Below are 56,519 nucleotides of genomic sequence, written 5' to 3' on the forward strand. Positions count from 1 at the left end.
GACCGCTCCACCGAGACCGCAGGAGACCGCGCATGAGCACCGACGACACCGCCGCCAGCACCAGCCAGGGGCTCAGCGTCCCGCGGCTCACCGACGGGGCCCTCACCCTGCGGGAGCTGACCCCCGCCGACGCCGAGGCTCTGACCGCGAACTGCCAGGACCCGGTGGCTGTGCGCTGGACGACCGTTCCCGAGCCCTACGGCGTGGAGTCGGCGCTGTGGTACATCCGGGAGTACGTGCCGGGCGCGCTGAAGGCCCGATCGGCGATCAACTGGGCTGCCGAGGATCCCCAGGGCCGCTTCCTCGGGACGATCGAGCTGTGCCGGCTGCGCGCCGGTGCAGCGGACATCGGCCTGAACTTCGGCCCGCATGCCCGCGGCACGGGTTCCGCCGAGGCGGCCTGCCGCCTGGTGATCGAGCACGCGTTCGGCACCATGGGGCTCACGCACCTGCACTGGCTGGCCTTCGATGGCAACTGGGCCTCGCGCAAGCTCGCCTGGAAGCTCGGTTTCTCCACGCCCGTTCTGGTCCGCGGTTACATGGAGCAGCGGGGCCAGCTGCGCGACACCTGGATCGCGACCTTGACCGATGCCGATGACCGCAGCCCGTCCGAGCCCTGGGGCGGCCCGGCACCGGCCTGAGGCATCCGACCCGCCGGGGAGTCGGTGTCAGCGACTACCCTTGAGCGAGTGCCGAGCGGTGCCCGTCCGGATGAGGCCCGCCGGCCCCATCCGCAGCCCGCGATCCGCTGAGCCCACCACCGTCCGACCGCCCAGATCCGCATCGCGGACGTCGTCCTGACGGACGACGCCGCGCCTGCCGAGGAGACCCGTTGCATCGCTTGCACGACCTGTCCGAGCTTCCCGAGGACCTCGGGCCCTGCGTGGTCACCGTCGGGAACTTCGACGGCGTCCATCGCGGGCACCAGGAGGTCCTGGGGATGGTCGTCGAGCGCGCACAGCGCGAGGGCGCCAGCTCGGTCGTGCTGACCTTCGACCCGCACCCGGCCCTGGTGCACCGCCCGGATCAGTACCGGGGCCAGATCATGGGCACCTCGGACAAGCTCGATGCCATGGAGCAGCTCGGCGTGGACGCTGTGCTCGTCCAGCACTACGACCTCGCCTTCGCCTCGCAGGACCCGCTCGAGTTCATGAGGCGGTACCTGCTGCGCGGGCTGCGCGCCTGCTGCGTGGTCGTGGGCGCCGACGCCCGGTTCGGGCGCGGCAATCAGGGCGATGTCTCCGCCCTGCGCCGCTTCGGCGCCGAGCACGGCTTCGACGTCGTCGTGGTCGAGGATCTCGAGTGCTGCGGCACTGTGCCGGCCCAGCTGCGCACCACGAACCTCCCGCTGGTCGGGGTCGACGGCCCCGTCTCCTCGCAGGAGGACACCGACCACGATCCTGAGGACCGGCGGATCTCCTCGACCTGGATCCGCGAGCGCCTCATCGCCGGCGACGTCGAGGATGCCGCACGCCTGCTGGGTCGTCCGCACCGCATGCGCGGCACCGTGGTCCACGGCGCCGCGCGCGGTCGCGAGCTCGGCTTCCCCACGGCCAACCTCGCCCCGGACTCCGACGGCTACATCCCCGCCGACGGCGTCTACGCCGGCTGGCTCACCGACGCCTCCGGACAGCGCTGGCCGGTGGCGGTCTCGGTGGGCTCCAACCCCACATTCGAGGGCGTCTCCCGGGTGGTCGAGGCGCACGTGATCGACCGGCCCCGCGAGCGGGTGGAGGACTTCGACCTCTACGGCCAGGAGGTCATCGTGGAGTTCATCGCCCGCCTGCGAGGCATGGTGGCCTACGAGGGCGTGGAGAAGCTCGTGCAGCAGATGAGCCTGGACGTGGAGAACACCCGCAAGATCCTGGCCCAGCACCCGGAGGGCATGGCCGACGTCGCCCCCTGACGGCGCGCTGCAGGCGCCGCCGCCTGAACGACCAGAGGCAGAGACGGACTGAGGGCCGCCCGGGGGAGTCCCCGGGCGGCCCTCAGTCCATCAGGCGGAGCGCGCGGTCAGCGCGCCCGACTCACATCTCCTCGTGCTCGTCCGGGTCGAAGCCCGAGCCGGAGAGACCGGTGTGCAGCAGGCGGATGCGCTCCATCTGCTGATCGCTGAGCTCCCAGCCGAAGACGTCGAGGTTCTCGGCCATGCGCTTGGGGTTCGAGGACTTGGGGATCGGCAGCACCGCGGACTGGATCTCCCAGCGCAGGATGACCTGGGCCGGGGTGCGGTTGACCTGCCCGGCGATCTCGGCGAGCCACTCGTGGTCGAGGATGTCGGTCTTGCGCCCCAGCGGCGACCAGGCCTGCACCAGGATCCGCTTGTCGTGGTGGTGGGCGCGCAGGGCCTCCTGCTGGTACTGCGGGTGCAGCTCGACCTGGTTGACCGCCGGGGTCTCGCCGGTCTCGGCGATCAGGCGATCCACGTGGGCCGGGGTGAAGTTGGAGACGCCGACCGAGCGGACCAGGCCCTCCTCGCGCAGGGCGAGCATGGTCCGGAAGGTCTGCACGTACTTGTCCTGCTGGGGATTGGGCCAGTGGATCAGCAGCAGGTCCAGGCGGTCCAGGCCCAGCCGCTCGAGCGAGCCCTCCACGCTGGCGCGCACCGTGGCCTCGTCGCCCTGATCGCGGCCGGGGATCTTGGTGGTCACGAAGACCTCGTCGCGGGGCAGCCCGGCCAGGGCGATGCCGCGGCCCACGCCGATCTCGTTGCCGTAGTTCACGGCGGTGTCGATCAGGCGGAAGCCCCGGTTGATGCCCTCGTAGACGCCGACCTCGGCATCGGCGTCGTCCATGGGGTAGGTGCCCATGCCGATCTGCGGCAGCTGGTGGCCGTCGTTGAGGGTGTGGCGGCGCTCGGAGACGCCCACCTGGTCGGCCAGGGCCGGATCGATCTGCGTGGTCTCGGACTCGCGGCTGTCTGCGGACTCGGTCATGGGCCCACTCCTCACTGCTCGGGACGGTGCGCCGGGGCCGCAGCGGAACGGGCCCGGAGGGGTTCGCCCTCCAGTCTTGCACTGTCCCCGGACATCGTCCGCCTCACAGCCCGTGTGGCGCGCGCCTGCTACCATGATCGGCGGTCCGCCTGCAGTCCGTGGCGGACGGGCCCCTGAGTCCGCACGATCCTCTCGTGCGAGCTCCTGCCCCGGCGCGATCACCTTCGCAGCCGGGACGCACGGCACTGGACCCCGAAGGAGTTCACACATGGCACTCGACGCAGCTGTCAAGCAGTCCATCATCGAGGAGTACGCGACCCACGAGGGCGACACCGGTTCGCCCGAGGTCCAGGTCGCGGTCCTGACTCGCCGGATCTCGGATCTGACCGAGCACCTCAAGTCGCACAAGCACGACCACCACACCCGCCGCGGCCTCATGGCCATGGTCGGTCGCCGTCGTCGCATGCTGACCTACCTGCAGAACACGGACATCGAGCGCTACCGCTCGCTGATCCAGCGTCTCGGCCTGCGCCGCTGATCGCATTCTGACCCTTGCCTCGGGCGGGGCCGCCACGCAGCTCGCGGCGGTCCCGCTCGTGGTCTACGGGCGCGGATCCCGCCACATCCGCCGCCGACGCCCGCCCACCGGCTGAGCGTCCGGACGAACACTCGCAGCCCCTCAATGCTGGTCCGCGCGTCGCGGACCTGTCAGGCTGGGTCTGCACGAACAAGCCCCGGGGCCCACGGATGGGTCCGCAGGGCATCCGCGACGGACGGCTCCAGCCGTCCTCGTCGATCCGGCCCGCACGCCGCCCGCGTCCCGGTCCTCGACAGTGGTCCACGGAATCCCCGCAGCCTCGCTGCCGCGGCCGTGGACTTCGATCGAAGACCGTGCGCCGTGCGAGCGGGGCGGATCGGACACTGCCAGATCACCCCGATCGTGGAGACGATCGCGACGAAAGGAAGGTGGCCCTTGGAGGGTCCCGAGATCCAGTCCGCCGAAGCCGTCATCGACAACGGCCGCTACGGCCAGCGCGTCGTGCGCTTCGAGACCGGTCTGCTCGCGCAGCAGGCAGCCGGCTCCACTCTGGTGTCCATCGACGATGACACCACCCTGCTGTCCACCACCGCGGTGGGCAAGAAGCCCCGCGAGGGCTTCGACTTCTTCCCGCTGACCGTGGACGTGGAAGAGCGCATGTACGCCGACGGACGCATCCCCGGCTCGTTCTTCCGCCGCGAGGGCCGTCCCTCGACCGACGCCGTGCTGGCCTGCCGCCTGATCGACCGCCCGCTGCGCCCCGCCTTCCAGAAGGGCATCCGCAACGAGGTCCAGGTCGTCGTGACTGTGCTGGCGATCGACCCCGACGAGATCTACAACACCATCGCGATCAACGCCGCGTCGATGTCCACGACCCTGTCCGGCCTGCCCTTCGGCGGCCCGGTCGGCGGCGTGCGCCTGGCCCTGATGGCCGCGGCCGACGGCACCCACCAGTGGGTCTGCTTCCCCAAGCACTCCCAGCTCGAGAACGCCGTGTTCGACATGGCCGTGGCCGGCCGCGTGGTCACCAAGGCCGATGGCACCGAGGACGTCGCGATCATGATGGTCGAGGCCGAAGCCACCGACCGCTCGTGGGAGCTCATCAAGGGCCAGGGCGCCGTGGCGCCCACCGAGGAGATCGTGGCCGAGGGCCTCGATGCCGCAAAGCCCTTCATCAAGGCCCTGTGCCAGGCCCAGTCGGACCTCAAGGCCCGCGCCGGCAAGCCCGAGATGGAGCTGCCGCGCTTCGGCGGCCACGGCGACGACGTCGCCCAGGCCGTCAAGGACGCCGTGGGCCAGCGCCTGGTGGAGGCCTACTCGATCGCCGGCAAGCAGGAGCGCGAGGACGCCACCGACGCCCTGCACCAGTCCGTCCTGGAGGAGCTGACCGGTGAGGGCAAGCCCTTCGCCGAGCGCGCCGACGAGGTCAACGACGCCTACCAGGCCCTGACCAAGCACACCGTGCGCCAGCGCGTGCTCTCCGAGAACGTGCGCATCGACGGCCGCGGCCCCCGCGACATCCGCGAGCTGACCGCCATGGTGGAGATCCTGCCGCGCGTGCATGGCTCGGCGATCTTCCAGCGCGGCGAGACCCAGATCATGGGCGTCACCACGCTGAACATGCTCAAGCTCGAGCAGCAGATCGACTCGCTGTCGCCGGTGAAGTCCAAGCGCTACATGCACCACTACAACTTCCCGCCGTACTCCACCGGAGAGACCGGCCGCGTGGGCTCGCCCAAGCGCCGCGAGATCGGCCACGGCGCTCTGGCCGAGCGCGCACTGGCCCCCGTGATCCCGTCGCGCGAGGAGTTCCCCTACGCGATCCGCCAGGTCTCCGAGGCCCTGAGCTCCAACGGCTCGACCTCCATGGGCTCGGTCTGCGCCTCGACCCTGTCGCTGCTCAACGCCGGCGTGCCGCTGCGCGCCCCCGTGGCCGGCATCGCCATGGGCCTGATCACCGGCGAGGTCGACGGCAAGCCGGCCAGCGTCGCGCTGACCGACATCCTGGGCGCGGAGGACGCGCTCGGCGACATGGACTTCAAGGTCGCCGGCACCTCCGAGTTCGTCACGGCCATCCAGCTGGACACCAAGCTCGACGGCATCGACGCCGAGGTCCTGGGCGCCGCCCTGGCCCAGGCCCGCGATGCCCGCCTGGCCATCCTCAACGTGATCGCCTCCGCGATCGATGCACCGGACGAGATGTCCGACTACGCCCCGCGGATCATCACGGTCAACGTGCCCGTCTCCAAGATCGGCGAGGTCATCGGCCCCAAGGGCAAGATGATCAACCAGATCCAGGAGGACACCGGCGCGGACATCTCCATCGAGGACGACGGCACCGTGTTCATCGGCGCCGTGGACGGCCCCTCGGCCGAGGCCGCGCGCTCGGCTATCAACGCGATCGCCAACCCGCAGGTCCCCGAGGTGGGGGAGCGCTACCTGGGCACGGTCGTGAAGACCACGACCTTCGGCGCCTTCGTCTCGCTGACCCCGGGCCGCGACGGCCTCCTGCACGTCACCGAGCTGCGCAAGCTCAACGACGGCAAGCGCGTCAACGACGTCGAGGACGTCGTGGGCGTGGGCCAGCAGGTCCAGGTCGAGATCACCAAGGTCGATGATCGCGGCAAGCTCTCGCTCTCGCCGGTCGTGGCCGACGACGCCGCCGCGGAGGCGGACGAGGACTCCGCCGCCGAGTGATCCCTCCACCGGCTCGCACCTGAGCCGCACGAGGCCCCGGGCCCCGCATCCGCCGTGGATGCGGGGTCCGACCCGTCTGAGCCCCTCGCGGGAGGCATGTCTCCGGGTGGCGTGCGGACTCGGGATCCGGGGTACGGTCGAGGCGGGCCTGATGCTGAGGCAACGGGCCGTCTCCCCTTGTCGGCGCCTTCCGCACGTGACAGCGAATGCCTTGTCCGCACACACCTCAGACAGCCGTCCGCCTCAGGACGGGGCCAGCGGCGCGGCGGAATCGGCCTCCGTGGCGGGCGTCCTCGTCGTCCTGCTGTCCACCGCCTTCGTGATGATGCTCAACGAGACCACGGTGGCCGTGGCCCTGCCGGCGATCATGGGCGAGTTCCACGTCTCCGCGGCCACCGCCCAGTGGCTGCTCACCGGTTTCATGCTGACGATGGCCGTCGTCATGCCCACCACGGGCTGGATGCTCGAGCGGTTCTCGACCCGGCCGGTCTTCATCGTCGCCGTCGCCGCGTTCCTGCTCGGCACCCTGCTGGCCGCGCTGGCGCCGTGGTTCGGGGTCCTGCTGCTCGGGCGGCTCTTCCAGGGCGCGGGCACGGCCGTGGTGCTGCCCCTGATGATGGCGGTGACCATGACCCTGGTGGCCGCCTCGGGCCTGCTGGGCCTGGCCAGGCTGCGCAATGTGGGGACCCCGCGCCGTCTGCCGCTGGATGTGGTCTCCGTGGTGCTCTCCGTCCTGGCCTTCGGGGGCCTGATCTACGGCCTGAGCTCGATCGGGCAGATCCTCGCCGGCGGCTCGGCCGCGGTCGTCGCGCTGAGCGTGACGGGCGTCGGGGCCGTGGCGCTGGTGCTGTTCGCGCTTCGGCAGATCCGCCGGGCCCGGCCCGGAGAGGTCCTGTCGGCCTTCCTCACCAGTGCCGGGCTGGTGGGCATCGCCCTGGTGCTCTCCCTGTTCATCCGGGCCCCCAGATCGGGGTCCCGGACCGAGATCGAGGGCTGAGCCGGCAGTTGGCCGCCCCGAGAGCCTGGTCCTAGACTCGACGGGTTCCCGAGAGGAGCCGCGGCTGCGGCCCCCGGGGCCATCCCTCATCGCCGTCAGGAGTCGAGCCCCCACATGTCGTACGCGCTGGAGCTGCGCCCGCAGGACCCCGCCGGTACGCACTCGCCCGAGCTGGTCTGGTCCGGCGACGGTGGTGCCGCCGTGCGCCGCACCGTCCTGCCCAACGGCGTGCGGATCCTCACCGAGTCCATGCCTGGGCTGCTCTCTGCCTCCGTGGGCTTCTGGGTGGGGGTGGGCTCGCGCGACGAGCAGCCAGGTCACCTGGGCTCCACGCACTTCCTCGAGCACCTGCTGTTCAAGGGGACCGCCCGGCGCAGCGCGCTGCAGATCGCGGAGGCCTTCGACGAGGTCGGCGGCGAGTCGAACGCCGCCACAGCCAAGGAGTCCACGTGCTACTACGCGCGGGTGCTCTCCGAGGACCTGCCCATGGCGATCGACGTCCTCGCGGACATGGTCACCGCGCCGCTGCTGGAGACCGATGAGCTCGAGCGCGAGCGCGGGGTCATCCTCGAGGAGCTGGCCATGGACCAGGACGACCCCACGGACGTGGCCTTCGAGCACTTCGTCGAGCACGTTCTGCACGGCAATCCGCTCTCGCGCCCCATCGGGGGCACGCCCGAGGAGATCACCGGGGTGGCCCGCCAGCGCGTGCTCGAGCACTGGCAGGAGCACTACCGCCCGGAGAACCTCGTGGTCACCGCCGCCGGCGGCCTGGATCACGACCGCGTGGTCGAGGAGGTGCGCGAGCGCCTGGCCCGCGCCGGCTGGGACCCCGAGGCTCCCGGCCGTCCGCGGGCCCGTCGTTCGGGGCAGCCCGACGGCCTGGCACAGCTGAGCCCCGAGTGGGGCCGTCACCTGCTGCACCGCCCGGTCGAGCAGTCCAATGTGGTGATCGGGCGCCCCGGCCTGGTCACCGGCGACGAGCGCCGTTACGTCATGACCGTGCTCAACGCCGCGCTGGGCGGGGGCATGTCGTCGCGGCTGTTCCAGGAGATCCGGGAGAAGCGCGGGCTGGCCTACAGCACGTTCTCCTTCTCCGGCTCCTACTCGGATGCGGGATACTTCGGGATGTACGCCGGCTGCGCGCCCGCGCGCACCGACGAGGTGCTGGAGCTGATGCAGGCCCAGCTCCAGGAGCTGGCCGCCGACGGCCCGGGGGAGCGCGAGCTGGCCAAGGTCGTCGGGCAGCTGGCCGGCGGGACCGTCATGGCGCTGGAGGACTCCGGTTCGCGCATGAGCCGCCTGGGCTCGGCGGAGCTGGGCATCGGCGAGTTCGTGGATCTCGAGGAGACCATGAACCGGGTCCGCTCCGTGACCGCGCAGGACGTCCAGCGCCTGGCCGCTGAGCTCGCGGAGGGCCCCGCCGTCGTGCAGGTCGTGCAGCCCCCCGACGGGCAGTGAGCCCCCGGGCAGGCGCCCGCCCGCACGGCATGCGGGACGATCACCATCCGAGCCGCCGATCGGCGGCGCAGCGAAGGAGCACAGCATGAGCGAGAACACTGCGAGCGGACTGCGCGTGGCCGTCCTGGGCGCCCACGGGCGCATGGGCTCGGAGGCCGTGAAGGCCGTCGAGGCCGCCGAGGGACTGGACCTCGTGGCGGCCATCGATCACAGCGACAGCCTGCAGGGGCTCGTGGATGCGCAGGCGGAGGTCCTGATCGACCTGACGGTGCCCGCGGCCTCGGAGGACAACGTCCGCTTCGGCGTGGAGCACGGCATCCACTGCGTCGTGGGCACGACCGGATGGGACGACGAGAAACTGGCCCGCCTGGAGCAGCTGCTGGGCGAGCACCCGGAGGTGGGCGTGCTGATCGCCCCGAACTTCTCGATCGGCGCGGTGCTGGCCATGCGCTTCTCGGCTCAGGCGGCTCGGTTCTTCGAATCGGCAGAGATCGTGGAGCTGCACCACCCGGACAAGGTCGACGCCCCGTCGGGCACCGCGGCGCGGACGGCCGCGCTGATGGCCGCCGAGCGGGAGGAGGCCGGTGTGCCCGTCTCCCCGGATGCCACCCAGACCGATCCCACGGGCGCTCGCGGGGGCGTCGTGGACGGCATCCACGTCCACTCGGTGCGCCTGCGCGGACTGGTCGCGCACCAGGAGACGCTGCTGGGCTCCGTGGGGGAGCAGCTGAGCATCCGCCACGACTCGTTCGACCGCGTGTCCTTCATGTCCGGCGTGCTGCTGGGCGTGCGCACCGTCGGGCAGCGCCCGGGGCTGACCCACGGGCTCGACGGCTACCTGGATCTGGACGCGTGAGCGCTGAGGGCGTCCGGCAGTCGCGGAGTCCGCTGCGGCGGCTGGGCTGGGTGGTGCTCGCCGCAGCGCTGCTGAGCCTGCTGCTGCTCCCGCTGCCGAGCGCGTCCAAGGTCTGGATCCTGGTGGTCGTGGCCTTCGCGGGCGTGTTCACGCTGCTCGAGGCTCGCGCCCAGGGCAAGGCGCTGGCCGCGATCATGGCAGCGCTGCTGGCCCTGTATCTGGGACTGAGCCTGCAGCGGGCGTGGATCCTGCTGAGCTCGGACGTGCTGGTCTCCAAGCTGCTCGCCGTCGGGATGATCGTCCTGCCCGTGCTCGGCGTGTGGGCGCTGGTCCGCGAGGTCGTCTTCGGATCCCGGCTAGAGGGCCTCGGCCGTCGTCTGGAGGCGGAGGGCGGACTGCCCGAGGACCTGCCGCGGCGCCCCAGCGGGCGGATCGTGCGCGAGGCCGCAGACAAGGACTTCGAGCGCTGGGCGCAGGAGGCCGAAGCCGCGCCCGGGGACTGGCGAAGCTGGTACCGGCTCGGCCTGGCCTACAGCGCCTCGGGGGACACTGCGCGCGCACGCCGGTGCATGCGCGATGCCGTGGCTCTGTCGCGAGGGCGCGCCCCGCGCGGCCCTGCCAGCACCGGTGACTGACGGAGACGGTAGGGTGGTCGCATGAGTGCGCACCACGACAAGCCCCTGTTCGGAACCCTGCTCACCGCCATGGTGACTCCGTTCCGCGCCGATGGTTCCGTGGATCTGGACTCCACCGCAGCGCTCGCGCAGCGCCTGGTGGACCAGGGCTGCGACGGCCTGGTGGTCGGCGGCACCACCGGGGAGTACTCGACCATGACGGATGACGAGCACGAGGCGGTCTTCCGCGCCGTGCGCGAGGCCGTCGGCGATCGGGCCGCCCTGGTGGCCGGTGCGGGGTCCAACGACACCGCGCACACCATGCACCTGTCCGAGCAGGCCCAGAAGGCCGGCATGGACGGGCTGCTGATCGTCACCCCGTACTACAACAAGCCCACGCAGGCCGGCGTCGTCGCGCATTTCGAGAAGGTCGCCGACTCCGTCGAGCTGCCGATCATGCTCTACGACATCCCCGGCCGCACGGGCATTCCACTGTCGGCGGACACGCTGATCCGGCTGGGCGAGCACCCCAGAATCGTCGCGGTCAAGGACGCCAAGGCGGATCTCACGGAGGCCACGCGCGTCATGGCCGAGTCCGATCTGCTGTTCTACTCCGGCGACGACGGCCTGACCGTCCCGTGGATGGCCATCGGCGCCGTGGGCCTGGTCGGCGTGACCTCGCACGTGGACACCCCGCGCTTCCGCCGGATGATCGATGCCATGCGCAGCGATGACCTGGCCACGGCCCGCGGCCTGGCCTACGAGCTGGAGCCCGTGGTCCGCGCGACCATGACCCACGTGCCCGGCGCAGTGGCCGCCAAGCAGATCCTGCACTGGCAGGGCGTGCTGCCCGGGCACACCGTGCGCCTGCCGTACGTCGAGGCCACCCAGGACGAGCTCGCCGTCATGCGCGCTGACCTGGAGGGCAGCGTCGTCCAGGACACGATCGGCGCCTGAGCCGTGCCTGCCGCTGCGCTGCAGCGAGTCGACGGCGCAGCCTGTCGGCGAACCGCGCTCCGCACCGCCCCGTCCTCGGGCGGCGGAGCGCGGACCCATGACATGAACAACTGAATGACCAGCAGCGCGAGATCGCGCTGACAACCGCACATGAAAGGGGTCACATGGTCCACTGGATCGAAGACCTGAAGGCACCGCCGTCCCTGTCCAAGGACACCCTGCGAGTCACCCCGCTGGGCGGCCTGGGCGAGGTCGGACGCAACATGACCGTGTTCGAGATCAACGGCCAGCTGCTGATCGTCGACTGCGGCGTGCTCTTCCCCGAGGAGCACCAGCCCGGCGTGGATCTGATCCTGCCGGACATCTCCCAGATCGAGGACCGCCTGGACGACGTCGTCGCGGTCGTGCTGACGCACGGCCACGAGGACCACATCGGCGCGATCCCGTACCTGCTCAAGCGCCGCCCGGACATCCCCCTGCTCGGCTCGCAGCTGACCCTGGCCCTGGTCGAGGCCAAGCTGCAGGAGCACCGCATCAAGCCGTTCATGCTCACCGTCCGCGAGGGCCAGGTGGAGAAGCTGGGCGAGTTCGAGTGCGAGTTCGTCGCCGTGAACCACTCCATCCCGGACGCCCTGGCCGTTTTCATGCGGACCAAGGGCGGCACGGTGCTGCACACGGGCGACTTCAAGATGGACCAGCTTCCTCTCGACGGCCGCATCACCGACCTGCGCCACTTCGCCCGCCTGGGAGAGGAGGGCGTGGACCTGTTCCTGACCGACTCGACCAACGCCGAGGTCCCGGGCTTCACGCCCACCGAGAAGGACATCGGGCCGGTGCTCTCCGGCGTCATCGCCAAGTCGACCCAGAAGGTCGTCGTCGCGTCGTTCTCCTCGCACGTCCACCGCGTGCAGCAGGTGCTCGACGCCGCCGTCGCGGCCAACCGCAAGGTCGTGCTGATGGGCCGGTCCATGGTGCGCAACATGGGCATCGCCGAGGAGCTCGGCTACCTGGACGTGCCCAAGGGCGTGCTGGTCGATCAGAAGAAGATCGACAACTACCGCGACGACGACATCGTCGTGATGTGCACCGGCTCCCAGGGCGAGCCCATGGCGGCGCTGTCGCGCATGGCCCGCGGCGATCACCGGGTGCAGCTGCAGGAGGGCGACACCGTCATCCTCGCCTCGTCGCTGATCCCGGGCAACGAGAACTCCGTGTTCCGCATCATCAACAGCCTCATGCGCATGGGCGCTCATGTGGTGCACAAGTCCAACGCCAAGGTCCACGTCTCCGGGCACGCCTCGGCAGGCGAGCTGCTGTACTGCTACAACATCGTCGAGCCCGAGCAGGTCATGCCGGTGCACGGCGAGGTCCGCCACCTCATGGCCAACGGCGAGCTCGCCGAGGCCACCGGCGTGCCGCCGGAGAACGTGCTGCTGATCGAGAACGGCACCAGCGTGGATATGAAGCAGGGCCGAGCGCGCATCGCCGGTCGCCGCGACATCAAGTTCGTCTACGTCGACGGCTCGTCGGTGGGCATGATCACCGAGGACGACCTCCAGGACCGCATCGTGCTCGGCGAGGAGGGCTTCGTCTCGATCGTCGTCGTGATCGACCGCAAGTCCAAGTCCGTCGTCACCGGCCCGGACGTCCACGCCCGCGGCGTGGCCGAGAACGATCGCGTGTTCGACGAGATCAAGCCCAAGATCACCGCCGCGATCGAGGACGCCCTCAAGGACAAGCGCGAGCACACCACGCACCAGCTGCAGCAGACGGTGCGCCGCACGATCGGCCCGTGGGTGGGGCGCAAGCTGCGCCGCAAGCCCATGATCGTCCCGGTCGTGCTGGAGGCGGACCGGAGCTGATCCCGGCCGCCGCCCCGTGATCACCGGGCGGTCAGGCCACACCGCGGCCCGCAGACGAGCCATCGTCTGCGGGCCGTCGACTACCCTGGGGGCCATGGCGACTCGTACTTCCCCCGCCCGCAAGGGCGCCTCGACGTCGCGCGGCTCTGGCTCCAGGCCCAAGAGCGGATCCTCCAAGTCCCCCCGCGCCACGTCCTCCAGCTCCCGCGCAGCAGGCCCCGGCGCCGGCGAGCGCATCCTCGATGCCCTCCTCGGGCTCTGGCTGTGGTGCGCCCACCTGGTCGGCGGCGCCGTGCGCCGCATCGGCACCGTGCGCACCGATATGGAGCCCCAGGACCGTCGCGACGGCGGGGCCCTGGTGCTGCTGTGCCTGGCCGCGGCGATCGCCGTGGTCGAGTGGTGGAGCCTCTACGACTCCGGCGTGCCCGTGCTGGGTGCCGCCGCCTCGGGCATCCACGTGGTGGTCGCCGGGCTGATCGGCTGGGCGGCTCTCGTGCTGCCGCTGGCTCTGGGCGGCTTCGCCCTGCGGATCTTCCGCCGTCCCGCGCCCACCCCGCCGAACAACCGGATCGCGCTGGGCCTGAGCCTGGCGCTGCTGGCGGCCAGCGGGATCGCCCACGTGCTGGGCGGCTCGCCGGGCGTCGCGGATTCCTTCCAGGCCCGCCTCACCGCCGGCGGAGCCATCGGCTACCTGATGGCCGGCCCGCTGGGCGGGGTCATCACGCCCTTGGGCGCCGCGATCGTCTGCGCGCTGCTGCTGGCGATCTGCGTCCTGATCATCACCGGGACCCCGCTGTCGCAGATCGGCCCGCGCCTGGGCGCAGCCTGGCGGACTCTGGTGGGGGAGTCGGAGCCCCACAGGCGTGCGGGCACCGACCTCTCGGCGCAGGAGCACGACCGCTCCTACCTCGATGACCGCCAGTCCGAGCCCGAGTCCCGTGCGGCCCGCCGAGCTCGCAAGCGGCAGGAGAAGCAGGACGCGCAGCGCCGAGCCGAGCTGGACTCCTACCACGGCGACGAGGCCTTCGAGACGGCCGTGCTGCCGGACGGTCCCGAGGGGCAGGAGGCCGAGCAGCAGCCCCGACGTTCGAGCCGTCGCCCAGCGGCGCGGGACACGGGCGAGAGCTTCGTCTACGACGTCGAGTCCGGAGAGGCGCCGAGCCCCCAGGAGGATTCCTCGGCCGCGGCTGCCGCTTCCCAGGAGGAGCGCCCGCGTCCGGGGCAGAAGCGCCCCACCCGCGATCAGGAGGCCGCGCGCAGACTGCTGGCGGAGCAGGGACTCGAGCCCGGCGGCGCGGCGGCCTCCGCCGCCTCGGACACCGTGGCCGGCTCCGGCTCCTCCGCGCTCGTGGACGACCAGGGCCTCGACGAGCACGAGCCCGTCATGGGCCGAGCGGTCGTGCGCCGGGCGGAGACTCCGGTCGAGCCCATCCCGGCGCGCACCGAGCAGCTGCAGCTCGAGGGCGATGTCGCCTACACGCTTCCGGACCCGTCCTCGCTCGTGCTGGGCCCGCCGTCCAAGGAGCGCTCGGAGGCCAACGACGCCGTCGTGGCCGCGCTGACCAGCGTGCTGGAGCAGTTCAAGGTCGACGCCGAGGTCACCGGGTTCTCCCGAGGCCCCACGGTCACCCGCTACGAGATCGAGCTGGGTGCCGGCACCAAGGTCGAGCGCGTCACGGCGCTGTCCAAGAACATCTCCTATGCGGTCGCCTCGGCGGACGTGCGCATCCTCTCGCCGATCCCCGGCAAGTCCGCCATCGGCATCGAGATCCCGAACACCGACCGCGAGACCGTCGCCCTGGGCGACGTCCTGCGCTCGCAGGCCGCGCGCAAGAACGATCACCCCATGGTCATGGGCGTGGGCAAGGACGTCGAGGGCGGCTTCGTCGTGGCGAACCTGGCCAAGATGCCGCACATGCTCGTGGCCGGTGCCACCGGCGCGGGCAAGTCGTCGTTCGTGAACTCCATGATCGTCTCGCTGCTCATGCGGGCCACCCCGGATGAGGTCCGCCTGGTGATGGTCGACCCCAAGCGCGTGGAGCTGACCGCCTACGAGGGCGTGCCGCACCTGATCACCCCGATCATCACGAACCCCAAGAAGGCCGCCGAGGCGCTGCAGTGGGTCGTGCGGGAGATGGATGCCCGCTACGACGACCTCTCGCGCTACGGCTACAAGCACATCGACGACTTCAACAAGGGCGTGCGCGCGGGCAAGGTCCAGCCCGAGCCGGGCTCCAAGCGCGTCATCCGCCCGTACCCCTACCTGCTGGTGATCGTGGACGAGCTCGCGGACCTGATGATGGTCGCTCCTCGCGATGTCGAGGACTCGATCGTGCGCATCACCCAGCTGGCGCGCGCGGCCGGCATCCACCTGGTGCTGGCCACCCAGCGCCCGTCGGTGGATGTGGTCACGGGCCTGATCAAGGCCAACGTGCCCTCGCGCATGGCGTTCGCGACCTCCTCGGTCACGGATTCCCGCGTGGTCCTGGACCAGCCCGGTGCGGAGAAGCTGATCGGACAGGGCGACGCCCTGTTCCTGCCTATGGGCGCCTCCAAGCCCATGCGCGTGCAGGGCGCGTGGGTCGCGGAGTCCGAGATCCACGACGTCGTCGAGCACGTGAAGTCGCAGATGCAGACGCACTACCGCGACGACGTCATCCAGGAGCAGCCCAAGAAGCAGATCGACGAGGACATCGGGGACGATCTGGACGTCCTGCTGCAGGCGGTCGAGCTCGTGGTCACCACGCAGTTCGGCTCGACCTCCATGCTGCAGCGCAAGCTGCGCGTGGGCTTCGCCAAGGCCGGACGGCTCATGGACCTGATGGAGTCCCGCGGGGTGGTGGGCCCGTCGGAGGGCTCCAAGGCCCGCGACGTCCTGGTGGGTCCGGACGACCTGGCCGCCACCCTGGCCGTCATCCGCGGCGAGGAGCCCCCCACCGCGGCCGAGCCCGCCCCGGCGCATCCGCATCAGGGCACCGGCGGCTCCGGTGAGATCGCGTCCTCCGGCGTCGACGCCCTGGACGACTCGGACGTCGAGGCCGCCGCCGAGTACCACGACGACGCGGACGAGGAGTCCAGCCAGGACGCCTGGCAGCTCACCGGCCGCTGAGCCGAGCCTCCGGCGCTGTGCCGTCCGCGACGACGACGCGCCGGAGGCCTCATCGCACGCAGACCGACGCGGCGCATCGCGCGCCGCAGGACAGGAGCACTTCATGACCGCAGCGGCCGATCAGGGCGGACGCCCCGCTCCGTCCAACTGGAACCTGCCCAATGCGCTGACCACGCTGCGGATCGTCATGGTCCCGTTCTTCGTGTGGTTCGCCGTGCTAGGCGGCTCGTTCGGCGAGGCCTCGCTGGGGTGGCGCTGGGCGGCCGTGGGCGTGTTCGGCCTGGCCATGTTCACCGACAAGCTCGACGGCGACATCGCCCGCGCCCGCGGGCTGATCACCTCGTTCGGCAAGATCGCCGATCCGATCGCGGACAAGCTGCTCACGGGGGCCGCGTTCATCGTCCTGTCGGCCATGGGCGAGCTGTGGTGGTGGGTCACGATCGTGATCCTGGTCCGCGAGTGGGGCATCACCGTCATGCGCTTCGCCGTGATCCGCTACGGCGTGATGGCCGCCTCGAAGGGCGGCAAGCTCAAGACCGTCCTGCAGACCATCGCGCTGCTGTTCCTGCTCATCCCGCTCGTTCCCGTGGTGGGTCAGTGGTGGCCCTGGATCGGCTGGTTCTTCATGGGCCTGGCCACGATCGTCACCGTGGTCACCGGCGTGGACTACCTGGTGAAGGCGTACCAGCTGCGCCGCGATTGCCTGGCGGCCGGCAAGCCCGTGGACAACAGCTGATGAGCGACCCCAGGGAATCGCCCGTGGACACGGCGAACACGACGAGCGGCACCGCCGCGGACGGCGCGCGTCCGTCGGGGGCCGATGAGGCTCTGGCCGAGGAGACCGTCGAATCGCTGGCCTCCCGTGCGGTGCGCGCGGCCTCGGCGGCCGGGCTGAGCCTGGGCACCGCCGAGTCGCTGACCGGGGGCGCCCTGGCCGCCGCGATCGTCTCCGTCCCCGGGGCCTCGGCGGCCTTCGAGGGCTCGGTCGTGTCCTACTCGCACGCGGTCAAGCAGCGGGTGCTGGGCGTGGAGGCGCAGCTGCTCGAGCGCACCGGGGCCGTCAGCGCCGAGGTGGCCGAGGCGATGGCTTCCGGCGCGCGGACCGCGCTGGGCATCGACGTCGCCGTGTCCACCACCGGAGTGGCCGGGCCGGAGCCGCACGACGGGCAGCCCGTGGGGACGGTGTGGCTCGGTGCCGCCGGTCCTCGCGGGCTCAGCTCCCGGCTGCTGCGGCTCGAGGGCGATCGGGAGCAGATCCGCCGCCTGAGCGTGCGGGCCGCCCTGGAGATGCTCGTGGAGATCCTGGGCGCCTCCCAGTGAACTCCTAGCCGAACGGCCGTCGAGCACGGAACAATGGAGTCCTGTCGGCGGTTGCACCCACCGACGGCCCAGAGAGGGCCATCCGGGCCCGGTCAGCGACCGGTTCGGACAACGCGGAGGCCTCGTCCTCTGCACGACCGAGGAGCCACATCATCACCACCACCAAGACCCCTGTGTCCGTCAACGGAATCATTCGCTGGAAGGACATGGACCAGACTTCGGCGCGGAAGACGGAGGCCGCTGAGCCCCGTCCCGTCGTGCTGCGTCAGGAGATCGGTGAGGTCCTGCGCTCGATCCGTCAGCGGCAGGGCCGCACTCTGCGCGAGGTCTCGCACTCCGCGCGCGTCTCGCTCGGCTACCTGTCGGAGGTGGAGCGCGGGCAGAAGGAGGCGTCCTCCGAGCTGCTCGCCTCGATCTGCGCCGCACTCGACATCCCCGTGTCGGCCATGCTGCGCGAGGTCGCCGATCACATCGCCGAGCTCGAGGGCAACTTCGCCCCGGACACGGTGCCGGCGGAGCTGCACGAGGAGTTCGGCTCGAGCTTCGCGGGGACCGTCCAGGCCTCCTGAGGCCCAGCGCCTCCCGCGGCGACCCGACTGGTCGCCGCCCCATGACCAGCTGCAGGGCCCGGTGCCGACAACGGCGCCGGGCCCTGCGCCGTGCCGGACCCGTCGGCTGTCCGGCTCGGATCCGATCTGAAGAGGAGCGATCGCCCGCATGCGCGTGAGCAGGTTCAACGAGATGGTCGTCCACGAGTTCGGACAGGCGCAGGGCCGGATCCTGGTGCGCGACACCGTGCTGGGGGAGCTCGGCCACCGAACCGCCGAGCAGGCACTGGCCGACGGCGAGGATCCCAAGCTCGTCTGGTTCGCGCTGTGCCGCGAGCAGCAGGTCCCCGAGTCCCGGCAGTGGGGACCGGACCGGGAGCCGCGCTCCTGAAGCGGACCCGTCGCGACACGCGCAGGTCCGCTGCATTCGAAGAGGTGTTCGAATCGGCTATCGTGGGGCCTGCGCCCGCAGGGTCGCCGCCTCCGGCCGCATCTCGGTGTGCTGAGGCGGCGCCGGCGGGCCCCGCAGGCTCCACAGCTGCTGGTCGCAGGCCCCTTCGGGACGGCTGATCGGCAGCCCCCACGGTCCGTCTTGTGCTGTCGGACCCCGTCCATACGTTGGTGCGCAGCAGCACCGTCGGGCCCCTCATCGAGCGGACCCGCCCCCACGATCCACGCGAGGTGAATGATGGCTCCCAAGAAGTCCGCAGCTTCGGCTGCCTCCGGCGGCTCGGACCGCGAGCAGGCGCTCGAGACCGTCCTGGCCCAGATCGACAAGAGCTACGGCAAGGGCTCGGTCATGAAGCTGGGCGAGCGCCCGGCGCAGAAGGTGGAGGTCATCCCCACCGGCTCGATCGCCCTGGACGTGGCCCTCGGCACCGGCGGCTTCCCGCGCGGACGCGTCGTGGAGATCTACGGCCCGGAGTCCTCCGGCAAGACCACGGTGGCCCTGCACGCGGTGGCCAGCGTCCAGCGCGCCGGCGGCATCGCGGCCTTCATCGATGCCGAGCACGCCCTGGACCCGGTCTACGCCCAGAAGCTCGGCGTGGACATCGACAACCTCCTGGTCTCCCAGCCGGACACCGGCGAGCAGGCGCTCGAGATCATGGACATGCTGGTCGGCTCCGGCTCGATCGACATCGTCGTGGTGGACTCCGTGGCGGCGCTGGTGCCCAAGGCGGAGATCGAGGGTGAGATGGGCGATTCGCACGTGGGCCTGCAGGCCCGCCTGATGTCGCAGGCGCTGCGCAAGATCACCGGTCGCCTGTCCAATTCGAACACCACCGCGATCTTCATCAACCAGCTGCGCGAGAAGATCGGCGTCATGTTCGGCTCGCCGGAGACCACCACGGGCGGCAAGGCGCTGAAGTTCTACGCCTCCGTGCGCGTGGACGTGCGCCGCATCGAGACCCTCAAGGACGGTGCGAACCCCGTGGGCAACCGCACCCGCGCCAAGATCGTCAAGAACAAGATGGCCCCGCCGTTCAAGCAGGCCGAGTTCGACATCCTCTACGGCCAGGGCATCTCCACCGAGGGCGGCCTGATCGACCTGGGCGTGGAGCAGGGCATCGTCAAGAAGTCCGGCGCCTGGTACACGTACGAGGGCGACCAGCTCGGACAGGGCAAGGAGAACTCGCGCCGGTTCCTCAAGGACAACCCGGAGCTGGCCGAGGAGATCGAGCAGCGCCTGCTGGTCAAGCTCGGCATCGTCGAGGACCCGAACGAGGAGGTCGACCAGGAGGCGATCGCCACCGCGGGCATCGATGCCCCGCTGGGCGGCGACTCCGAGAAGGCCCCGGCGGACGCCGCCTTCTGAGCGGCTGCCGACCTGATGCGCTGAGCCAGCCCCCGCCGCCCGCTCGGGCAGCGGGGGCTGCTCGCCTCAGATCCGAGCTCGTGCCTGTCCACAGCGCGATGACGGTGCTGCGCCAGGCCCCAGCCCGCTGACCGGAGATCGCACGGGCCAGAGACCCATCTGACCGGAGATCGCACGGGCCAGAGACCCTGCAGACCAGAGACACAGCTCAGGAGCGCCGATTTTCGTGGACCCAGACGACCTGCCCGTGCAGGACAGCGACCAGCTGCCGCAGGACACGCTGGCGGATGAGCTCGGCGAGTCGGACTACGACCGCCGCCGTCTCAGAGCCCAGCAGCGCGCCCGCCGCATGGGGCGTGCCGTGCGCAGCGACCGCGACATGCCCTCGGATCCCACGGAGGCCGCTGAGCAGCAGGAGCAGCTGCATGAGACGGCGCGCGCCATCGTGCTGCGCCAGCTCACCGCCTCGGCCAAGTCGCGCCAGCAGCTCGAGGACAAGCTCGCGGACAAGGACATCCCGGAGTCCGTGGCACGGGCGGTGCTCGATCGCTTCGAGCAGGTCGAGCTCGTGGACGATCAGGCCTTCGCGCAGTCCTACGTCCGGCAGCGGGCGGAGACCCGCAAGCTGGCCCGCCCGGCCCTGCGCATGGAGCTGCAGCGCAAGGGCGTGGACCGGGACCTCGTCGAGCAGGCCCTCGCCCAGCGCACCGATGACGACGAGCGGGCGGATGCCGTGGAGCTCACGCGCCGCAAGCTGCCGTCGGGTCCGGCGCTTCAGGCGCAGCTGGCAGATCGCGAGGCCAAGCAGAAGCTCATCCGCCGCATGGTCTCCGCCCTGGCGCGCAAGGGCTACGCCCCGGGGCTGGCCTTCGAGGTCGTGCGCGGCGTGCTGGACGACCACGGCGCCGGCGATGACGGCCTGCTCGAGGAGCCGGAGAGCCTCTGAGGAGGAGGGCCTCGGCTCGGGTGCAACGGGGGAGCGGGAGATTTGACCGGCTCACTATCCTTGTCGCGTGACTCCCCGCCTCGATACCGCCCAGACCGGCCCCTCCACGCTCGCCCCCGAGATCCCCGTGCTCGAGGCGCCGCGCTCCTATGAGGTGCGCACCTTCGGCTGCCAGATGAACGTCCACGACTCCGAGCGGATCTCCGGGATGCTCGAGACCGCCGGCTACGTCCCCGCCCAGCCGGAGGACGAGCCGGATCTCATCGTGTTCAACACCTGCGCGGTGCGCGAGAACGCCGACAACAAGCTCTACGGCAACCTCTCCCAGCTCGTCGGACCCAAGAAGCGCAACGAGCGCATGCAGGTGGCTGTGGGCGGATGCCTGGCGCAGAAGGACCAGGATCGGATCCTGGAGACCTCTCCGGTCGTCGACGTCGTGTTCGGAACCCACAACATCGGCTCCCTGCCGACCCTGCTCGAGCGCGCTCGGCACAACGAGGACGCGCAGATCGAGATCCTCGAGTCGCTGGAGACCTTCCCGTCGGCGCTGCCGACCAAGCGGGACCAGGCCTACGCGGGCTGGGTCTCGATCTCGGTGGGCTGCAACAACACGTGCACGTTCTGCATCGTGCCGTTGCTGCGCGGCAAGGAGGAGGACCGTCGGCCCGGCGACATCCTGGCCGAGGTCCAGGCGCTCGTGGATCAGGGCGCGGTCGAGGTCACCCTGCTGGGGCAGAACGTGAACTCCTACGGCGTCTCCTTCGGCGACCGCCAGGCCTTCTCCAAGCTGCTGCGCGCCTGCGGGCAGATCGAGGGGCTGGAGCGCGTGCGCTTCACCTCCCCGCATCCGGCCGCCTTCACCGACGACGTCATCGACGCCATGGCCGAGACCCCCAATGTCATGCCGCAGCTGCACATGCCGCTGCAGTCCGGGTCGGATCGGGTGCTCAAGGACATGCGCCGGTCCTACCGCTCCGCCAGGTTCCTGCGGATCCTGGAGAAGGTCCGCGAGCAGATCCCGCACGCTGCGATCACCACCGACATCATCGTGGGCTTCCCTGGTGAGACCGAGGAGGACTTCCAGGACACTCTCGACGTCGTCGAGCGCTCCCGGTTCTCCTCGGCCTTCACCTTCCAGTACTCCGTGCGCCCGGGCACTCCGGCAGGAGAGCGCGAGGACCAGCTGCCCAAGGAGGTCGTCCAGCACCGCTACGAGCGCCTGGTGGCCCTGCAGGACCGGATCGCCGCCGAGGAGAACGAGCAGCTGGTGGGCCGCACCCTCGAGCTGCTGGTCACCGCGGACACGGGGCGCAAGTCCGAGGCCACCCACCGCCTCTCGGGGCGCGCACCCGACCAGCGCCTAGTCCACTTCTCGGTGCCCGAGGGCGAGCAGGCCCCGCGCCCGGGTGACTTCGTGACCGTGCCCGTGACCCGGGCGGCCGCCTATCACCTGATCGCCGATCCGCAGCCAGGCCAGTACCGGCTGCGCCGCTCGCGCGGCGGGGATGCCTGGGAGCGCGAGCAGGCCGCCTCCTGCGCAGCGCCGAGCGGCGGTGCCGCCGGCGGCGCGGGCGGTGCGGTGAGCCTCGGCATGCCGTCACTGCCCGTGCGCGGAGCGTGAGCGCAGCGCCTCAGGTCCCGGCGGGCCAGATGCCGGTCGTCGGGATCGTCGGGCCCACCGGGACCGGCAAGTCGGACCTGGCGATCGCCCTGGCCCAGCGCCTGGACGGGGAGGTCGTCAACGCCGACTCCATGCAGTTCTACCGAGGCATGGACATCGGCACCGCCAAGGTCACGGAGGCTCAGCGCCGGGGGGTCCCGCACCATCTCCTGGACATCCTGGACGTGCACCAGGAGGCCTCGGTGGCCCGCTTCCAGCGCGCAGCCCGGGAGTGCTTCGAGGACATCCGCTCGCGCCGTCGCGTGCCGATCCTGGTGGGCGGCTCGGGCCTCTACGTGCGCGCCGCGCTCGATGAGATCGAGTTCCCCGGCACCGACCCGCAGGTCCGCGCTCGCCTGATGCAGGAGCTGCAGGACCACGGCGAGGGGCCGCTGCGCCGACGGCTGCAGGAGGCCGATCCTGCCTCCGCCCAGCGCGTGCACGACGACCGCCGCCTCATCCGGGCGCTCGAGGTCCTGGAGGTCACCGGGCGGCCGTTCACGTCGTTCATGCCCACGCGCACGTATCACCAGCCTGCCGTGCAGATCGGTCTGGACACCGATCGCGCCGTGCTGCATCAGCGCCTGGCCGATCGCGTGCAGGCCATGGCCGAGGCCGGTCTGGAGGGCGAGGTCGCGCGCCTGCTGCCGCTCGGACTGCTCGAGAGCCCCACCGCAGGTCGTGCGCTGGGCTATCCGCAGTTCGCCGACGTCGTGCTCGGGCGCACCGATCGCGCACAGGCCATCGAGGCCACGACCGTGGCCACCCGCCAGTTCGCCCGACGCCAGCTCACCTGGTTCCGCGGCGATCAGCGCGTGCACTGGCTCGAGGCCGGTGCCGAGGACCTCGTGGAGCAGGCCCAGCGGATCCTCAGCGCGGACTAGCATGCTGGGGTGGACGCCCGCACACCGACCCAGGAGGACGACCCCGTGACTTCCGAGACCACCACCGAGACCGCTTCCGCGCAGGAGGCCCCGTCGGTCTTCGGCGAGCTCAGCGGGATGGAGTTCCTCAAGGGCCACGGCACGGGCAATGACTTCGTGCTCGTGGTGGACCCGGACGGGCAGCTGCTGCTGGGCGATGACGTGGTCCGACGGGCCTGCGACCGCCACCAGGGCATCGGCGGCGACGGCTTCATCCGCCTCATCCGCTCCTCGGCGCTGCCCGAGGGCCGCGAGCTGCTCGAGCAGGACCCGTCGGCCGAGTGGTTCATGGACTACCGCAACGGCGACGGCTCGATCGCCGAGATGTGCGGCAACGGCGTGCGCGTGTTCGTCCGGGCGCTGCTGCAGCAGGGACTGGTGGATCTGGGGGAGGGCGCCATGCTGCGCATCGGCACCCGCGGCGGCCTCAAGACGGTCGCCGCCACGCCCGACGGCTTCGCAGTGGACATGGGGCCGTGGGGATTCATCGACGGCGACCGGGCGCGCGAGCGGGGCTCCGACGCCGTCGTGACGGCCCAGGGCCTGAAGGTCCCTCGTCCGGGGGTCTCGATCACCATGGGCAACCCGCACACCGTGGTGGCGCTGGCCGAGGGCGAGAAGCTCGATCACCTGCAGCTGTGGACCCAGCCGGAGGTGAGCCCCACGCCTCCCGACGGCACCAATGTGGAGTTCGTGGTCCCGGCCGACGACGAGGGCGACGGCATCGGCCGGCTGCGCATGCGCGTCCACGAGCGCGGGGTGGGGGAGACCCAGTCCTGCGGCACCGGGGCCTGCGCCGCCGCGGCCGCGACGCGGTTCTGGGCGGGGGCCTCGGCACCCGATGAGTACCTGGTCCAGGTGCCCGGCGGCATCGTCTCGGCGACCTTCGTGCCCGGGCCGGACGGCGCCGAGCATGTGGTGCTGGCCGGACCGGCAGAGATCGTGGCGCGCGGCGTCTTCGCCTGAGGCGCCCTCAGCGGGTTGCACGGGCGGCCGAATCTGCCCTGGACACGGCTCGACGAGCAGCGTCCCGGGGTATTGCTGGAGTCCTCCGGTGCGGCGGCCGCCAGCTGGAGTGATCAGCCCCGGGTGACGGCGAGGATCCGGAAGCCCTTGGCGGTCGCCGTGCGCCGGACCTCCCAGGGCCCCTCGGCGGCCTCAGGCAGCGCGGTGGCGAGCCAGGACTGCAGGGTGTCCGCACCCAGGTTCTTCTGCACCACCAGCCAGGCGGTGCCGCCGGAGGCCAGGCGCGGCAGCCACAGCAGCAGCAGCTCGTGCAGCGCCTGCTTGCCGATGCGGATCGGCGGGTTCGACCAGATCGTGTCGAACCGGCGGTCGTCGGGGACGTCCTGGGGGCGCAGAGCCTCCACGCCCGTCAGACCCAGGGCCGCCGCGTTGTCGCGGGTCAGACCCAGGGAACGGTCGTTGACGTCCACGGCCGTCACCCGTGCCCCCGGCTGTCCAGCCTGAGCCATGGCGATCGCCACCGGGCCCCAGCCGCAGCCCAGGTCCAGCAGCTCGGCGCCCGTCGGATCGGGGACCTCGTCGAGCAGGATCGCGGTGCCCTTGTCCAGGCCCTTGGGGGAGAACACCCCGCCGGCGGTCTCGACGGAGACCTCCCGGCCGCGCAGCTGCACCCGGATCCGCGAGCGGCGCTCCTCGTCCTGCGGAGTCGTGAAGTAGTGGGCGCCAGGGGTCTCGGACATGGGGACCATGGTAGGTCGCCGGGCGATGGGCTCGCGGCCCGGCCGCTCCCGACGGCGGCCCCGGATCCCCTGCACAGGCGCCGTCGCGGAACAAACCGCGTCCGTGCTGCGCTGTACCCTTGATCGAGCCTCTGCGGCCTCCTTCCCCGAGCCCGCACACGGCGTGTCAGACCACCCGAAAAGGATCCATGACCCACATCCCCGACAGCGGTGCCGAGCCCACCGGCACCACGCCCACCGATCAGCAGCTCGAGGACGTCGTCGCTCGGGTGCTCTCGCGCGCCCAGCAGCGCCGGGACCGGGACGACCGGTCCGCCCCCGACGATTCCGGCTCGGAGGCAGGGACCTCCCAGGAGGCTGCCGAGGGAGCTCCGGCAGGCGGCGGGCGCCGCGATGTCCTGAGCGGACGCGCCCGCGAGCTCGCGGACCGGAGCGTGCACACCGACTTCGACGGCGCCCAGATGGAGCTGTCCGAGCGGCAGTCGCTGCGCCGCGTGGCCAACCTGTCCACCGAGCTCGAGGACATCACCGAGGTCGAGTACCGCGAGCTGCGCCTGGAGAAGGTCGTGCTCGCCGGGCTGTGGACCACCGGCCCGGCCTCCGAGGCGGAGAACTCCCTGCGCGAGCTCGCGGCCCTGGCCGAGACCGCCGGCTCCGAGGTCCTCGACGGCATCATCCAGCGCCGCACGAACCCGGATCCGGCCACCTATCTGGGCTCGGGCAAGGCCCTGGAGCTCAAGGACATCGTGGCGGCCACGGGGGCGGACACCGTCGTCGTGGACGAGGAGCTGGCCCCGTCGCAGCGCCGCGCCCTGGAGGACGTCGTCAAGGTCAAGGTCATCGACCGGACCGGACTGATCCTTGACATCTTCGCCCAGCACGCCAAGTCCAAGGAGGGCAAGGCCCAGGTCGAGCTGGCCCAGCTCGAGTACATGCTCCCGCGCCTGCGCGGCTGGGGCGAGAGCCTCTCCCGCCAGGCGGGCGGTCGCGCCGCGGGCGGCGAGGGCATCGGCTCGCGCGGTCCCGGTGAGACCAAGATCGAGATGGACCGCCGCCGGATCCGCGCACGCATGGCCAAGCTGCGTCGCGAGATCGCCGCCATGAAGCCCTCGCGCGAGGCCAAGAGGCTGAACCGCCGTCGCAACTCGGTGCCCTCGGTCGCGATCGCCGGGTACACGAACGCGGGCAAGTCCTCGCTGCTCAACCGGCTCACGGATGCAGGAGTGCTCGTGGAGAACGCCCTGTTCGCCACTCTGGATCCCACGGTCCGCAAGGCCGAGACTCCGGACGGCATCGGCTACACGCTCTCGGACACGGTCGGCTTCGTGCGCTCGCTGCCCACGCAGCTCGTCGAGGCCTTCCGCTCGACCCTCGAGGAGGTCGCCGACTCGGATGTGATCGTCCACGTCGTGGACGCCTCGCACCCGGATCCCGAGGGGCAGATCCGCGCGGTCCACGAGGTCCTCGCGGATATCGACGCCCTCGACCTGCCGGAGATCATCGCGCTGAACAAGGCCGATGCGGCCGACCCGTTCGTGGTGCAGCGGATGCGCAACACCCACCGCGACGTCGTCGTCGTCTCGGCCCGCACGGGCGAGGGCATCGACGAGCTCAAGCAGCGCATCTCCGAGGCGATCCCGCGCCCCGATCACGTGCTGGACCTGCTGGTCCCGTTCACCGACGGCGACATCGTCTCGCGGCTGCACGGCTGGGACGCCGAGATCCTGCGCACCGAGTACCTGGGCGAGGGCACGCACCTGCTCGTGAAGGTGCGCGAGGACCTGGCCGGCGAGCTGCAGCGCTATGTGTGGCAGGACGCCCAGCAGTTCGGGCAGGGCGTGCCCGGCGACGGCACGGACGCCGCGGCCTCGGACGCAGCAGACGCCGGCTCCGCTGAGCAGGCCGCCTCCGGCGCCGAGGCGCGCTGAGCGTGGAGGGGGCCAGCACGGGATTCCGGGATGCCTCCGGACGCCCCGTCGTGGACGTCCGCCCGGAGTCGCTGCCCGGCGGAGCCGACGCGCTGCACCTTCTGGACACGGCCGTCGAGGCCCTGGGGGGTCAGCGCCGCGACGGCCAGCGCCTGATGGCGGGCAAGGTCGCCGAGGCCCTCGAGCTGAACCGCCACCTGCTGGTCCAGGCCGGCACGGGCACCGGCAAGTCGCTGGCCTACCTGACCCCGCTGGTCCAGCACGCGCGCACGGCCGAGCGCCCCGTGGTGGTCGCCACCGCCACGCTCGCGCTGCAGTCCCAGGTGGTCGGCCGAGACGTCCCCCGCCTGCTCGACGTCCTGTCGGAGGAGCTGCCGGAGGACCTCGAGGTCGCGCTGCTCAAGGGCCGCAGCAACTACGCCTGCCTGCACAAGATCGAGGGCGGCTATCCCGAGGACGAGGGCGGCGCCCTGTTCGCCATGCCCGACGACGGCCCGCATCCCCCGGCCGCATCGAGTTCCCGCGCCGGACGGCTCGGGCTGGAGGTCAAGCGCCTGCGCGAATGGGCGGAGGTCACCGATACCGGCGACCGGGACGACGTCACCCCGGGCGTCACCGACGCCGCCTGGCGGCAGGTCTCCGTCTCCGCGCGCGAGTGCCTGGGCCGCAGCTGCCCGCTCGTGGAGAGCTGCTTCGCCGAGCTCGCCAAGGCCCGGGCGGCCGAGGCCGACATCATCATCACCAATCACGCCCTGCTGGCGATCAACGCCTTCGAATCCATCCAGGTCCTGCCCGAGCACGACGTCGTGGTGGTCGACGAGGCCCACGAGTTGCGAGACCGGGTGACGGGAGCCGTCTCTGGAGCCATGTCCGCGGCCACGGTGCGCTCGGTGGCCGCCTCCGTGCGCAAGCACACCACCGCCAAGCACGAGGAGCTGGCCTCCGGGGCGGACGATCTCGAGAAGGCCCTCGAAGGCGTGCCGGCCGAGCTGCTGGCCAGGGGGCTGACCGAGCCGATGTCGGCGGCTGTCGCCCGCATCCGCGAGGCCGCACGCACCGCGCTGTCGGAGACCAAGCCAGAGTCCAAGGACGGCGGGCGCGACACCGACGGCGGCCGGCAGATGACGCGATCGCGGCTGAGCGAGACCCTCGAGCTCGCGGAGCGGCTGCTCGGCGCGCACGAGGCGCGCGAGGTGATGTGGCTGTCGCGCCAGGGCGGCTGGGAGCCCGGCCGCGGCTACGTCCCGGCCGATGACTCCGATCCGGCGACCCTCAGCATCGCGCCGCTGAACGTGGGCGGGCGCCTGCGCGAGGGCCTGTTCGAGGGCCGCACGGTCGTGCTGACCTCGGCTACCCTGACGGTGGGCGAGTCCTTCGACGCCGTGGCCGGCGATCTGGGACTCAAGGGCTCCGGCGCACCGAAGTGGGACGGCATCGACGTCGGCAGCCCCTTCGACTACCCGCGCCAGGGCATCCTCTACATGGCGAAGCACCTGGACAAGCCCGGGCGTCAGCTCTCCGACGGGATGCTGCAGGAGATCCAGGATCTGCTCGAAGCCTCCGGCGGGGGAGCCCTCGGGCTGTTCTCCTCGCGCCGAGCGGCGGAGGAGGCCGCGGAGGTGATGCGCGAGCGAACCGGCCTGTCGATCCTGTGCCAGGGCGAGTCCACGCTCAGCGCGCTCGTCTCCCAGTTCGCCGAGGAGCCGGACACGTCGCTGTTCGGGACCATGGGGCTGTGGCAGGGAGTCGACGTGCCCGGCGACTCCTGCCGTCTGGTGCTGATCGACCGCATCCCGTTCCCGCGACCGGATGATCCGCTGTCCACGGCGCGCACCCGCGCGGTCGCCGACAGCGGAGGCAACGGGTTCATGGCGATCTCGGCGACACACGCCGCTGTGCGCCTGGCCCAGGGAGCGGGTCGACTGATCCGCTCCACGAGCGATCGCGGCGTGGTGGCGGTGCTGGACTCGCGGATCGCCACGGCGCGCTACGGCGGGTTCCTGCGCGCCAGCCTGCCTCCGCTGTGGACGACGACCGACCGGAAGACCGTCCACTCGGCGCTGCAGCGGCTGCACGGCCAGGACTGAACCGGCCGGGGCAACCGCGCGCAATCCATACCTACTGCGTTTCGATCCATGTGACTCTGGATATCAGAAGAGTCCGCTCTATCGACGAAGAAGGAGCTCATCATGGCCGATGCGCGCAGCGGCGCGGACGCAGCGGGAAGATCTCGCGGGGACGGGGGGGGGAATCCGTCCCGGCTGCGGACGGCGGCGCGTCGACGGGCCAAGGCAGGGCAGGAGGCCCGCTCGGAGGAGCGCGCCACCGCCGAGCTGCGCTCCGAGAAGTCCCGCGGACCGCATTCCCGCAAGGCCCACCTGAGCATGCGCCCGGTGTGGCTGGGGCTGGCGATCATCGTGCTCGCCGTCGTCGTGCTGATGCCGACCCCGGACGGGCTGAGCGTCTCCGGCCAGCGGGCCCTGGGCATCCTGGCCTTCGCGGTGATCCTCTGGGTCACCGAGGCCGTGTCGTACCCCGTGAGCTCGGTGATGATCATCGGGATCATGGCCCTGCTGGTGGGGGCCTCGCCGGCACCTGACGGCTCGGGGGAGGCACTGGGGACCAGCGATGCCCTGGGCTACGCCCTCGCCGGCTTCGGCTCCTCGGCGGTGGCGCTCGTGGCGGCGGCGCTGGCGCTGGCTGCGGGCATGCAGGCCACCGGGCTGCACAAGCGCATCGCGCTCGTGGTGATGAAGTACGCGGGGGAGAAGACCAGCCGCATCCTCATCGGAGCGATCATCATCTCGATCGTCCTGGCCTTCTTCGTCCCGTCGGCGACCGCTCGGGCCGGGGCCGTGGTCCCGATCCTCATCGGCATGGTCGCGGCCTTCGGGCTGCCGACCGAGTCCCGGCTGGGCGCGCTCATGGTCATCACCGCGGCGCAGTCGATCTCGATCTGGAACATCGGCGTGCAGACCGCCGCAGCCCAGAACCTCGTGGCCGTCGGATTCATCCAGGAGTCCATGGGGGCCACGATTTCCTGGCCGCAGTGGTTCGCCGCCGGCGCTCCCTGGGCTGCGGTGATGTCCGTGGTGCTCTACTTCGTGATGCGGGCCACCATCAAGCCCGAGATCGACCGTCTGGAGGGCGGCCGCGAGATCGTCCAGAAGTCCCTGACGGAGCTCGGGCCCATGACCGGGGCGGAGAAGCGCCTGGCGGCTGTGGCCGTCATCCTGCTGGCCTTCTGGTCCACCCAGGGCTCGCTGCACGACATCGACGCCACCACCGTGACACTGTGCGCCATCGGCGTCATGCTGCTGCCGCGCATCGGGGTCTACTCCTGGAAGACCGTGGAGGAGCTCGTGAGCTGGGGGACGCTCGTGGTCTTCGCGGTCGGCATCTCGCTGGGATCCGTGCTGCTGGAGACCGGGGCGGCGGCATGGCTGTCGGCGGCCGTGTTCGACGGGCTCGGGATCACGGGTCTGCCGGTGCTCGCGGTCATCGCGATCGTCGGCGCGTTCACGATCCTGATCCACCTGGGATTCGCCTCGGCCACGTCCATGTCGAGCGCGCTGATCCCGGTGTTCATCGCCCTGGCCGTGTCGATCCCGGACCTGCCCGGCGAGGGCGTGGGCTTCGTGCTGATCATGCAGTTCCTGATCTGCTTCGGATTCCTGCTGCCGATCTCCGCCCCGCAGAACATGCTCGCCTACGGCACGGGCGCGTTCACCACGCAGCAGTTCCTGCGCACCGGCATCCCGCTGACGATCGCCGGCTATCTGCTCATCCTGCTGTTCTCGGCCACGTACTGGCAGTGGATCGGGCTGCTGTGACCGGCAGGGGATGAGCGACGAGCGGATGAGGACGGATCCGTCCTCAGCCGCTCGTCATGGCGGTGATCTGCGTGTTCAGAGGCTGCGCAGGACCGAGACGACCTTGCCCATCACCGTGGCGTGATCGCCCAGGATCGGCTCGTACTGCGAGTTCTGAGGAAGCAGCCAGGTGTGTCCGTCGCGCTGGCGGAAGGTCTTCACCGTGGCCTCGTCGTCCAGCAGGGCCGCCACGATCTCCCCGTTCTCGGCGGTGGCCTGAGCGCGCACCACGACCCAGTCGCCGTCGCAGATGGCGGCATCGATCATGGAGTCGCCGGAGACCCGCAGCATGAACAGCTCGCCGTGGCCGGTGAGCTGGCGCGGCAGGGCCATGCGGTCCTCGACCTGCTGCTCGGCGGTGATCGGGGTGCCGGCGGCGATCCTGCCGACGAGCGGCACGAACGAGACGTCCGCGGAGCCGATCGACGGCAGGTCGTCGTCCAGCTCCGGCGCCTCCGAAGCGGCCGGGGCCTCGGCGACGGCGGAGGCGGCCTCCGCCTCGGGATCGCCGAGCAGATGCAGGGGCACCAGGACCTCGAGGGCGCGCGGGCGCTTGGGGTCGCGGCGCAGGTAGCCCTGCCGCTCGAGCTGATTGAGCTGGTGGGTCACGCTCGACAGGGACTTCAGGCCCACCAGGTCGCCGATCTCGCGCATGGACGGGGGATAGCCGTGGGCGGCGACGGCGCGCTGGATGACCTCCAGGATCGTGCGCTGCCGCGGGGTCAGGCCCTTGCGCCGGGAGGACTCGGAGCCCGTCGCCCGGGCCGTGCCGCCTGAGCCGCGCTGCGTGCGACCGGTGCCGCTGGCTGCCATGTCCGTCCTCGTCTTCCGTCGATGGGCGCCTCCGGATCGCCGGGTGCGCTGCGTGCTGGGCCGCGGCGACGCGCTCGCGCCGCGCCGTGGCCGCCTTGTGCTGTCTGAGCGGTTGCGTTGACTCGTCCTCGAGGCCCCGCCAGGGCCTCCGACCTGCACAGTCCTCCCGCTGAGGCTACGTGAGCCGGACGTCACCTTCAAACATCTGTTCGATCGTGTCTCGACACGAGTCGTACACAGGTGCTAGAAATGGTCGTAAGCAGTTCGAACATGTATTCGAGAACCGGGATCGGGTCTCGAATCCGACACAGGTTCGAACACGGGAGCGGCCACCACCCGCACCACCCGCACCGTCTGTCACCGTCCGTCCCTCGGCAAGAAGGAGTGCATCCCATGTCCGTGATCAGCACCGCTGTCCTGTCGCACTCGTCCTCCACCGGCAGCATCCCCCTCGTCAGCGCCCTGCGCAGCGGGGGCCGCGCCTTCGCGCAGGAGCTCTCCTCCGCCGTGCCCGCCCTGCGCCGACGCCCCGCTGCGCGGCTCAAGGAGTCGGAGGGGCGCCGTCCGGCTCTGCGCGTCATTCCGGGCGGTCGCGCCGCTGCACCGCAGACTCGGACCCTGCCCGCCGTGAAGGAGCCGGAGGCCTCCGCACCGGCGCGATCCGCGTCCTCGCCCATGCGCCTGACCCGCCGCGGGCGGCTGCTGCTGATCGGCCTGCCGACCATGCTCGGCGTGCTGGCCGCGGCCGCACTGCTGGTCGTGCTGATCGCACCCTCCCACGTCACCGCCGGAACCGAGCCGGCTGAGGGCCCCGGGGTCGACTCCGTGACCGTCCAGCCCGGTCAGAGCCTCTGGGAGGTCGCTCAGCAGGCCGAGCCGCAGCGCGACACCCGGGACGTCGTCCTGCAGATCGTCGAGCTCAACGAGCTGGACTCCGCCCAGGTCTCCCCGGGCCAGCAGGTGCTGGTTCCCGCGGCCTGAGCCGGAGGACGGTGGGTTCGGCCGCCGTCGGATGCTGAAGGCCCCGTCCGCGCCTCGTAGACTGTCCTGGTGACTTCTCAGAGCGCGACACCCAGCACCGAGGGCGCCACGCGAGCCGAACGGCTCGCCTCGCTTCCCCTGCGCCACGACCTGCGCGGCAAGTCCCCCTACGGGGCGCCGCAGATCGACGTCCCCATCGCCCTGAACACCAACGAGAACACGCATCCGGTGCCGCAGGACGTCCAGGTCGCCATCGTCGCCGAGGTCTCGCGGGTCGTGGGAACCCTCAACCGCTACCCGGACCGCGAGTTCACGCAGCTGCGCCGCGAGCTGGCCGAATACCTGGGCCACGGCCTGGACCAGGACAACATCTGGGCCGCCAACGGCTCCAATGAGATCCTCCAGCAGCTCATGCAGGCCTTCGGCGGCCCCGGTCGTCGTGTGCTGGCCTTCGTGCCGTCCTACTCCATGTACCCGCTGCTCTCGGCCGGCACGAACACGGAGTTCATCCCGGGCGCGCGCGCCGAGGACTTCACGCTCAGCGCCGAATCGGCCGCCGCACAGGTCCGCGAGCACCGCCCGAGCATCGTGCTGCTGTGCTCGCCCAACAACCCCACGGGCACCGCGCTGGAGGACGACGTCGTCAATGCCGTCTACCGCGCCGGCGAGGAGTCGAACACCGTGGTGGTGGTCGATGAGGCCTATGCCGAGTTCTCCCGCTTCCCGGAGCGCACCGCGCTGCGCCTGCTCGAAGGCCGTCCGCGCCTGGTCGTCAGCCGCACCATGTCCAAGGCCTTCGCCCTGGCCGGTGCGCGGATCGGCTACTTCGCCGCCGCACCGGAGATCGCCGATGCCGTGCGTCTGGTGCGCCTGCCGTATCACCTCTCCGCGGTGACCCAGGCGACCGCTCTGGCGGCGCTGCGCCATCGCACGACTCTGCTCGCCGACGTCGCCGACATCCGCATGCAGCGCGACCGGATCGTCGATGACCTCAAGCGGATGGAGCTGGACCCGGCGGAATCGGACTCCAACTTCGTGTTCTTCGGCGGCGGCATCGACGCCCCGGCCCTGTGGCAGGACCTGCTGGATCGAGGCGTCCTGATCCGCGACGTCGGCATCCCCGGGCACCTGCGCGTCACCGCCGGCACCGAGGAGGAGACCACCGCGTTCCTCGACGGCGTCCGCGCGCACCTGGAGGACCGGTCCGCCGCTGCGAGGGACTCCGAGACAGAGCAGGACCCCGCGAACCGCTGAACCGCCCGCCGCTGACGCCCTCGCACGTCGGCCCGGCACAGAATCCCATCCCGCCGCAGGAGGCCCCATCATGAGCGATCAGCCCACCCCCGCAGCGAGCGACGGCGCACGCACCGCCTCGCTCGAGCGCGTGACGTCGGAATCCAGCATCCGCGTCGAGCTGAACCTGGACGGCACCGGCCAGCACTCCATCTCGACCAGCGTGCCGTTCTACGACCACATGCTCACGGCGCTGTCCAAGCACTCGCTGATCGACCTGACGGTCCAGGCCACCGGCGACACCCACATCGACGTCCACCACGTCGTGGAGGACACCGCGATCGTGATCGGCGAGTGCCTGCGCACCGCCCTCGGCGACAAGCGCGGGATCGCCCGCTTCGGCGAGGCCTCCGTGCCGCTGGACGAGGCGCTGGCCCACGCGGTCGTCGACGTCTCCGGGCGCCCGTACTGCGTGCACGTCGGCGAGCCCGAGGGCCAGCAGTACCACTTGATCGGCGGGCACTTCACCGGCTCCATGACCCAGCACGTCTTCGAGTCGCTGACTCATCACGCCGGGATCTGCCTGCACATGGAGCTGGTGCGCGGGCGGGATCCGCATCACATCGTCGAGGCCCAGTTCAAGGCACTGGCCCGTGCGCTGCGCGCCGCCGTCGAGCCGGACCCGCGCGTCACCGGCATCCCCTCGACCAAGGGCGCGCTGTGATCCGCCGCCCGGAGGACGCGGTCGACGACAAGGGCCGCACGATCCCCGCGCCGCACACGGTGGGGGAGCCGCTGCCGCAGGAGCCGGCCTCGTCGGCGCCGTCCGTGGTCGTGCTCGACTATGGTGCCGGCAACGTCCGCTCGGCCGTCCGTGCGCTCGAGGAGGCCGGTGCCCGCGTCCTGCTCACGAGCGATCCGGAGCTGGTCTCCGGCGCCGATGGCCTGCTGGTTCCCGGAGTGGGCGCCTACGAGGCGGTGGCCGAGGGCCTGCGCAAGATCGGCGCGGTGCGTCTGATCGAGCGCCGGCTCATGGGCGGGCGCCCGGTCCTGGGCATCTGCGTCGGGCTGCAGGTCCTGTTCGAGCGCGGCGTGGAGCACGGCACGGAGACCGAGGGCCTGGGCCAGTGGCCGGGCACGGTCGAGCGCCTGGACGCCCCGATCGTCCCGCACATGGGCTGGAACACGGTCGAGCCGCCCGAGTCCAGCGTGCTCTTCCGCGGCATCGAGCGGGAGCGCTTCTACTTCGTGCACTCCTTCGGCGTGCTGAAGTGGGAGTTCGAGCAGAACAGCGAGCACATGCTCCCGCCGCAGGTCACCTGGTCGCGCCACGGAAGCCCCTTCATCGCCGCCGTGGAGAACGGGGCACTGTCCGCCACGCAGTTCCACCCGGAGAAGTCGGGCCAAGCGGGACTCCAGCTGCTGCGCAACTGGCTCGAGACGCTGCCGCGCACGGGCCGACTGGACGCGGCCCTCGCCGCGCGGGACGCGCAGGCCGCTGGTCAGGAGAAGAGCGACGCATGAGCTGGGCCGTCATCGTCATGGCGCTGGGAGCCTTCATGGCCGGAGGCACCTACTCGTTCCACAAGCAGGGCTTCCCGCGCTACACCGTCGTGATCATGGGGGTCATCGCCGCCGCCCTGATCATCTACGGCGCCTTCGCCTGGTACACAGGCAGCCGCGGCTGAGCGCCGCCCCCCCCCCCCCCGAGACATCCGCATTCGATCGAGGAGAGCAATGACCGAGAACACGAACCACGCCGAGCAGACCGGCCCGCGCCTCGAGCTGCTGCCCGCGGTGGACGTCCGCGACGGCCAGGCCGTGCGCCTCGTCCAGGGGGAGTCCGGCTCCGAGACCGGCTACGGCGATCCGCTGGAGGCCGCGCAGGCCTGGCAGGACGCCGGGGCCGAGTGGCTGCACCTGGTCGATCTGGATGCCGCATTCGGCACCGGGGACAACATCGACGTCCTCACGACCGTGGCCCGGTCGCTGTCGCTGAAGATCGAGATGTCCGGAGGCATCCGCGACGACGCCTCCCTCGAGCGCGCGCTGTCGCTCGAGCCGGCCCGGATCAATCTGGGCACTGCCGCGCTCGAGGATCCCGAGTGGACCCGACGGGTCATCGCCGAGCACGGAGACGTCATCGCCGTGGGCCTGGACGTGCGCGGCACCACGCTGGCCGCCCGCGGCTGGACCCAGGAGGGCGGGGACCTGTGGGAGGTGCTCGAGCGCCTCGAGGCCGACGGCTGCTCCCGCTACGTCGTCACCGACGTCACCAAGGACGGCACGCTGAAGGGCCCGAATGTCGAGCTGCTGCAGCAGGTCGCGCAGCGCACGGGCAAGCCCGTCGTGGCCTCCGGCGGCATCGCTTCGCTCGAGGACATCGCCGCGCTGCGCCGCCTGGTCAGCTCGGGTGTGGAGGGCGCGATCATGGGCAAGGCCCTCTATGCCGGGCGCTTCACGCTCGAGCAGGCCCTGGATGTCGCGGGACGCCCGGAGGTCTGAGCCCGTGATCAGTGCTCGGCCGAACGACGACCCTCAGACTCCGCGAGGGCCCGCGCGCGAGCTTCCCTCGCACATCCAGGCGCAGCTGCGCTCGGCAGGCGGGCAGACCGACACCGGGGGACAGCCGTGGCAGGGCCGCGACCTGGAGCACGGTCACGGTCATCTCTTCCCGGGCGACAGCGGCGCAGTCGACGCCGCGCTGGAGTCGGCCCTGGCGGCGCGCTCGCGGGGAGAAGCCGATGAGGCGGAGGTCGTCGCCGCGCTCGCAGCCGCCCGGGTCTTCGTGCCGGTGGTCGCCGAGGTCTCCGCCAGCACCGTCACCGACGAGGGGCTGGTGGCCGACAAGGAAGCGGACATGGCGCTGGTGCGGCTGTCCTCTCGCAGCGGTCGCAGTGTTCAGCCGGTCTTCGGCTCGGACGTCGAGGTCACGCAGTGGCACCGCCAGGCGCGGCCGGTGGCCGCCGATGCGCGGCGGGCTGCTCTGGCTGCCGTCCAGGACGGCGCCCAGATGCTCGTGCTGAATCCCGGCTCGGAAGCGCCCTTCGTGGTGCGCCGCCCGGCGCTGTGGGCGATCGCCCAGGGGATCGAGTGGACGCCGAGCTACGACTCGCCGGAGGTCTCCCGGGCGGTGCTCGATGCCGCCCTGGGACTGCCCGGTGTGGCCGGGGCCCACGTGCGGCGGGGCCGCGGCGCGGACACCCCGCTCGACGGCGGAGCATCGCTGCCCGGCGGGGGCGAGGGCCCGGAGCTGACCGCCGTGCTCGAGCTGCTGCCGGGACTGGACCAGGGGCAGCTCGACGGCCTGGTCCGGACCTTCCAGGACAGGCTCGCCCGGCACACCGTGGTGGCCGAGGAGGTCGACAGCCTCGAGGTGGCGCTGGAGGCGCTCGAGATCTGAGGAAGCCGGCGGGTCAGCTCAGGAGAAGACGGGGCCCGTGAACTTCTCGCCGGGGCCCTGACCGGGCTTGTCCGGGTAGGTCGACGCCTCGCGGAAGGCCAGCTGCAGCGTGCGCAGGCCGTCGCGCAGCGGGCCCGCGTGCTGCGAGCCGATCTCCGGCGCTGCGGCGGTGACGAAGCCGGCCAGCGCCGTGATCAGCTTGCGGGCCTCGTCGAGGTCCTTGAGCGCCTCGGCATCCGGGCCCTCGGCCAGGCCGCACTTCACGGCGGCGGCGGACATGAGGTGCACCGCAGACGTCGTGATGACCTCGATCGCGGGGACCTCGGCGATGTCGCGGACCTGCTGGGTGACGGCGTCCAGGGCCTCCTGGCTCAGCGGGCTGCCCTCGTGCGGCGCCTGGGCATGGTCGTGATCGGCATGCTCGGGCTGCGCGGAATCCTGGGCGGGCTGCTGCGCTGCGGCCCGGGCGTCGTCGTCCGAGGCGCCGTCGAAGCGGAAGGTGCTCTGAGAAGTCATGGCCCCAGCCTAGGTGCTGCGGGCGATCACGTCGGCGACGCTTGCTCAGCCGGCCCGGGCCCCTGCCCCTGCCCGCACGAGCCCCGTCCGAGCGGTTCCGCCATCGACTGGCCGGATCGTCACTGTTTCCGCGCTGAACCGGTGACGACTCGGCCACTGGATCGAGGTGGGGTGAGCAATCGGCCCCTCACGGGACGCCCGCATCCTCGAGCCGCCTCGTGATGCTCCATGCCCGGGCGAGGAGCCCTGTGGTCCCGGTCGCGAGTGGTCTGGCAGTGCGCGCCGTCCCGATGAGTGGCTTCGTGGCGATCCCCGTCCGATCGCGTGGTCTCGCGGTGCGTCCATTCCGACGACTGGCTTGACGGTGGTCCTGTCCCGACGAGCGGGCTTGGGATGTACATGGACCCGTCGAGGGGCCTCGTGGTGTTCCCGTCCCCATCGGGGGGCCTCGTGGTGTGCTCGTCGGCCTCCGTGCGCACGCTGCGAGGCCACTCGAGTCGCCCACGATCTCAGACGCACTTCAGCGGGCCACTCGATGGGCTCGGCTGGATCGACGTCACGCTTCCGAGGCCGTCGAGGCGGACCTCGGGGCAGCGTGGAGGCTGCGGTGTCGGCTCGCTGTTGCAGCAGCACCGGTCATGCGGCCGGGGTGTGCGCCGAGGCAGGGTCGGTGTACGCATCGGCGTCCTGGGCGATCCGTCGATTCCTCGGCACCGGATGTCGCGCGTGGCCGGATCCTGCCCGCCGCAGCGTCATCCTGTCCCGGGGAGAAGCTTTCGTGTATGATGTTCGGCAGTGTGCAAGCGGAGGTGACTCCCACCCGCGCTGACCGCGATCTCAGGATCGACAGGGTCTCCGGGTCAAGACGACGCAGCAGCGTCCGCGCCGTGCCAGCAGAGATGCTGACGGCGTCCCCGTTCGTGCGGGGGATCGGTGGTTGCCGATCCGGATGCCTCGGCCTCCGCTTGCCCTGGGCAGCGGAGGCTTTTTCGTTGCCATCCGCACCAGGGCGCGGAGCTCGAGCACAGTTCGGGGGCCGTCGCCGCAGATCGCCGGATCAGACCGGCACGACTATCTCAGGAGCAGAGCATCAGCGATCCACGCATCAATGAGAAGATTCGCGTCCCCGAGGTCCGCCTTGTCGGGCCGGCGGGCGAGCAGGTCGGCATCGTCCGCGTCGAGGACGCCATGCGACTGGCCCGTGAATCCGATTTGGATCTGGTTGAGGTCGCCCCCACCGCCAAGCCGCCCGTCGCCAAGCTGATGGACTTCGGCAAGTACAAGTATGAGGCGGCGGTGAAGGCGCGCGAGTCGCGCAAGAACCAGTCGAACACGAGCCTCAAGGAGGTTCGGTTCCGCCTGAAGATCGATGACCACGACTACGAGACCAAGGTCGGGCACGCCAAGCGCTTCCTGACCGAGGGCGACAAGGTCAAGGCCATGATCCAGTTCCGCGGCCGCGAGCAGTCGCGTCCGGAGATGGGCGTGCGCCTGCTCGGCAAGCTGGCCGAGGACCTGGAGGAGTTCGGCCAGGTCGAGTCCAGCCCGCGCCAGGACGGCCGCAACATGGTCATGGTCCTCGGTCCGCTGAAGACCAAGTCCGAGGCCAAGTCGGCTGCCCGCCGCGCCAAGGAGGCGGAGTCCGATCAGGAGAGCCGTCTTCCCTCGAAGGTGAAGTCCTCCCGTCGCGATCGCGAGCGCGATGCTCGTGAGTCCGGCGCCCCGGCCACCGGCGATGCCGAGAACCCGCTGCCCGTGGGCGGCAGCTCGATCGGGGAGTCGATCCCCGAGGAGCTGCGCGCGCTGGCTTCGGCCAAGTTCGAGGTGCCCGAGGGCGCCCCGCCGCTGAAGGTCTCCGAGGATCAGCCGCCCGTCGTGCTGCCCAAGGAAGACAAGCGCGAGCCCCGCGGCGGCGGTCGCGGTCGCCAGGGCGGGCCCCGCTCGAACGATCGCGGCGGCTCGGATCGCGGATCCGATCGCGGCGGCCGTCCCTCCGGCGGCTCGGGTCGGCCCTCGTCGGGCCGCCCGGACTCCGGTGGCGCCTCGCGCCCCAGCGGCGGTCGTCCGTCCTCGTCGGGTCCGCGCACCGGCTCGGATTCGTCCAGGCCCCCGCGCTCGACCTCCGGGACCCCGCGTCCGGCCTCGAGCTCGCAGGGCTCCGGGCAGGGCGGTTCGCCCCGTCCGGCCGGCGGCCCGGGCCGACCCTCGGCACCGCGCCCGTCGGGCGCCCCGACCCCCGGATCGACGCCCAGGCCCGCACCCAAGCCGGGCGGCGGACCCAAGCCCGGTGGAGCGCCCAAGCCGGGCGGACCCAAGCCGGGGCAGTGACCCCGCTGCCCTGACATGAAAGCTTCGACCCGGTCCCGCTGGACGGGACCGGGTCGGTGACCGCGGAGTCGTCGGATCACCCAGCCGATGACCCAGACCAGGCCGCCCCAGAGGCGGCGCACCGCGACAGCGGTGAGACCGACAGCAAGGAGACGGCCCACCATGCCGAAGATGAAGACCCACTCGGGTGCCAAGAAGCGCTTCAAGATCACGGGTTCGGGCAAGGTCAAGCGCCAGCAGGCCAACCGCCGCCACTACCTCGAGCACAAGTCCTCGCGCCTGACCCGCCGCCTCGCCGGCGACAAGATCGTGGCCCCGGGCGATGCCAAGGTCGTGAAGAAGATGCTCGGCCGCTGAGCCGAAGCACCTCGCAGAACATCCGCTGACGGTCTCGCCGCAGCACCCCTGAACACCGAGCGACCCCCGGCCAGGACCGGGACGAGTCGCTCCCGCACCGAAGGAGCACACACGTGGCACGTGTGAAGAGGGCGCTCAACGCCCACAAGAAGCGTCGTACGACCCTGGAGATGGCCTCCGGCTACCGCGGACAGCGCTCGCGCCTGTACCGCAAGGCCAAGGAGCAGGTCCTCCACTCGTACACCTACAACTACGATCACCGCCGCACCCGCAAGGGCGACTTCCGCCGGCTGTGGATCCAGCGCATCAACGCCGCCGCTCGCGCTCAGGGCCTGACCTACAACCGCTTCATCCAGGGCCTGAAGGCCGCTGAGGTCGAGGTCGACCGCCGCATGCTGGCCGAGCTGGCCGTCAACGACGCCCCCGCGTTCAACGCGCTCGTCGAGATCGCCAAGAAGAACCTGCCCGCGGACACTTCCGCTCCGCGCTCCGACGCGGCCTGATCCCGCTTCGAGCGTGAGCATCGCGCAGCGCCTCGCCGACTCCGCGCTGATCAATCCCGGTTCCGACCGGGTGCGATCGGTCGCGGGACTGGCGAGGCGCTCTGCGCGTTCCAGGGCCGGTCGATTCCTCGCCGAGGGCCCGCAGTGCGTCCGCGAGGCCCTGCGCGCGCACCTGGGGGAGTTCGACGCCCTCGTGCCTGCACCTCGGGACGGGGTGATCGACGCCCTCTACATCACCGAGCGCGCGCTGCAGCGCCACCCGGACATCGATCAGCTCGTCAAGCGCGTGCTCCAGGCCGAGGGCTCCCCGCGGGTCTTCGTGCGCATGGTCTCCGACGAGGTCCTTGCGGCCATGTCGGATGCCGAGCACCCGCAGGGCGTGCTGGCGGTGTGCCGGATCCCCGAGCTGACCTGGGCGCAGGTCGCCGAGCGCCGGCCCCGCCTGGTGGCGGTCATGTGCCGCGTGCAGGACCCCGGCAATGCCGGGACCGTGCTGCGCGCCGCTGATGCTGCCGGCGCCGATGCCGTGGTGCTCACCGCCGGATCGGTGGACCTGCACAACCCCAAGGTGGTGCGCTCGACCGCCGGCTCCCTGTTCCATCTGCCCGTGCTCACCGGCCTGGATCCGGCCGAGCTGGTCGGCCGCCCCGTGAGCGATGCCGCAGGCGGTGAGCTGCAGGTGCTGGCCGCGGACGGCTACGGCGCCCTGGATCTGGATGAGCTGCAGGATGCTTCGGCAGCTGGCCGGGAGGCGGCTGTCGAGCTGGCGCGCCCCACGGCATGGCTCTTCGGCAATGAGGCGCAGGGGCTGTCCGAGCAGGAGAAGGCCCTGGCCTCCCACCGCGTGGCGGTGCCGCTGCACGGGGCCGCCGAGTCGCTCAACGTGGGGACGGCGGCCACCCTGTGCCTCTACGCCTCCGCCCGCGCTCAGCGCCGCACCGCCGAGGGCGCCGCATGAGCCTGCGGCACGACGACGAGCGCACGTTCCGCACCCAGGTCGTGGCCGCCGCGCTGCTGGACGACCCGCACCGGCCCCAGCGGCTGATCGCGGCCCAGCGTGCCTATCCGGAGTCCCTGCGCGGGCTGTGGGAGCTGCCCGGAGGCAAGCAGGAGCCGGGGGAGACGGTCCAGGAGGCGCTGCACCGGGAGTGCCGGGAGGAGCTGGGTGTGCGGATCCGCCTGCTCGAGGAGGTCCCCGGACCCCATCGGCAGGGATGGCCGCTCAGCGAGTCGGCCGCCATGCGCGTGTGGACGGCCGTCGTCGTCGGAGCCGCGGAGCAGCAGGAAGCGGACGCCGACGCCCTGGGCACGGGCCGTCAGCCCGAGGGCGCGGATCATCTCGAGCTGCGCTGGGTGCGCATCGGCCCGGAGCCGATCGAGGGCCTCCAGGAGGCCGAGGCCCTGCCGTGGATCCCCGCGGACCTGCCGATCCTGGACGGCATCCGACGTCACCTGGCCGGCTGAGCAGGCGGCCGGCGACCCATGCGAGTCGCCCACAGGCACTGTGCCGGGGCCGGACGAGGGCCTTGCGGGGACTAGACTTGGACCGCCCGCGTTCTGGCGCCGGGCCGATGAACCGAACCCGAGAGCGAAGGCACCTGTCGCACATGTCTGAGAGCACACCGGAGGGCGGGCCTCAGCAGGCGCCCTCTGCCGCCGCCCAGGCCGAGACCCCGACCGGTCAGGCCGAGACCCCGACCGTCGCGGAGTTCGATCCCACGGATGAGCAGGCCGTCGGCCGCGCCGTGGAGGAGGCCCTGGACGCTGTCCAGGCCGCCGCGGATCTCGACGAGCTCAAGGCGGTGCGCCTGGCCCACGCCGGCGATCGCTCGCCGCTGGCCCTGGCCAACCGGCGCATCGGCTCGCTCGAAAAGTCCCAGAAGGCCGCCGCGGGCAAGCTCATGGGCCAGGCCCGCGGCCGGGTGAACAAGGCGCTGTCGGTGCGCACCGGGGTGCTGGAAGCCGAGCGCGCCGAGCGCATCCTGGTCGAGGAGTCCGTGGACGTCACCGCCGCGAGCAGCCGTCGCCGGCTGGGCGGGCGCCACCCCATCAGCGCCATGATGGAGACCGCGCAGGACATCTTCGTGGGCATGGGCTGGGAGGTCGCCGAGGGCCCCGAGGTCGAGTCCGAGTGGTTCAACTTCGACTCCCTGAACTTCAAGCCGGACCACCCCGCCCGCGAGCTGCAGGACACGTTCTTCGTGGACCCGCCCGAGGCCCACCTGGTCCTGCGCACCCACACCTCCCCGGTCCAGATGCGCACCCTGCTGAGCCGTGAGCTGCCGGTGTACGTTGTGGCCCCGGGGCGGGTCTTCCGCACCGACGAGCTCGATGCGACCCACACGCCCGTGTTCCACCAGGTAGAGGGCCTCGCCGTCGACAAGGGCCTGACCATGGCCGATCTCAAGGGCACGCTCGAGCACTTCGCGCGCCAGATCTTCGGCCCCGATGCCCGGATCCGGCTGCGGCCCAACTACTTCCCGTTCACCGAGCCCTCCGCCGAGATGGACGTGTGGCACCCGCAGGCCCAGGGCGGTCCGCGCTGGATCGAGTGGGGCGGCTGCGGCATGGTCCACCCCAACGTCCTGCGCGCAGCCGGCGTGGACCCCGAGGTCTACTCGGGCTTCGCCTTCGGCATGGGCATCGAGCGCACGCTGATGTTCCGCAACGGGGTCCCCGACATGCACGACATGGTCGAGGGCGATATCCGATTCAGCCAGCACTTCGGAATGGAGGTCTGAGATGCGGGTTCCGCTGTCCTGGCTGCGCGAGTTCGCGCCGCTGCCCGAGGAAGCCACCGCCGAGCAGCTGCTGGAGACCATGGTCTCCGTCGGCTTCGAGGAGGAGGAGGTCATCCGCCCCGGCGATAAGCTCACCGGGCCCATCGTCGTGGGGCAGGTCCTGTCCCGCGAGCCCGAGGAGCACTCCAACGGCAAGACGGTGAACTGGTGCTCCGTGCGCGTGGTCCCGGAGGGCCAGCAGCAGACCCTGACCGGCGAGGGCATCGAGCCCTCCGGCGTGCAGGGCATCGTCTGCGGCGCGCACAACTTCGAGGTCGGCGACAAGGTCGTGGTGACCCTGCCCGGTGCCGTGCTGCCCGGCGACTTCCGGATCAGCCCGCGCAAGACCTACGGCCACACCTCGGCGGGGATGATCGCCTCGGCGCGCGAGCTGGGCATCGGCGAGGACCACGACGGCATCCTGGTGCTCGGCGATCTCGGCCTGGACCCCGAGCTGGGCACGGACGTGCGCGAGGTGCTGCAGCTCGACGAGTCCGCCGCCGACATCAACGTCACCCCGGACCGCGGCTACGCCCTGTCCATGCGTGGTGTGGCCCGCGAGTACTGCCACGCCGTCGGCGCTGCGTTCGAGGACCCGGCGCTCGCCCTGTCCGAGGCTGCACCCGCGCCGACGGAAGACGCGTTCCCCGTCGTGCTGGCCGACGAGGCGCCGATCCGCGGCGAGCAGGGCTGCACGCGCTTCGCGACCCGCGTGGTGCGCGGCATCGACCCGTCCCGGCCCACTCCGGTGTGGATGTCGACCCGTCTGCGCCTGGCGGGCATGCGCTCGATCAGCCTGCCCGTGGACATCTCGAACTACGTGATGCTCGAGCTCGGCCAGCCGCTGCACTTCTACGACCTGTCTCGGGTCGCCGAGCAGATCACCGTGCGCCGCGCCCGTCAGGGCGAGCAGCTGACCACGCTGGACGGCAAGCAGCGCGCGCTGGATCCCGAGGACCTGCTGATCACCGACGCCACCGGCCCCATCGGGCTGGCCGGGACCATGGGCGGCGAGTTCGCCGAGGTCGGCGATTCCACGACCGACGTCCTGGTCGAGGCTGCGCACTTCGATCCCGTGTCGGTCGCGCGCACCGCGCGCCGCCACCGCCTGTCCTCCGAGGCCTCCCGGCGCTTCGAGCGCGGCGTGGACCCGCAGCTGCAGGCCGCCGCCGCCGAGCGCGCCGTCCAGCTGCTCGTCGAGCTCGCCGGCGGCACCGCCGGACCCGAGGTCGGCGACGTCCGCGTCGAGGAGGCGGAGGCGCCCGTCACCATCCGCCTGGACGCGGACTATCCCGCCCGGCGCGTGGGCGTGGACTACTCCGCAGAGCGCGTGGAGTCCCTGCTCACCGAGATCGGCTGCACGCTCGAGACGCTGAGCCCGGCCGTCGAGGTCGAGGAGGAGCCCAGCGCCGCCGGGCAGGACGGCTGGCTGGTCACGCCCCCGTCGTGGCGGCCCGATCTGCGCGAGCCCGAGGACCTGGCGGAGGAGATCGCGCGCCTGGACGGCTACGACAAGATCCCGTCGCGGCTTCCCGTCGCGCCTCCGGGACGGGGTCTGAGCGCCGAGCAGGCCGGTCGCCGGCGCGTGCTGAGCGCCCTGGCCGCCGCCGGCCTGACCGAGGTGCTCGCCTACCCGTTCACCACGCCGGCCGACAACCAGCTGTGGGCCTCGCCCGAGCCCGGGACCGAGGTCGACTCGGTGCGCCTGGCCAATCCCATCGCCGAGTCCCGCGGCGTGCTGCGCGCTTCGCTGCTCCCCGGCCTGCTGGAGATCCTGCATCGTAACCGATCGCGCGGGTTCCGCGATCTGCAGCTCTTCGAGTCGGGACTCGTCTTCCGCCCCGGTGCCCAGCTGGGCACCGGATCCATCCCTCCGGTCGGTCAGCGCCCGTCCGAGCAGGTCCTGGCGGATCTGCGAAGCGGGATCCCGGAGCAGCCCCTGCACATCGCAGCCGTCTTCGCCGGCGACGATGCCCCGGCGGCCCCGGGGTCCGACCCGCGAGCGCTGGGCTGGCGGGACGCCCTCGAGATCGCGCGTCTGGTCGGCGACGTCCTGGGCGTGCGCCTGAGCGTGGAGCAGGGCCGCCATCAGGCCTTCCACCCTGGGCGCACGGCGGTGCTGCGCCTTCCCTCCGGGGACCTCGTGGGCACAGCCGGCGAGCTGCACCCGCAGCTGGTCGCTCAGCAGGGCCTGCCCGAGCGCACGAGCGCCATGGAGCTGGAGCTGTCGGCGATCCTGGCCGCCCGCGACGGCGCGATCGCCGCCGAGCCGTTGAGCGTCCAGACCCCGGCCACGCAGGACGTCGCGCTCGTGGTGGACGCCGCGCTGCCGGCTGCCGAGCTGATGGCCACGATCCGGGAGGGCGCGGGCGAGCTCGTCGAGGACGTCCGCGTCTTCGACGTCTACCAGGGCGAGCACATCGAGACCGGGAAGAAGTCGGTGGCCCTGGCCATGCGGTTCCGGGCGCCCGACCGCACGCTGACCGCCGAAGAGGCCTCCGAGGCTCGCACGGCGGCCGTCGAACTCGCAGCGTCGAGACACGGCGCCGGCCTGCGCGGCTGAGCAGCTCGGGAGACCATCCAGCAACCGATGACCACCCTTCGCCAGGCCCCCGCCGGCGGGGGAGGAGAAGCACATGAGCACTGAGAACACCCCCGGGCCCTCCGCCGGGGAAGCCGAAGGCAGCCGCCGGCTGCAGGAGAACGGCCGTCGCGGCGACGGCGCGTCCACGGCGTTCCGCGACGCCTTCTCCCTGCGCGGGGGCACGGACGGCGACCCCGAAGGAGATCCGCTCGAGGATCTCGGTGCGGGCGAGCGCGAGGAGGCCGTCGAGGCCCGTGCCACCTGGCTGCCCGTGATCGCAGTCGTGCTGGGCATCATCTTGGCGCTGGTGCTGGCGATCGCCTCCTACTCGGCGTTCCAGCGCGCGGGGCAGCTGCAGGGCTGGGCCAATTCGACCTACGCGGTGACCGGCACCTACACCGACATGACGCACGATCTGCACTCGGAGTCCTTCAACCCCAAGTACGCGATCACGCTGCCGGACGACGAGGAGATCTCGGCTCAGCGCTTCGACAACGGCCTGCAGGACCTCTACACCCCGGAGCCTGGGGAGGCCGTCGAGGTCCGCGGCGAGGGCCGCGGCGCCTCCGTGGACGACTTCGACCAGGAGGTCGACGTCCTGCTCGGCGTGCAGGACGGGGAGCTTCAGGTCCTGTCCACCGCGGAAGCAGGCTCGCTCGGCGGCGGCGTCACGGATCAGACCGTGTCCGCCCAGAAGACCCGGGGCGGACTGTTGGCTGCGGCCTCGGTGCTGGTGCTGGGTCTGGGCATCGCCGGCGGGGTCATCCTGCGGCGGCGCAGCCTGCGCTGAATCAGGGTCTGCGCCTTTCGAACATGAAGCTGCGGGGCCGCACCCACGACAGATGTCGGGTGCGGCCCCGCAGTCGCGAGCAGGTCGGCTCAGCGCACGGGCGCACCTGGCCCCAGGGGAAGCCCGAGCATCCACCAGGCGAGGAACAGCAGCGTCCAGGAGAGGGTCATGCACACCGCCAGTGGCAATGTATAGGAGGCCAGGGTCCCGATCCCGGCTGATCGCCGGTACTGCTGCAGGAACCCCAGGGCCAGGACGAAGTAGGGACTCATGGGTGTCACGGCCGTTGAGCCCGAGTCCGCGATTCGGAACAGAGCCTGCGTGGTCTCCGCTGGGACTTCCACGAGCATGAGCATCGGCACGAGCACCGGGGCAGTGATGGACCACATCGCCGAGCCGCTGGTGATCAGGATGTTCACCACGGACAGCAGCCCCAGCACCAGCAGGAAGACGACAGGGATGGGGATGCCGGTGGAGTCGAGCAGAGCAGCGGACTCCACCGCGATCACGTCGCCGATGTATGACCACTCGAAGTAGGCCAAGAACTGTGCGATCGCGAAGAACAGGACCAGGACCGGGGCGATCTGTTTCACGCCCGAGGTCATCATCGCCGGCACGTCTTCCCACGCAGTGATCTCGCCGCTGAGCCAGCCGTAGACCATGCCTGCCAGGGCGAAGAGCATACCAACCAGAACGCCGATCCCATCCAGGAACGGCGAGTCCGTCAAGGACCCGCCCTCGCCGCGCAGCGGGGAGCTGGCAGGCAGAAGCAGAATGGTCGTCACGATCAGCACAGAGATCACTGCCAGGACTGCGATGATCATGGCCTTGGTCTCCCTGCCGCTCAGGCGCAGCGAGGTCTCGTCCACGTCGGCTTCCGGATCCGGATCGAGGTCTGGCCGGCGGGCCAGCACGAGATTGGTCACGAGTGTGATCACAAGTGCTAGAAGCAAGCTCGAGGCGATGTTGAAGAACCAGTTGCTCAGCGGGGAGACGTAGGCCTCCGGGTCGATGATCTGGGCTGCCTCGGTCGTGATCCCTGCGAAGATCACGTCATTCGGAGTCGGGATGGGGCTGGCATCGTAGCCGGAGGCGATCGAGGTGTAGGCGACGACGATGCCCAGGATCGGGGATCGACCGACAGCGCGGAATGCCACGGCCCCCAGCGGGACCAGGATGGCGTAAGCAGCGGCGCTTGCCACGTGGGACATCGTGCCCGTGAAGGCAACTGCGAAGACGACCAGGAAGGCAGGGACCCGGGAGATCGTGACCCGCATCAGGCCGTTCAGGAACCCGGTGCCCTCTGCCACGGCAACACCCATCATGACCACGACGATCGTCGCCATCGGGCCGAATTCGGCGAAGTTGCCGATGGCCGTGGACAGCGCCATGGACAGGCCTTCGACGCTCAGCAGATTGCGAACGACGACCTCTTTGCCGTCGCTGGGGGAGATCACCGAGACGCCCGACGCGGACATGATCGCGCTGACGACAGCCAAGATCGCGGCCAGGATCCAGAACAGCCAGAACGGATGGGGCAGGGCGTTGCCGATTCGCTCGATGACGCCCAGGATGCGCAGCACGCGGGGCAGCTTGTCGCCGTCGCGCTGTCGCTCGGAGAGATTGGCAGTGGTCATGATGGATTCACCTCGGCAGTCGGTAGTGATTCAGGGTGTTCCAGAGCAGGTCGGTGGCTTCGACGCTGTGGGTCGTGGCACCTCCGCCCGAGTAGGCGTCGGCTCCTGGCCAGGTATGGCCGCCTCCCTGCACCCGCACGTGCGTGACTTCTGCTCCGCGGTGGCAGCCTCGGTGCCTGTCGATCTCGATGTCCGCGGCGGGGGAGCTCGTCGTGACGGCGCCGCGGCAGCCATTGCGCTCGGCCCAGGCGGCCGTCCAACCGGGGATCGACGGGAGTCCTCGGGCCGGATCGCCGTCGTAGGGGATGGTTGCGTCAGCCGTGCCGTGCATCTCGACCACGGGCACCGGACGAGACGGCGAGCACTCCCGATGGCCGGTCGCGTAGAAGGCCCCGGCCACTGGAGCGATTCCCGTGATCCGCTGCGAGCGCTCGCAGGCCAGGATTCCGACGAAGCCCGCGCCGTTGGACTTCCCGGTCGCGTAGACCCGTGAGGTGTCCAGACACAGATCTCCCTCGAGCTGATCGAGCAGGTCGTCTACGAAGGCCAGGTCATCGACTCCTTCGGCCGAATAGGGGGCTCCCTCCCAAGCCTGGCGTGGATCCTCGAGGCTCCCGGGGACGCCGTCGGCGTAGACGACGACGGCCGGCAGGTGGTCCAGTCCCGAGAACTCCTGGGTCTCGGCGGCAGTGCTGCCTCGGCCGTGGAAGACGAGGACCACGGGCCAGGTCTTCTGGGCGCTGTAGCCCTCAGGCAGGTGCTGGATGTAGGTGCGCTCGAGCCCTCCGCTGCGAACAGAGCCCGGCTGGGAGCCCGCGGCAGTCTCCTGCTCGGAGGGGGCCCTCCGATCCTTCGCGCATCCGGCGGAGGATCCGGGTATGTCGCTCTGAGCGCGGGGCTGCTGGGGTCGGAGGTCCTGGGGGTCGAGCCCGTCGATCGAGCCCGTCGCGCTGACGCTGGGAGCCATGGACATGCCGATCAGCAGCACGAGGGCGGCGGCGCGTGCGGCGATCCTGGGGGATCCGGACATGAGGGAACTCCTGTTCGCTGATGGGGCTGAGAGGACGAAGCAGACGGCTGCGAGGTCGGCGTACGCGGTCGGCGGAAGGCTCTGGAGGGGCCTGTTCGGACGCATGAGGGTGCACAGGATCGCGGACGGGGCCGCGACGACGGCCCGTCCTTAGGTCCTGCGGATGCTGCTGTGGGTCAGGGGAAAGGGAGCGTGAGGCTCGTCAGAGCTGAGCCCAGCGGCCCAGGAAGTCGCAGATCCTCTCGGTGATGGTCTCGATCAGCTCGGCGCCGAGCTGCTCGGTAGCCTGCCGGGGGTCGCCAAGCACGCCGTTGGGCGTCAAGTCGTCCCAGGAGCGGGTCAGGGTGGGATGGGAGACGCTGCGGGCCAGGGCGCTGAGGGGGTCGAGATCCTCGGGACGCGTGGGGCCAGGCTCGAGCAGATCGCGGCGCACCAGGTCGGGTGCCACCTCGAGCATCTGGGCGGTCTCGGCCTCACCGCAGTGCCCGTGCACCGCGCTCACTCCGGCGGAGCGCACGATGTCCGCGGCTACAGAGGTCAGCGGGGTCCAGGCGAACTCCAGATCGGGATCGGATGCCAGCAGGTCCTGGGCGATCGTCGTGAGGCTGGCGTTGTTCCCGCCGTGCCCGGTCACGACCAGGATTCGGTGGAAGCCCTGACGGTGCAGACCCACTGCGATCTCGCGGACCAGCGCCGTGAAGGTCCGCGTAGTGAGGCTGACCGTGCCGGGGAACCCGAGATGGTGGGGAGAGACGCCGATCGGCAGCGTGGGGCCCAGCACGGCGTCGTCCGGAAGCCTGCTGACCACACGCTCGGCCACGGCGTCGGCGCGATAGGTATCGGTTCCGAGCGGCATGGCCGGACCGTGCTGCTCGAGGGCTCCCACGGGCAGCACGACGATCCGGCCGGCCTGCGCGCTGGCTGCGGCCTCAGCGGAGGTCATCTCCGCCAGGCGGGTGGCTGTGGGGCTCATCGCTGCTCGCCTCCGTCAGCATCCTGCGGATCCGCAGGGGCCGAGGTGGCGATGGCATCGCGAATGCCCTGCAGATGAGCGCGCGTCAGCTCGGCGGCGCGATCGGCGTCGCGCGAGCGCACGGCCTCGAGGATCTCGAGGTGCTCGGCATAGTCGCGCTCGCGGTCATCGAAGCGCAGGCGGATCTCCATCTGCTCGCCCATGCGCTGCGACAACAGGGCTTCGATGGTTTGCTCGAGCAGCGGATTGCCCGTGCAGGCAGCCAGCTGGGTATGGAAGTGCAGGGCGGGGCGGGCCCTTCGCGGCGGATCCACGAGAGCATTGGAGGCTGACTGGGTCAGCAGGCTCAGACCCTCGCGGGTGCGGTGCTCGGCCGCGCGGGCGGCGATAGGCGGCTCGAGGGACAGTCGGGCATCGGCCAGCTCGAGGATGCTGCGCAGGGTGATCGGCGGCTGGTGGGGGTTGCTCATGACCGAGCGGGTCAGGCCATCGGCGACGTAGACGCCGCTGCCGTGGCGCATCTCGACCACGCGGGCGGCCTCCAGGCGCCGGAGGGCCTCCCGGATCGTCGGCGTGGTGACCTCGAAGCGCTCGGCGAGGGATCGGGAGGGCTCCAGGGAGTCGCCGGGCTGCAACTGCGAGGCATGGATGTGCTCCACGATCGACTGCGCCAGGCGCTCGGAGAGGGATGTGATGTGCGGCATGAAAGTGACTAAATCACTTTCCGTGAGGTGAGGCAAGTCACCTTTCGCATTGACGACCCGCAGCGGAACGTCGCAGCGGCATATGACAGCGGCGGGGGCCGCGGTGATCGGGAATCGCCACGGCCCCCCGTCGTCTGCGAAGGCGACTCAGAAGGTCAGCAGCAGCTTCCCCTGGGTCCTGCGGGATTCGAGGTCGCGGTGCGCCTGAGCGGCGTCGTCGAGGGAATAGGTGCCGCCCACGCGGATCTTCAGGCCGTCCTCGATGGCCTCGAACATCTCGCGGGCCCGCCACTGCCGCTCCTCCTCGGTGTGCATGTAGGCGTTGAGCGACGGGCGGGTCACGTACAGCGAGCCCATGGCGTTGAGGCGCTGCAGGTCGAACGGGGGGACCTGCCCGGACGACCCGCCGAAGAGCACGACCATGCCGCGCAGGTGCACGGCGGCCAGGGACTCGTCGAAGGTCGTCTTGCCCACCGAGTCGTAGACCACGTCGGCGCCGCGGCCGCCGGTGATCTCCTCGACGGCATCGGCGAAGCCCTCGTAGGGCAGGACATGATCGGCGCCCAGCGATCGGGCGGTGTCGGCCTTCTCCTGGCTCGAGGTCAGCCCGATCACGGTGGCGCCCTGGCGCTTCATGAGCTGGATGGCGACGCCGCCCACGCCGCCGGCGGCGGCGGTGATCACGGCGGTGGTCTCCGGGCCGACCGGGAAGGTCGAGCGGGTCAGATAGTGGGCCGTGAAGCCCTGCAGCGGCAGCGCGCCCGCGGCATCGTCGGAGACGGACTCGGGCACCACCACCACGCGATCGGCATCGACCACGAACTTCTCGGCGTAGGTGGCCCGGCCCTGCGAGGTCGTGATCCGCTGCCCGACCTGCAGGGAGTCGACGCCCTCGCCCAGGGCGATGACTTCGCCGCTTCCCTCGGTGCCCGGGGTGAAGGGCAGCTCGACGTCGTAGACGCCCTCGCGCTGGTAGGTCTCGATGAAGTTGACCCCGGTGCGGCGGGTGCGCACCAGGACCTCTCCGGGTCCCGGGACCGGATCCTCGACCTCGCTGACGGTGAGGACCTCCGGGCCCCCGTGCTGCGTGAGGGTGATGGCGCGCATGCTGGTCTCCTTCTCTCGGGGCGGACGGAAGCCGCCGGTCGGTGCGTTCCTGACCACCGAGCCTAGTCTTCGCCGCCGCGCCGAGTGCATAAATATCGACATACCTGCATAATCTTGCGTAGGATGTCCGCATGACCTTCACCGCAGCAGTCTCAGGAGCCAGCGGCTACGCCGGGGGAGAGGTGCTTCGTCTGCTGATGCAGCATCCCCAGGTGGAGATCGGCGCCGTCGCGGCGCACTCCAGCGCCGGTCAGCGGCTGGGCTCGCTGCAGCCGCACCTGCACGGGCTCGCCGATCGGATCATCACGGACTCGAGCCTCGAGCAGCTGGCCGGGCACGACATCGTCGTGCTCGCCCTGCCGCACGGCGCCTCGGCCGAGATCGCGGCCCAGCTTCCCGAGTCGACCATCGTGATCGACGCCGCGGCCGATCACCGGCTCGAATCCGCCGAGGCATGGGAGCAGTTCTACGGCAGGGCGCACGCCGGGACCTGGCCGTACGGCCTGCCCGAGATGATCGTGGCCCCGGACGGCACCCGGCAGCGCACCCGACTGGCGAAAGCGAGCCGCATCGCGATCCCCGGGTGCTATCCCACCGGCTCCCAGCTGGCCCTGGCGCCGCTGGCCGCGGCCGGGCAGATCGAGCTGCAGGACATCGTGATCGTGGCGGCCTCCGGCACCTCGGGGGCGGGGCGATCGCTGAAGCCGCACCTGCTGGCCGCGGAAGTCATGGGCGGCATGTCGCCCTACGGCGTGGGCGGCGTGCACCGGCACACCCCGGAGATCGAGCAGGGCCTGGGCTGGGCCTCGGGCCGCAGCGACGTCGCGGTCTCGTTCACCCCCACCCTGGCGCCTATGCCCCGCGGCATCCTCACGACCGCCACGGCCCGGATCGCCGAGGGCGCCGGTGCGCAGTCCGTGCGCGAGGCGCTGGAGGAGGCCTATCGCGACGAGCCCTTCATCCATCTGCTGCCCGAGGGGCAGTGGCCCACCACCCAGGCCGTCCTGGGCTCGAACCACGTCCAGATCCAGGCGGCCGTCGATGCCCGCGTGGGGCGCGTGATCGTCAGCTGCGCGCTGGACAACCTCGTCAAGGGCACGGCCGGCGGAGCCGTGCAGTCCATGAACATCGCCCTGGGCCTGCCCGAGCAGACCGGGCTGACCCAGCAGGGAGTCGCACCGTGAGCACCGTCCACCCCTCCCAGGACCCGGCGGCCGGGCTGAGCGTCGACACCTCCCGCGGCGTCACCGCAGCCGCTGGATTCCGCGCCGGCGGCGTGACCGCCGGATTCAAGGCCTCCGGCGGCGACGACCTGGCCGTCGTGATCAACGACGGCCCCAGCGCGGCCGCCGCCGCTGTGTTCACGTCGAACCGCGTGGCCGCGGCTCCCGTCCACTGGTCGCGCCAGGTCGTCGCCGACGGCGCCGCCCGCGCGGTGACCCTCAACTCCGGCGGAGCCAATGCCTGCACGGGCCCGCAGGGCTTCCAGGCCTCGCACGAAACGGCCGAGCTGGTCGCCGAGGGCCTTCAGGTCGGCGCCGGCGACGTGGTCGTGTGCTCCACCGGACTGATCGGCGTGCAGCTGCCCATGGGCGTGATGCGCGCCGGCATCCCCGAGGTCCTGGCCGATTCCGCAGCGGATGAGGCGGCCGGGCTGCGCGCGGCCCGGGCGATCATGACCACCGACACCGTGCCCAAGCAGGCCGCGCACACGAGCCCCGAGGGCTGGAGCGTGGGCGGGATGGCCAAGGGCGCGGGCATGCTCGCCCCGGGACTGGCCACCATGCTCGTGGTGCTCACCACCGACGCCGAGGTCCGCCCGGAGGTCCTGCAGCGCAGCCTGCGCGAGGCCTGCGCCGTGACCTTCGACCGCGCCGACTCCGACGGCTGCATGTCCACCAACGACACCGTGACCCTGCTGGCCTCGGGGGCCTCCGGCATCAGCCCCGACGAGCTCGAGCTCACCCGTGCGCTGAGCGCCGTGTGCCACAGCCTGGCCCAGCAGCTGATCACCGATGCCGAGGGCGCCGCCCACGACATCGCGATCACCACCATGGGCGCCGCCTCCGTGGTCCAGGCCGAGACGGTCTCGCGCACGGTGGCCCGCTCGAACCTGTTCAAGACCGCGGTCTTCGGCAACGACCCCAACTGGGGCCGGGTCCTCTCGGCCGTGGGCACGACCGATGCCGAGTTCGATCCGGACGAGCTCGACGTCTCCATCAACGGCGTCATGGTCTGCCGCGGCGGGATGATCGGCGACCCCCGGGAGGGCGTGGACCTGGCGTCGTCGCGAAAGGTCGAGGTCGTCGTCGACCTGAAGGCCGGGGCGCACGAGGCCACGATCTGGACCAACGACCTGACCCACGACTACGTCGAGGAGAACTCGGCGTACTCGTCCTGAAGCCGCCCGAGCCGAACCCCTCCCAGGAGACACCCGATGACCGCACCGAACGACCGCATCACCGCCGCGCGCGCCAAGGCCGGCGTGCTCATGGAGGCGCTGCCGTGGATCAGCCGCTTCTCCGGGGCGGTCATGGTGTTCAAGTACGGCGGCAACGCCATGGTCTCGGAGCCGCTGCGCCAGGCATTCGCCGCCGACATGGTCTTCCTGCGCGAGGTGGGGATCTGCCCCGTCGTCGTGCACGGCGGAGGGCCGCAGATCAATCGCATGCTCGAGCGGCTGGGGATCGAGTCCGAGTTCCGCGGGGGTCTGCGCGTCACCACGGCCGAGGCGATCGACGCCATCCGCATGGTCCTCACCGGCCAGGTCCAGCGCGAGCTCGTCTCCCTGCTCAATGCCACCGGCCCGTACGCCGTGGGGATCTCGGGGGAGGACGCATCCCTGCTCAACGCGGTGCGCCGCGGGACGGTCGTCGACGGCCAGGAGGTGGACCTGGGGCACGTGGGCGAGATCGTCTCCGTGAACCCCGAGCCGCTGCGCGAGCTGATCCAGGCCGGGCGCATCCCGGTGATCTCCTCGATCTCCCCGGAGGTCGACGCCCACGGCCGCTTCACCGGCGAGGTGCTCAACATCAACGCCGACACCGCAGCCGCCGCGGTCGCCGTGGCGCTGGGCGCGGAGAAGCTCGTGGCGCTGACCGATATCGAGGGCCTGTACTCGGACTGGCCGGATCGCAGCTCGCTGATCTCGTCGCTGACCGACTCCGAGCTGCGCGAGCTGCTGCCCAGCCTGCAGTCCGGGATGATCCCCAAGATGGAGGCGGCGCTCACCGCTGTGGAGGGCGGGGTCCCGCGGGCCACGATCGTCGACGGGCGCGAGGCGCACTCGGTGCTGCTCGAGATCTTCACGGACGAGGGGATCGGCACCGAGGTCCGCCCCGACGGCACCGCGCCGGCAGCCGAGCGGCCTCTGCGCCGGCATCCGGAACCGGTCGGCGTCGCCACCGCGGAGATCGATCGCGTCGTCCTGGGATCCGGTGCGGGGAAGCACCCGACCGGCGAGGAGGCCGCGCAGGGCTCCTCCGGCGCAGGACGCAGCGCGCAGACCGTCGGCGCGGCGGAGACCGCCCCGACCGAGACCACCACGACGGAGGACCCCGAATGAGCCGCACGCACTCTGCCCAGGACGCCTCCGCGGAGGCCCTGCTCGAGCAGTACTCCCAGCACCTGATGAACGTCTTCGGCCCGCCCCAGGCCGTGCTCGCCCGCGGTGAGGGTGCTGTCGTGTGGGACGCCGACGGCAACCGCCTGCTGGATCTGCTGGGCGGGATCGCCGTGAACGCGCTGGGCCACGCCCACCCCGCCTGGGTGCGCGCCCTCTCGGAGCAGGCGGCCGCCCTGGGCCACATCTCCAACTTCTTCACCTCGCCGCAGCAGATCGAGCTGGCCAAGAAGCTGCTGGAGCTGACCGGGGCGCCGGAGGGCTCGCGGGTCTTCTTCGCGAACTCCGGCTCGGAGGCCAATGAGGCCGCCTTCAAGCTGGCCCGCCGCCAGGGCCACGAGGTCCCCGGCCCGGACGGTCCCCGCACGCGGATCCTGGCCCTGGAGGATTCCTTCCACGGACGCACGGCCGG

51 protein-coding genes and 1 pseudogene (2 of these 52 running past the window's edge) are annotated in these 56,519 nt (G+C 71.2%); 43 read left to right on the top strand and 9 right to left on the bottom strand.

The genetic code is table 11. From position 1 onward, the window contains the following. The 3 genes from QSJ40_RS10445 to QSJ40_RS10455 form a co-directional block, all read left to right on the top strand. Positions 1–36, top strand: the end of a protein-coding gene (locus QSJ40_RS10445) for a hypothetical protein (protein ID WP_006214484.1). Its footprint begins 492 nt before the window's first position; 36 of the gene's 528 nt are visible here — the last part of the coding sequence; its start codon lies beyond the left edge, outside the window; its stop codon occupies positions 34–36. After that, a complete protein-coding gene (locus QSJ40_RS10450) occupies positions 33–641 on the top strand; it encodes a GNAT family N-acetyltransferase (protein WP_006214485.1) in 609 nt (202 codons plus the stop codon). The genes QSJ40_RS10445 and QSJ40_RS10450 overlap by 4 nt, the downstream gene beginning before the upstream one ends. Before the next feature lie 200 nt (positions 642–841). Continuing rightward, entirely contained in the window at positions 842–1,906 is a 1,065-nt protein-coding gene (locus QSJ40_RS10455; RefSeq protein ID WP_006214486.1) for a bifunctional riboflavin kinase/FAD synthetase, read from the top strand. Positions 1,907–2,027: 121 nt separating this feature from the next. On the opposite strand, the gene QSJ40_RS10460 is transcribed toward QSJ40_RS10455, so the two are convergent. Next, positions 2,028–2,936, bottom strand: a complete 909-nt coding sequence (locus QSJ40_RS10460) for an aldo/keto reductase (RefSeq protein ID WP_006214487.1) — start codon at positions 2,934–2,936, stop codon at positions 2,028–2,030. Positions 2,937–3,204: 268 nt separating this feature from the next. On the opposite strand from QSJ40_RS10460, the gene rpsO reads away from it, so the two are divergent. The 18 genes from rpsO to dapF all read left to right on the top strand — a co-directional run bounded on the left by rpsO (position 3,205) and on the right by dapF (position 24,206). Next, entirely contained in the window at positions 3,205–3,474 is a 270-nt protein-coding gene (gene rpsO, locus QSJ40_RS10465; protein WP_006214488.1) for a 30S ribosomal protein S15, read from the top strand. A 435-nt stretch (positions 3,475–3,909) separates the two neighbouring features. After that, positions 3,910–6,171 carry a polyribonucleotide nucleotidyltransferase gene (locus QSJ40_RS10470; protein WP_006214490.1) on the top strand — a complete coding sequence of 754 codons (2,262 nt, stop codon included), beginning with the start codon at positions 3,910–3,912 and terminating at the stop codon, positions 6,169–6,171. 211 nt (positions 6,172–6,382) lie between these two features. Beyond that, entirely contained in the window at positions 6,383–7,168 is a 786-nt protein-coding gene (locus tag QSJ40_RS10475; RefSeq protein WP_200860737.1) for an MFS transporter, read from the top strand. Between the two features lie 114 nt (positions 7,169–7,282). Next, a complete protein-coding gene (locus QSJ40_RS10480; protein WP_006214492.1) occupies positions 7,283–8,629 on the top strand; it encodes a M16 family metallopeptidase in 1,347 nt (448 codons plus the stop codon). Between the two features lie 85 nt (positions 8,630–8,714). Beyond that, positions 8,715–9,485 carry a 4-hydroxy-tetrahydrodipicolinate reductase gene (gene dapB, locus QSJ40_RS10485; protein ID WP_024290161.1) on the top strand — a complete coding sequence of 257 codons (771 nt, stop codon included), beginning with the start codon at positions 8,715–8,717 and terminating at the stop codon, positions 9,483–9,485. Beyond that, positions 9,482–10,120 carry a tetratricopeptide repeat protein gene (locus QSJ40_RS10490; protein WP_285730778.1) on the top strand — a complete coding sequence of 213 codons (639 nt, stop codon included), beginning with the start codon at positions 9,482–9,484 and terminating at the stop codon, positions 10,118–10,120. Before dapB ends, QSJ40_RS10490 begins: the two co-directional genes overlap by 4 nt. Positions 10,121–10,141: 21 nt before the next feature. Further along, entirely contained in the window at positions 10,142–11,056 is a 915-nt protein-coding gene (gene dapA, locus QSJ40_RS10495; RefSeq protein WP_285730780.1) for a 4-hydroxy-tetrahydrodipicolinate synthase, read from the top strand. A 164-nt stretch (positions 11,057–11,220) separates the two neighbouring features. After that, complete coding sequence (locus tag QSJ40_RS10500; RefSeq protein WP_285730782.1) at positions 11,221–12,918, top strand: ribonuclease J; 1,698 nt, start codon at positions 11,221–11,223, stop codon at positions 12,916–12,918. Positions 12,919–13,012: 94 nt separating this feature from the next. Beyond that, on the top strand, positions 13,013–16,027 hold the full coding sequence (locus QSJ40_RS10505) for an FtsK/SpoIIIE family DNA translocase (protein WP_285730785.1): 3,015 nt from the start codon (positions 13,013–13,015) through the stop codon (positions 16,025–16,027). A gap of 103 nt (positions 16,028–16,130) precedes the next feature. Continuing rightward, positions 16,131–16,763, top strand: coding sequence for a CDP-diacylglycerol--glycerol-3-phosphate 3-phosphatidyltransferase (gene pgsA, locus QSJ40_RS10510; protein ID WP_259872729.1), 633 nt, complete (start codon positions 16,131–16,133; stop codon positions 16,761–16,763). Continuing rightward, entirely contained in the window at positions 16,763–17,347 is a 585-nt protein-coding gene (locus QSJ40_RS10515; protein ID WP_285730794.1) for a CinA family protein, read from the top strand. The genes pgsA and QSJ40_RS10515 overlap by 1 nt, the downstream gene beginning before the upstream one ends. A gap of 206 nt (positions 17,348–17,553) precedes the next feature. Then, positions 17,554–17,916: a helix-turn-helix domain-containing protein gene (locus tag QSJ40_RS10520; protein WP_051452693.1), complete on the top strand. Its 363-nt coding sequence runs from the start codon at positions 17,554–17,556 to the stop codon at positions 17,914–17,916. Between the two features lie 148 nt (positions 17,917–18,064). After that, the gene (locus QSJ40_RS10525) at positions 18,065–18,286 is read left to right on the top strand and encodes a DUF3046 domain-containing protein (protein ID WP_259872366.1); all 222 of its coding nucleotides are present in this window, start codon (positions 18,065–18,067) and stop codon (positions 18,284–18,286) included. 297 nt (positions 18,287–18,583) lie between these two features. Next, positions 18,584–19,711, top strand: coding sequence for a recombinase RecA (recA, locus tag QSJ40_RS10530; RefSeq protein ID WP_006214503.1), 1,128 nt, complete (start codon positions 18,584–18,586; stop codon positions 19,709–19,711). Positions 19,712–19,937: 226 nt separating this feature from the next. Next, positions 19,938–20,657, top strand: a complete 720-nt coding sequence (locus tag QSJ40_RS10535; RefSeq protein WP_285730799.1) for a regulatory protein RecX — start codon at positions 19,938–19,940, stop codon at positions 20,655–20,657. 127 nt (positions 20,658–20,784) lie between these two features. After that, complete coding sequence (gene miaB, locus QSJ40_RS10540; protein ID WP_502875254.1) at positions 20,785–22,278, top strand: tRNA (N6-isopentenyl adenosine(37)-C2)-methylthiotransferase MiaB; 1,494 nt, start codon at positions 20,785–20,787, stop codon at positions 22,276–22,278. A 29-nt stretch (positions 22,279–22,307) separates the two neighbouring features. After that, on the top strand, positions 22,308–23,201 hold the full coding sequence (gene miaA / locus QSJ40_RS10545; RefSeq protein ID WP_285730860.1) for a tRNA (adenosine(37)-N6)-dimethylallyltransferase MiaA: 894 nt from the start codon (positions 22,308–22,310) through the stop codon (positions 23,199–23,201). A 117-nt stretch (positions 23,202–23,318) separates the two neighbouring features. After that, positions 23,319–24,206, top strand: coding sequence for a diaminopimelate epimerase (dapF, locus tag QSJ40_RS10550; protein ID WP_051452774.1), 888 nt, complete (start codon positions 23,319–23,321; stop codon positions 24,204–24,206). A gap of 113 nt (positions 24,207–24,319) precedes the next feature. Here dapF and QSJ40_RS10555 read toward each other — a convergent pair whose 3' ends face one another. Then, the gene (locus tag QSJ40_RS10555; RefSeq protein ID WP_006214508.1) at positions 24,320–24,955 is read right to left on the bottom strand and encodes a class I SAM-dependent methyltransferase; all 636 of its coding nucleotides are present in this window, start codon (positions 24,953–24,955) and stop codon (positions 24,320–24,322) included. Positions 24,956–25,134: 179 nt separating this feature from the next. On the opposite strand from QSJ40_RS10555, the gene hflX reads away from it, so the two are divergent. The 3 genes from hflX to QSJ40_RS10570 all read left to right on the top strand — a co-directional run bounded on the left by hflX (position 25,135) and on the right by QSJ40_RS10570 (position 30,707). Then, positions 25,135–26,874 (top strand): GTPase HflX, encoded by a 1,740-nt coding sequence (gene hflX / locus QSJ40_RS10560; protein WP_024290175.1) that lies wholly within the window; start codon positions 25,135–25,137, stop codon positions 26,872–26,874. A 2-nt stretch (positions 26,875–26,876) separates the two neighbouring features. Then, positions 26,877–28,961: an ATP-dependent DNA helicase gene (locus tag QSJ40_RS10565; protein WP_280614868.1), complete on the top strand. Its 2,085-nt coding sequence runs from the start codon at positions 26,877–26,879 to the stop codon at positions 28,959–28,961. A 102-nt stretch (positions 28,962–29,063) separates the two neighbouring features. Next, the gene (locus QSJ40_RS10570) at positions 29,064–30,707 is read left to right on the top strand and encodes a DASS family sodium-coupled anion symporter (RefSeq protein WP_285730803.1); all 1,644 of its coding nucleotides are present in this window, start codon (positions 29,064–29,066) and stop codon (positions 30,705–30,707) included. Between the two features lie 75 nt (positions 30,708–30,782). Here QSJ40_RS10570 and lexA read toward each other — a convergent pair whose 3' ends face one another. Then, a complete protein-coding gene (gene lexA, locus QSJ40_RS10575; protein ID WP_235586845.1) occupies positions 30,783–31,559 on the bottom strand; it encodes a transcriptional repressor LexA in 777 nt (258 codons plus the stop codon). A gap of 393 nt (positions 31,560–31,952) precedes the next feature. Here lexA and QSJ40_RS10580 point away from each other — a divergent pair, with 393 nt between their 5' ends. From QSJ40_RS10580 to QSJ40_RS10610, 7 genes are all read left to right on the top strand, one after another. Then, entirely contained in the window at positions 31,953–32,540 is a 588-nt protein-coding gene (locus tag QSJ40_RS10580) for a LysM peptidoglycan-binding domain-containing protein (RefSeq protein ID WP_006214513.1), read from the top strand. A gap of 69 nt (positions 32,541–32,609) precedes the next feature. Next, entirely contained in the window at positions 32,610–33,794 is a 1,185-nt protein-coding gene (locus tag QSJ40_RS10585; protein WP_285730807.1) for a histidinol-phosphate transaminase, read from the top strand. Positions 33,795–33,864: 70 nt separating this feature from the next. After that, on the top strand, positions 33,865–34,497 hold the full coding sequence (hisB, locus tag QSJ40_RS10590) for an imidazoleglycerol-phosphate dehydratase HisB (protein WP_285730808.1): 633 nt from the start codon (positions 33,865–33,867) through the stop codon (positions 34,495–34,497). A gap of 41 nt (positions 34,498–34,538) precedes the next feature. Then, complete coding sequence (gene hisH / locus QSJ40_RS10595; RefSeq protein ID WP_285730862.1) at positions 34,539–35,297, top strand: imidazole glycerol phosphate synthase subunit HisH; 759 nt, start codon at positions 34,539–34,541, stop codon at positions 35,295–35,297. After that, complete coding sequence (locus tag QSJ40_RS10600; protein ID WP_137803089.1) at positions 35,294–35,461, top strand: CG2302 family histidine operon protein; 168 nt, start codon at positions 35,294–35,296, stop codon at positions 35,459–35,461. Before hisH ends, QSJ40_RS10600 begins: the two co-directional genes overlap by 4 nt. Before the next feature lie 49 nt (positions 35,462–35,510). Beyond that, positions 35,511–36,278, top strand: a complete 768-nt coding sequence (gene priA / locus QSJ40_RS10605) for a bifunctional 1-(5-phosphoribosyl)-5-((5-phosphoribosylamino)methylideneamino)imidazole-4-carboxamide isomerase/phosphoribosylanthranilate isomerase PriA (protein WP_285730811.1) — start codon at positions 35,511–35,513, stop codon at positions 36,276–36,278. A gap of 4 nt (positions 36,279–36,282) precedes the next feature. Beyond that, complete coding sequence (locus tag QSJ40_RS10610) at positions 36,283–37,176, top strand: SseB family protein (protein ID WP_285730813.1); 894 nt, start codon at positions 36,283–36,285, stop codon at positions 37,174–37,176. An 18-nt stretch (positions 37,177–37,194) separates the two neighbouring features. Here QSJ40_RS10610 and QSJ40_RS10615 read toward each other — a convergent pair whose 3' ends face one another. After that, the gene (locus tag QSJ40_RS10615) at positions 37,195–37,692 is read right to left on the bottom strand and encodes a DUF1844 domain-containing protein (protein ID WP_006214520.1); all 498 of its coding nucleotides are present in this window, start codon (positions 37,690–37,692) and stop codon (positions 37,195–37,197) included. 933 nt (positions 37,693–38,625) lie between these two features. On the opposite strand from QSJ40_RS10615, the gene infC reads away from it, so the two are divergent. The 8 genes from infC (at position 38,626) to QSJ40_RS10655 (ending at position 47,034) form a co-directional block, all read left to right on the top strand. After that, positions 38,626–40,020 carry a translation initiation factor IF-3 gene (gene infC / locus QSJ40_RS10620; protein WP_502875253.1) on the top strand — a complete coding sequence of 465 codons (1,395 nt, stop codon included), beginning with the start codon at positions 38,626–38,628 and terminating at the stop codon, positions 40,018–40,020. A gap of 162 nt (positions 40,021–40,182) precedes the next feature. Further along, positions 40,183–40,377 carry a 50S ribosomal protein L35 gene (gene rpmI, locus QSJ40_RS10625; RefSeq protein ID WP_006214522.1) on the top strand — a complete coding sequence of 65 codons (195 nt, stop codon included), beginning with the start codon at positions 40,183–40,185 and terminating at the stop codon, positions 40,375–40,377. Between the two features lie 113 nt (positions 40,378–40,490). Continuing rightward, positions 40,491–40,880, top strand: a complete 390-nt coding sequence (rplT, locus tag QSJ40_RS10630) for a 50S ribosomal protein L20 (RefSeq protein WP_006214523.1) — start codon at positions 40,491–40,493, stop codon at positions 40,878–40,880. A gap of 13 nt (positions 40,881–40,893) precedes the next feature. Then, positions 40,894–41,838 (top strand): TrmH family RNA methyltransferase, encoded by a 945-nt coding sequence (locus QSJ40_RS10635; RefSeq protein WP_285730816.1) that lies wholly within the window; start codon positions 40,894–40,896, stop codon positions 41,836–41,838. Further along, on the top strand, positions 41,835–42,344 hold the full coding sequence (locus QSJ40_RS10640; RefSeq protein WP_271404642.1) for an NUDIX domain-containing protein: 510 nt from the start codon (positions 41,835–41,837) through the stop codon (positions 42,342–42,344). The genes QSJ40_RS10635 and QSJ40_RS10640 overlap by 4 nt, the downstream gene beginning before the upstream one ends. Before the next feature lie 143 nt (positions 42,345–42,487). After that, positions 42,488–43,621, top strand: a complete 1,134-nt coding sequence (gene pheS / locus QSJ40_RS10645) for a phenylalanine--tRNA ligase subunit alpha (RefSeq protein ID WP_285730820.1) — start codon at positions 42,488–42,490, stop codon at positions 43,619–43,621. A 1-nt stretch (position 43,622) separates the two neighbouring features. Further along, positions 43,623–46,223, top strand: coding sequence for a phenylalanine--tRNA ligase subunit beta (gene pheT, locus QSJ40_RS10650; RefSeq protein WP_285730822.1), 2,601 nt, complete (start codon positions 43,623–43,625; stop codon positions 46,221–46,223). Between the two features lie 73 nt (positions 46,224–46,296). Continuing rightward, positions 46,297–47,034 (top strand): hypothetical protein, encoded by a 738-nt coding sequence (locus tag QSJ40_RS10655; protein ID WP_285730824.1) that lies wholly within the window; start codon positions 46,297–46,299, stop codon positions 47,032–47,034. 89 nt (positions 47,035–47,123) lie between these two features. Here the strand turns inward: QSJ40_RS10655 and QSJ40_RS10660 are convergent, their stop codons facing one another. The 5 genes from QSJ40_RS10660 to QSJ40_RS10680 form a co-directional block, all read right to left on the bottom strand. Continuing rightward, a complete protein-coding gene (locus tag QSJ40_RS10660; protein WP_285730826.1) occupies positions 47,124–48,671 on the bottom strand; it encodes an AbgT family transporter in 1,548 nt (515 codons plus the stop codon). 7 nt (positions 48,672–48,678) lie between these two features. Further along, positions 48,679–49,701: a CE1 family esterase gene (locus QSJ40_RS10665; protein ID WP_053447594.1), complete on the bottom strand. Its 1,023-nt coding sequence runs from the start codon at positions 49,699–49,701 to the stop codon at positions 48,679–48,681. 202 nt (positions 49,702–49,903) lie between these two features. Next, positions 49,904–50,674 (bottom strand): creatininase family protein, encoded by a 771-nt coding sequence (locus tag QSJ40_RS10670; protein ID WP_006214531.1) that lies wholly within the window; start codon positions 50,672–50,674, stop codon positions 49,904–49,906. Beyond that, positions 50,671–51,378 (bottom strand): FadR/GntR family transcriptional regulator, encoded by a 708-nt coding sequence (locus tag QSJ40_RS10675; protein ID WP_006214532.1) that lies wholly within the window; start codon positions 51,376–51,378, stop codon positions 50,671–50,673. Before QSJ40_RS10675 ends, QSJ40_RS10670 begins: the two co-directional genes overlap by 4 nt. Before the next feature lie 147 nt (positions 51,379–51,525). Continuing rightward, the gene (locus tag QSJ40_RS10680; protein ID WP_053447592.1) at positions 51,526–52,485 is read right to left on the bottom strand and encodes a quinone oxidoreductase family protein; all 960 of its coding nucleotides are present in this window, start codon (positions 52,483–52,485) and stop codon (positions 51,526–51,528) included. Between the two features lie 131 nt (positions 52,486–52,616). On the opposite strand from QSJ40_RS10680, the gene argC reads away from it, so the two are divergent. From argC to QSJ40_RS10700, 4 genes and pseudogenes are all read left to right on the top strand, one after another. Continuing rightward, entirely contained in the window at positions 52,617–53,669 is a 1,053-nt protein-coding gene (argC, locus tag QSJ40_RS10685; protein WP_285730831.1) for an N-acetyl-gamma-glutamyl-phosphate reductase, read from the top strand. Then, positions 53,666–54,886 carry a bifunctional glutamate N-acetyltransferase/amino-acid acetyltransferase ArgJ gene (argJ, locus tag QSJ40_RS10690; protein ID WP_285730833.1) on the top strand — a complete coding sequence of 407 codons (1,221 nt, stop codon included), beginning with the start codon at positions 53,666–53,668 and terminating at the stop codon, positions 54,884–54,886. Before argC ends, argJ begins: the two co-directional genes overlap by 4 nt. 36 nt (positions 54,887–54,922) lie before the next feature. After that, positions 54,923–55,828, top strand: a pseudogene (argB, locus tag QSJ40_RS10695) (acetylglutamate kinase); the annotation flags it as partial. A gap of 218 nt (positions 55,829–56,046) precedes the next feature. Further along, positions 56,047–56,519, top strand: the 5' end (the start) of a protein-coding gene (locus QSJ40_RS10700; RefSeq protein ID WP_285730835.1) for an acetylornithine transaminase. The gene runs 817 nt beyond the window's last position; 473 of the gene's 1,290 nt are visible here — the first part of the coding sequence; the start codon lies at positions 56,047–56,049; its stop codon lies beyond the right edge, outside the window.

This window comes from Kocuria sp. NBRC 114282, assembly GCF_030268385.1.
Lineage (GTDB): Bacteria > Actinomycetota > Actinomycetes > Actinomycetales > Micrococcaceae > Kocuria > Kocuria palustris.

What these genes read in the sequence shown, in the direction of transcription:
- QSJ40_RS10450 (WP_006214485.1), top strand. Translation starts at nt 33, where the DNA reads ATGAGCACCGACGACACCGCCGCCAGCACCAGCCAGGGGCTCAGCGTC.
- QSJ40_RS10460 (WP_006214487.1), bottom strand. Translation starts at nt 2,936, where the DNA reads ATGACCGAGTCCGCAGACAGCCGCGAGTCCGAGACCACGCAGATCGAT.
- rpsO (WP_006214488.1), top strand. Translation starts at nt 3,205, where the DNA reads ATGGCACTCGACGCAGCTGTCAAGCAGTCCATCATCGAGGAGTACGCG.
- QSJ40_RS10480 (WP_006214492.1), top strand. Translation starts at nt 7,283, where the DNA reads ATGTCGTACGCGCTGGAGCTGCGCCCGCAGGACCCCGCCGGTACGCAC.
- dapB (WP_024290161.1), top strand. Translation starts at nt 8,715, where the DNA reads ATGAGCGAGAACACTGCGAGCGGACTGCGCGTGGCCGTCCTGGGCGCC.
- dapA (WP_285730780.1), top strand. Translation starts at nt 10,142, where the DNA reads ATGAGTGCGCACCACGACAAGCCCCTGTTCGGAACCCTGCTCACCGCC.
- QSJ40_RS10500 (WP_285730782.1), top strand. Translation starts at nt 11,221, where the DNA reads ATGGTCCACTGGATCGAAGACCTGAAGGCACCGCCGTCCCTGTCCAAG.
- QSJ40_RS10505 (WP_285730785.1), top strand. Translation starts at nt 13,013, where the DNA reads ATGGCGACTCGTACTTCCCCCGCCCGCAAGGGCGCCTCGACGTCGCGC.
- pgsA (WP_259872729.1), top strand. Translation starts at nt 16,131, where the DNA reads ATGACCGCAGCGGCCGATCAGGGCGGACGCCCCGCTCCGTCCAACTGG.
- QSJ40_RS10515 (WP_285730794.1), top strand. Translation starts at nt 16,763, where the DNA reads ATGAGCGACCCCAGGGAATCGCCCGTGGACACGGCGAACACGACGAGC.
- QSJ40_RS10520 (WP_051452693.1), top strand. Translation starts at nt 17,554, where the DNA reads ATGGACCAGACTTCGGCGCGGAAGACGGAGGCCGCTGAGCCCCGTCCC.
- QSJ40_RS10525 (WP_259872366.1), top strand. Translation starts at nt 18,065, where the DNA reads ATGCGCGTGAGCAGGTTCAACGAGATGGTCGTCCACGAGTTCGGACAG.
- recA (WP_006214503.1), top strand. Translation starts at nt 18,584, where the DNA reads ATGGCTCCCAAGAAGTCCGCAGCTTCGGCTGCCTCCGGCGGCTCGGAC.
- miaA (WP_285730860.1), top strand. Translation starts at nt 22,308, where the DNA reads ATGCCGGTCGTCGGGATCGTCGGGCCCACCGGGACCGGCAAGTCGGAC.
- dapF (WP_051452774.1), top strand. Translation starts at nt 23,319, where the DNA reads ATGGAGTTCCTCAAGGGCCACGGCACGGGCAATGACTTCGTGCTCGTG.
- QSJ40_RS10555 (WP_006214508.1), bottom strand. Translation starts at nt 24,955, where the DNA reads ATGGTCCCCATGTCCGAGACCCCTGGCGCCCACTACTTCACGACTCCG.
- hflX (WP_024290175.1), top strand. Translation starts at nt 25,135, where the DNA reads ATGACCCACATCCCCGACAGCGGTGCCGAGCCCACCGGCACCACGCCC.
- QSJ40_RS10570 (WP_285730803.1), top strand. Translation starts at nt 29,064, where the DNA reads ATGGCCGATGCGCGCAGCGGCGCGGACGCAGCGGGAAGATCTCGCGGG.
- lexA (WP_235586845.1), bottom strand. Translation starts at nt 31,559, where the DNA reads ATGGCAGCCAGCGGCACCGGTCGCACGCAGCGCGGCTCAGGCGGCACG.
- QSJ40_RS10580 (WP_006214513.1), top strand. Translation starts at nt 31,953, where the DNA reads ATGTCCGTGATCAGCACCGCTGTCCTGTCGCACTCGTCCTCCACCGGC.
- hisB (WP_285730808.1), top strand. Translation starts at nt 33,865, where the DNA reads ATGAGCGATCAGCCCACCCCCGCAGCGAGCGACGGCGCACGCACCGCC.
- QSJ40_RS10600 (WP_137803089.1), top strand. Translation starts at nt 35,294, where the DNA reads ATGAGCTGGGCCGTCATCGTCATGGCGCTGGGAGCCTTCATGGCCGGA.
- priA (WP_285730811.1), top strand. Translation starts at nt 35,511, where the DNA reads ATGACCGAGAACACGAACCACGCCGAGCAGACCGGCCCGCGCCTCGAG.
- QSJ40_RS10615 (WP_006214520.1), bottom strand. Translation starts at nt 37,692, where the DNA reads ATGACTTCTCAGAGCACCTTCCGCTTCGACGGCGCCTCGGACGACGAC.
- rpmI (WP_006214522.1), top strand. Translation starts at nt 40,183, where the DNA reads ATGCCGAAGATGAAGACCCACTCGGGTGCCAAGAAGCGCTTCAAGATC.
- QSJ40_RS10640 (WP_271404642.1), top strand. Translation starts at nt 41,835, where the DNA reads ATGAGCCTGCGGCACGACGACGAGCGCACGTTCCGCACCCAGGTCGTG.
- pheS (WP_285730820.1), top strand. Translation starts at nt 42,488, where the DNA reads ATGTCTGAGAGCACACCGGAGGGCGGGCCTCAGCAGGCGCCCTCTGCC.
- pheT (WP_285730822.1), top strand. Translation starts at nt 43,623, where the DNA reads ATGCGGGTTCCGCTGTCCTGGCTGCGCGAGTTCGCGCCGCTGCCCGAG.
- QSJ40_RS10655 (WP_285730824.1), top strand. Translation starts at nt 46,297, where the DNA reads ATGAGCACTGAGAACACCCCCGGGCCCTCCGCCGGGGAAGCCGAAGGC.
- QSJ40_RS10660 (WP_285730826.1), bottom strand. Translation starts at nt 48,671, where the DNA reads ATGACCACTGCCAATCTCTCCGAGCGACAGCGCGACGGCGACAAGCTG.
- QSJ40_RS10665 (WP_053447594.1), bottom strand. Translation starts at nt 49,701, where the DNA reads ATGTCCGGATCCCCCAGGATCGCCGCACGCGCCGCCGCCCTCGTGCTG.
- QSJ40_RS10670 (WP_006214531.1), bottom strand. Translation starts at nt 50,674, where the DNA reads ATGAGCCCCACAGCCACCCGCCTGGCGGAGATGACCTCCGCTGAGGCC.
- QSJ40_RS10675 (WP_006214532.1), bottom strand. Translation starts at nt 51,378, where the DNA reads ATGCCGCACATCACATCCCTCTCCGAGCGCCTGGCGCAGTCGATCGTG.
- QSJ40_RS10680 (WP_053447592.1), bottom strand. Translation starts at nt 52,485, where the DNA reads ATGCGCGCCATCACCCTCACGCAGCACGGGGGCCCGGAGGTCCTCACC.
- argC (WP_285730831.1), top strand. Translation starts at nt 52,617, where the DNA reads ATGACCTTCACCGCAGCAGTCTCAGGAGCCAGCGGCTACGCCGGGGGA.